55 protein-coding genes, 2 tRNA genes and 1 pseudogene (2 of these 58 only partly in view) are annotated in these 57208 nt (G+C 62.6%); 24 read left to right on the top strand and 34 right to left on the bottom strand.

Annotated elements, in window-relative coordinates; genetic code table 11:
* The 3 genes from V1283_RS06610 to V1283_RS06600 all read left to right on the top strand — a co-directional run.
* Positions 1-44, top strand: partial view of an amidase gene (locus V1283_RS06610; protein ID WP_334385630.1) — the end only. 1384 nt of this gene lie to the left of the window's left edge; 44 of the gene's 1428 nt are visible here — the last part of the coding sequence; its start codon lies beyond the left edge, outside the window; it ends in the stop codon at positions 42-44.
* 177 nt (positions 45-221) lie between these two features.
* Complete coding sequence (locus V1283_RS06605; protein WP_334385629.1) at positions 222-1112, top strand: crotonase/enoyl-CoA hydratase family protein; 891 nt, start codon at positions 222-224, stop codon at positions 1110-1112.
* Entirely contained in the window at positions 1109-1783 is a 675-nt protein-coding gene (locus tag V1283_RS06600; protein WP_334385628.1) for an esterase/lipase family protein, read from the top strand. The genes V1283_RS06605 and V1283_RS06600 overlap by 4 nt, the downstream gene beginning before the upstream one ends.
* 2 nt (positions 1784-1785) lie before the next feature.
* On the opposite strand, the gene V1283_RS06595 is transcribed toward V1283_RS06600, so the two are convergent.
* The 3 genes from V1283_RS06595 to V1283_RS06585 all read right to left on the bottom strand — a co-directional run bounded on the left by V1283_RS06595 (position 1786) and on the right by V1283_RS06585 (position 4218).
* On the bottom strand, positions 1786-2760 hold the full coding sequence (locus tag V1283_RS06595; protein WP_334385627.1) for an NADPH:quinone oxidoreductase family protein: 975 nt from the start codon (positions 2758-2760) through the stop codon (positions 1786-1788).
* Positions 2760-3380: a 2-hydroxychromene-2-carboxylate isomerase gene (locus tag V1283_RS06590; RefSeq protein ID WP_334385626.1), complete on the bottom strand. Its 621-nt coding sequence runs from the start codon at positions 3378-3380 to the stop codon at positions 2760-2762. The genes V1283_RS06595 and V1283_RS06590 overlap by 1 nt, the downstream gene beginning before the upstream one ends.
* A 136-nt stretch (positions 3381-3516) precedes the next feature.
* On the bottom strand, positions 3517-4218 hold the full coding sequence (locus tag V1283_RS06585; RefSeq protein ID WP_334385625.1) for a glutathione S-transferase N-terminal domain-containing protein: 702 nt from the start codon (positions 4216-4218) through the stop codon (positions 3517-3519).
* A gap of 117 nt (positions 4219-4335) precedes the next feature.
* On the opposite strand from V1283_RS06585, the gene V1283_RS06580 reads away from it, so the two are divergent.
* Complete coding sequence (locus tag V1283_RS06580; protein WP_334385624.1) at positions 4336-5358, top strand: methionine synthase; 1023 nt, start codon at positions 4336-4338, stop codon at positions 5356-5358.
* Positions 5359-5504: 146 nt separating this feature from the next.
* Here the strand turns inward: V1283_RS06580 and V1283_RS06575 are convergent, their stop codons facing one another.
* The 4 genes from V1283_RS06575 to V1283_RS06560 all read right to left on the bottom strand — a co-directional run bounded on the left by V1283_RS06575 (position 5505) and on the right by V1283_RS06560 (position 8323).
* A complete protein-coding gene (locus V1283_RS06575) occupies positions 5505-6119 on the bottom strand; it encodes a hypothetical protein (protein WP_334385623.1) in 615 nt (204 codons plus the stop codon).
* Positions 6120-6145: 26 nt separating this feature from the next.
* Positions 6146-6973 carry a class II aldolase/adducin family protein gene (locus tag V1283_RS06570; RefSeq protein ID WP_334385622.1) on the bottom strand — a complete coding sequence of 276 codons (828 nt, stop codon included), beginning with the start codon at positions 6971-6973 and terminating at the stop codon, positions 6146-6148.
* A 32-nt stretch (positions 6974-7005) separates the two neighbouring features.
* Positions 7006-7515, bottom strand: a complete 510-nt coding sequence (gpt, locus tag V1283_RS06565; RefSeq protein WP_334385621.1) for a xanthine phosphoribosyltransferase — start codon at positions 7513-7515, stop codon at positions 7006-7008.
* A 76-nt stretch (positions 7516-7591) separates the two neighbouring features.
* Positions 7592-8323, bottom strand: a complete 732-nt coding sequence (locus V1283_RS06560) for a competence/damage-inducible protein A (protein WP_334385620.1) — start codon at positions 8321-8323, stop codon at positions 7592-7594.
* A 220-nt stretch (positions 8324-8543) separates the two neighbouring features.
* Here V1283_RS06560 and V1283_RS06555 point away from each other — a divergent pair, with 220 nt between their 5' ends.
* The 5 genes from V1283_RS06555 to V1283_RS06535 all read left to right on the top strand — a co-directional run bounded on the left by V1283_RS06555 (position 8544) and on the right by V1283_RS06535 (position 12846).
* Positions 8544-9962, top strand: coding sequence for a circularly permuted type 2 ATP-grasp protein (locus tag V1283_RS06555; protein WP_334385619.1), 1419 nt, complete (start codon positions 8544-8546; stop codon positions 9960-9962).
* Between the two features lie 16 nt (positions 9963-9978).
* Entirely contained in the window at positions 9979-10923 is a 945-nt protein-coding gene (locus V1283_RS06550) for an alpha-E domain-containing protein (protein ID WP_334385618.1), read from the top strand.
* Positions 10924-11096: 173 nt separating this feature from the next.
* A complete protein-coding gene (locus tag V1283_RS06545) occupies positions 11097-11939 on the top strand; it encodes a transglutaminase family protein (protein ID WP_334385617.1) in 843 nt (280 codons plus the stop codon).
* Positions 11940-12205: 266 nt separating this feature from the next.
* A complete protein-coding gene (locus V1283_RS06540) occupies positions 12206-12670 on the top strand; it encodes a PepSY-associated TM helix domain-containing protein (protein WP_334385616.1) in 465 nt (154 codons plus the stop codon).
* Positions 12667-12846, top strand: a complete 180-nt coding sequence (locus V1283_RS06535) for a hypothetical protein (RefSeq protein ID WP_334385615.1) — start codon at positions 12667-12669, stop codon at positions 12844-12846. Before V1283_RS06540 ends, V1283_RS06535 begins: the two co-directional genes overlap by 4 nt.
* Here the strand turns inward: V1283_RS06535 and V1283_RS06530 are convergent, their stop codons facing one another.
* The gene (locus tag V1283_RS06530; RefSeq protein ID WP_334385614.1) at positions 12847-14460 is read right to left on the bottom strand and encodes an ABC transporter substrate-binding protein; all 1614 of its coding nucleotides are present in this window, start codon (positions 14458-14460) and stop codon (positions 12847-12849) included. It abuts the gene before it with no gap.
* 69 nt (positions 14461-14529) lie between these two features.
* Here V1283_RS06530 and V1283_RS06525 point away from each other — a divergent pair, with 69 nt between their 5' ends.
* From V1283_RS06525 to V1283_RS06500, 6 genes and pseudogenes are all read left to right on the top strand, one after another.
* Positions 14530-15342 (top strand): class I SAM-dependent methyltransferase, encoded by an 813-nt coding sequence (locus V1283_RS06525; RefSeq protein WP_334385613.1) that lies wholly within the window; start codon positions 14530-14532, stop codon positions 15340-15342.
* A 262-nt stretch (positions 15343-15604) separates the two neighbouring features.
* A complete protein-coding gene (locus V1283_RS06520) occupies positions 15605-16744 on the top strand; it encodes an acyl-CoA dehydrogenase family protein (protein ID WP_334385612.1) in 1140 nt (379 codons plus the stop codon).
* A 101-nt stretch (positions 16745-16845) separates the two neighbouring features.
* Positions 16846-17270, top strand: a pseudogene (locus V1283_RS06515) (carboxymuconolactone decarboxylase family protein).
* Positions 17271-17515: 245 nt separating this feature from the next.
* A complete protein-coding gene (locus tag V1283_RS06510) occupies positions 17516-18274 on the top strand; it encodes a proteasome-type protease (RefSeq protein WP_334385611.1) in 759 nt (252 codons plus the stop codon).
* Positions 18275-18287: 13 nt separating this feature from the next.
* The gene (locus V1283_RS06505; RefSeq protein ID WP_334385610.1) at positions 18288-19052 is read left to right on the top strand and encodes an SDR family oxidoreductase; all 765 of its coding nucleotides are present in this window, start codon (positions 18288-18290) and stop codon (positions 19050-19052) included.
* Between the two features lie 283 nt (positions 19053-19335).
* Positions 19336-19947: a hypothetical protein gene (locus V1283_RS06500; RefSeq protein ID WP_334385609.1), complete on the top strand. Its 612-nt coding sequence runs from the start codon at positions 19336-19338 to the stop codon at positions 19945-19947.
* 23 nt (positions 19948-19970) lie between these two features.
* Here the strand turns inward: V1283_RS06500 and V1283_RS06495 are convergent, their stop codons facing one another.
* A complete protein-coding gene (locus tag V1283_RS06495) occupies positions 19971-21194 on the bottom strand; it encodes an MFS transporter (RefSeq protein ID WP_334385608.1) in 1224 nt (407 codons plus the stop codon).
* Between the two features lie 111 nt (positions 21195-21305).
* Here V1283_RS06495 and V1283_RS06490 point away from each other — a divergent pair, with 111 nt between their 5' ends.
* Positions 21306-22556, top strand: a complete 1251-nt coding sequence (locus V1283_RS06490; protein ID WP_334385607.1) for a NupC/NupG family nucleoside CNT transporter — start codon at positions 21306-21308, stop codon at positions 22554-22556.
* 94 nt (positions 22557-22650) lie between these two features.
* On the opposite strand, the gene V1283_RS06485 is transcribed toward V1283_RS06490, so the two are convergent.
* Positions 22651-23190 (bottom strand): cupin domain-containing protein, encoded by a 540-nt coding sequence (locus V1283_RS06485; protein WP_334385606.1) that lies wholly within the window; start codon positions 23188-23190, stop codon positions 22651-22653.
* A 177-nt stretch (positions 23191-23367) separates the two neighbouring features.
* Positions 23368-23655, bottom strand: a complete 288-nt coding sequence (locus V1283_RS06480) for an usg protein (protein WP_212422107.1) — start codon at positions 23653-23655, stop codon at positions 23368-23370.
* A gap of 382 nt (positions 23656-24037) precedes the next feature.
* Here V1283_RS06480 and V1283_RS06475 point away from each other — a divergent pair, with 382 nt between their 5' ends.
* The 3 genes from V1283_RS06475 to V1283_RS06465 all read left to right on the top strand — a co-directional run bounded on the left by V1283_RS06475 (position 24038) and on the right by V1283_RS06465 (position 26986).
* Entirely contained in the window at positions 24038-24355 is a 318-nt protein-coding gene (locus V1283_RS06475) for a co-chaperone GroES (RefSeq protein WP_212422108.1), read from the top strand.
* 90 nt (positions 24356-24445) lie between these two features.
* Complete coding sequence (gene groL, locus V1283_RS06470; protein ID WP_334385605.1) at positions 24446-26089, top strand: chaperonin GroEL; 1644 nt, start codon at positions 24446-24448, stop codon at positions 26087-26089.
* A gap of 684 nt (positions 26090-26773) precedes the next feature.
* A complete protein-coding gene (locus V1283_RS06465; RefSeq protein WP_334385604.1) occupies positions 26774-26986 on the top strand; it encodes a hypothetical protein in 213 nt (70 codons plus the stop codon).
* A gap of 335 nt (positions 26987-27321) precedes the next feature.
* Here the strand turns inward: V1283_RS06465 and V1283_RS06460 are convergent, their stop codons facing one another.
* The 10 genes from V1283_RS06460 to V1283_RS06415 form a co-directional block, all read right to left on the bottom strand.
* Positions 27322-28101 (bottom strand): Crp/Fnr family transcriptional regulator, encoded by a 780-nt coding sequence (locus V1283_RS06460; protein ID WP_442895704.1) that lies wholly within the window; start codon positions 28099-28101, stop codon positions 27322-27324.
* Positions 28102-28602: 501 nt separating this feature from the next.
* Positions 28603-29154: a GNAT family N-acetyltransferase gene (locus V1283_RS06455; protein WP_334385602.1), complete on the bottom strand. Its 552-nt coding sequence runs from the start codon at positions 29152-29154 to the stop codon at positions 28603-28605.
* Between the two features lie 74 nt (positions 29155-29228).
* A complete protein-coding gene (locus V1283_RS06450; RefSeq protein WP_334385601.1) occupies positions 29229-30380 on the bottom strand; it encodes a slipin family protein in 1152 nt (383 codons plus the stop codon).
* Positions 30381-30716: 336 nt separating this feature from the next.
* Positions 30717-30784, bottom strand: a tRNA-Ser gene (locus V1283_RS06445).
* Positions 30785-30790: 6 nt separating this feature from the next.
* Positions 30791-30862: transfer RNA gene (locus V1283_RS06440), tRNA-OTHER, on the bottom strand.
* A gap of 222 nt (positions 30863-31084) precedes the next feature.
* The gene (gene lepB, locus V1283_RS06435; RefSeq protein WP_334385600.1) at positions 31085-31846 is read right to left on the bottom strand and encodes a signal peptidase I; all 762 of its coding nucleotides are present in this window, start codon (positions 31844-31846) and stop codon (positions 31085-31087) included.
* A 193-nt stretch (positions 31847-32039) separates the two neighbouring features.
* Complete coding sequence (locus V1283_RS06430) at positions 32040-33533, bottom strand: AMP nucleosidase (protein ID WP_334385599.1); 1494 nt, start codon at positions 33531-33533, stop codon at positions 32040-32042.
* 199 nt (positions 33534-33732) lie between these two features.
* Entirely contained in the window at positions 33733-34911 is a 1179-nt protein-coding gene (locus tag V1283_RS06425; protein ID WP_334385598.1) for a tlde1 domain-containing protein, read from the bottom strand.
* Between the two features lie 327 nt (positions 34912-35238).
* On the bottom strand, positions 35239-36579 hold the full coding sequence (locus V1283_RS06420; protein WP_334385597.1) for an RtcB family protein: 1341 nt from the start codon (positions 36577-36579) through the stop codon (positions 35239-35241).
* A 401-nt stretch (positions 36580-36980) separates the two neighbouring features.
* The gene (locus V1283_RS06415; RefSeq protein ID WP_334385596.1) at positions 36981-37676 is read right to left on the bottom strand and encodes a DUF899 family protein; all 696 of its coding nucleotides are present in this window, start codon (positions 37674-37676) and stop codon (positions 36981-36983) included.
* Between the two features lie 332 nt (positions 37677-38008).
* Here V1283_RS06415 and V1283_RS06410 point away from each other — a divergent pair, with 332 nt between their 5' ends.
* Both V1283_RS06410 and V1283_RS06405 read left to right on the top strand, forming a co-directional pair.
* Positions 38009-38530 carry a FecR domain-containing protein gene (locus tag V1283_RS06410; RefSeq protein WP_334385595.1) on the top strand — a complete coding sequence of 174 codons (522 nt, stop codon included), beginning with the start codon at positions 38009-38011 and terminating at the stop codon, positions 38528-38530.
* 11 nt (positions 38531-38541) lie between these two features.
* Entirely contained in the window at positions 38542-40437 is a 1896-nt protein-coding gene (locus V1283_RS06405) for a CHASE2 domain-containing protein (RefSeq protein ID WP_334385594.1), read from the top strand.
* Positions 40438-40450: 13 nt separating this feature from the next.
* Here the strand turns inward: V1283_RS06405 and V1283_RS06400 are convergent, their stop codons facing one another.
* The 3 genes from V1283_RS06400 to V1283_RS06390 form a co-directional block, all read right to left on the bottom strand.
* Complete coding sequence (locus V1283_RS06400) at positions 40451-41953, bottom strand: glycosyltransferase family 39 protein (protein WP_334385593.1); 1503 nt, start codon at positions 41951-41953, stop codon at positions 40451-40453.
* A gap of 194 nt (positions 41954-42147) precedes the next feature.
* Positions 42148-43278: a glycosyltransferase family 2 protein gene (locus V1283_RS06395; protein WP_334385592.1), complete on the bottom strand. Its 1131-nt coding sequence runs from the start codon at positions 43276-43278 to the stop codon at positions 42148-42150.
* Between the two features lie 325 nt (positions 43279-43603).
* Positions 43604-43804 (bottom strand): hypothetical protein, encoded by a 201-nt coding sequence (locus V1283_RS06390; protein ID WP_334385591.1) that lies wholly within the window; start codon positions 43802-43804, stop codon positions 43604-43606.
* Positions 43805-44019: 215 nt separating this feature from the next.
* On the opposite strand from V1283_RS06390, the gene V1283_RS06385 reads away from it, so the two are divergent.
* On the top strand, positions 44020-44697 hold the full coding sequence (locus V1283_RS06385) for a phasin family protein (protein ID WP_334385590.1): 678 nt from the start codon (positions 44020-44022) through the stop codon (positions 44695-44697).
* A gap of 85 nt (positions 44698-44782) precedes the next feature.
* Here the strand turns inward: V1283_RS06385 and V1283_RS06380 are convergent, their stop codons facing one another.
* The 8 genes from V1283_RS06380 to V1283_RS06345 form a co-directional block, all read right to left on the bottom strand.
* Positions 44783-44923, bottom strand: coding sequence for a hypothetical protein (locus tag V1283_RS06380; protein WP_334385588.1), 141 nt, complete (start codon positions 44921-44923; stop codon positions 44783-44785).
* A gap of 29 nt (positions 44924-44952) precedes the next feature.
* Positions 44953-46461, bottom strand: a complete 1509-nt coding sequence (locus V1283_RS06375) for a SulP family inorganic anion transporter (protein ID WP_334385587.1) — start codon at positions 46459-46461, stop codon at positions 44953-44955.
* Positions 46462-46514: 53 nt separating this feature from the next.
* Positions 46515-47393 carry a formylglycine-generating enzyme family protein gene (locus V1283_RS06370; RefSeq protein WP_334392970.1) on the bottom strand — a complete coding sequence of 293 codons (879 nt, stop codon included), beginning with the start codon at positions 47391-47393 and terminating at the stop codon, positions 46515-46517.
* A gap of 135 nt (positions 47394-47528) precedes the next feature.
* Positions 47529-48896 (bottom strand): arylsulfatase, encoded by a 1368-nt coding sequence (locus V1283_RS06365; protein WP_334385586.1) that lies wholly within the window; start codon positions 48894-48896, stop codon positions 47529-47531.
* A gap of 125 nt (positions 48897-49021) precedes the next feature.
* The gene (locus V1283_RS06360) at positions 49022-49894 is read right to left on the bottom strand and encodes an ABC transporter ATP-binding protein (RefSeq protein ID WP_334385585.1); all 873 of its coding nucleotides are present in this window, start codon (positions 49892-49894) and stop codon (positions 49022-49024) included.
* Positions 49891-50898 (bottom strand): ABC transporter permease, encoded by a 1008-nt coding sequence (locus tag V1283_RS06355; protein WP_334385584.1) that lies wholly within the window; start codon positions 50896-50898, stop codon positions 49891-49893. The genes V1283_RS06360 and V1283_RS06355 overlap by 4 nt, the downstream gene beginning before the upstream one ends.
* A gap of 17 nt (positions 50899-50915) precedes the next feature.
* Positions 50916-52352, bottom strand: a complete 1437-nt coding sequence (locus tag V1283_RS06350) for an ABC transporter substrate-binding protein (RefSeq protein WP_334385583.1) — start codon at positions 52350-52352, stop codon at positions 50916-50918.
* A gap of 530 nt (positions 52353-52882) precedes the next feature.
* Positions 52883-53605: a Crp/Fnr family transcriptional regulator gene (locus tag V1283_RS06345; RefSeq protein ID WP_334392969.1), complete on the bottom strand. Its 723-nt coding sequence runs from the start codon at positions 53603-53605 to the stop codon at positions 52883-52885.
* Between the two features lie 381 nt (positions 53606-53986).
* Here V1283_RS06345 and V1283_RS06340 point away from each other — a divergent pair, with 381 nt between their 5' ends.
* Positions 53987-54811 carry a DUF72 domain-containing protein gene (locus tag V1283_RS06340; protein WP_334385582.1) on the top strand — a complete coding sequence of 275 codons (825 nt, stop codon included), beginning with the start codon at positions 53987-53989 and terminating at the stop codon, positions 54809-54811.
* Between the two features lie 64 nt (positions 54812-54875).
* Here the strand turns inward: V1283_RS06340 and V1283_RS06335 are convergent, their stop codons facing one another.
* Positions 54876-55847, bottom strand: coding sequence for a Bug family tripartite tricarboxylate transporter substrate binding protein (locus tag V1283_RS06335; RefSeq protein ID WP_334385581.1), 972 nt, complete (start codon positions 55845-55847; stop codon positions 54876-54878).
* Positions 55848-55986: 139 nt separating this feature from the next.
* On the opposite strand from V1283_RS06335, the gene V1283_RS06330 reads away from it, so the two are divergent.
* On the top strand, positions 55987-56451 hold the full coding sequence (locus V1283_RS06330; protein WP_334385580.1) for a DUF488 domain-containing protein: 465 nt from the start codon (positions 55987-55989) through the stop codon (positions 56449-56451).
* A 100-nt stretch (positions 56452-56551) separates the two neighbouring features.
* Here the strand turns inward: V1283_RS06330 and V1283_RS06325 are convergent, their stop codons facing one another.
* Positions 56552-57208, bottom strand: the 3' portion of a protein-coding gene (locus V1283_RS06325; protein ID WP_334385579.1) for a PhzF family phenazine biosynthesis protein. Its footprint extends 258 nt past the window's final position; the window shows 657 of its 915 coding nt (coding positions 259-915); the start codon falls outside the window, past its right edge; it ends in the stop codon at positions 56552-56554.

Below are 57208 nucleotides of genomic sequence, written 5' to 3'. Positions count from 1 at the left end.
TGCGCGGCCCGCAGCGGCCGTGGCCCTCGCCGCCGAAGAAATAATTCAGACCCCGTCATGGCCGGGCTTGTCCCGGCCATCCACGCTCTTACTCTGCCGAACGAAAAGACCTGGATGCCCGGACATCTGGCGCGAAGACGCGCTTCGCGCTTTTGCCCGGGCACGACGACATTCTTGAGCTGGGCTAGACAAAAAACGAACAATCGAGAGGAAACAGTCCCATGGCGTATGAGGCGATCAAGTACGAGGTCGACGATCAGATTCTCACCATCACGCTGAACCGGCCCGACAAGCTCAACGCCTTCAACGGCACCATGCAGCAGGAACTGATCGACGCCTTCGACGCCGCCGACAAAGACGACAATGTCCGCGCCATCATCGTGACAGGCGCAGGCCGCGGCTTCTGCGCCGGCGCCGATCTCTCGTCCGGCGCCAACACGTTTGACCGCGACGCGCGGCGCGGGCCGGTGAAGCGGCTGGCCAGCGGCGCTGTCGACTACAGCGATCCCATGGTGCGCGACGGCGGCGGCCAGGTGACGCTACGCATCTTCAAATGCTTGAAGCCGGTGATCGCGGCGGTGAACGGCCCCGCCGTCGGCATCGGCGTCACCATGCAGCTCGCGATGGATATCCGCATCGCATCGGAAGCCGCACGCTTCGGCTTCGTGTTCTCCCAGCGCGGCATTGTGCCCGAGGCCGCCTCGAGCTGGTTTCTGCCGCGCATCGTCGGCATCTCGCAGGCGCTGGAGTGGTGTTATTCAGGCCGCGTCTTCCCGGCGCAGGAGGCGTTGGCCGGCCGCCTCGTCAGCAAGGTGGTGCCGCCGGACGATCTGCTGCCGACCGCGCGTGCGTTGGCAAAAGAATTTGCCGCCAAGACCGCGCCGGTATCGGTGGCGCTGATCCGGCAGATGATGTGGCGCATGATGGGCGCCGACGATCCGATGGAAGCTCACAAGGTCGACAGCCGCGGCATCTACGCCCGCGGGCGTTCGGAGGACGTGAAAGAAGGCGTGGTCTCGTTCCTGGAAAAGCGCCCGGCCGAATTCAAGAACAAGGTTTCCAGCGACATGCCCGACTATTTCCCATGGTGGCAAGAGCGCGAATATAAGTGAGCGAGCGGCCCGCCTCGACCGACGCGACGCAAGACGGTGTCGTCCTGCTCCATGGCATCAGCAGGACGGCGCGATCGTTTCGAAAGATGCAAGCGGCGCTGGAAGGCTGTGGCTTCGCCGCGCTCAACCTGGACTACGCGAGCCGCCGGAACGCGCTGGAAGCGCTGGCGGAGGACATCCATCCCGCTATCCAACGTTTTACGGAGGACGTCGACGGTTCCGTCCATTTCGTCTGCCATTCCATGGGCGGCTTGCTGGCCCGGGTCTACATTGCCAGACATCGGCCAAAACGCCTGGGCCGTGTCGTCATGCTCGGCACGCCGAACAGCGGCAGCGAGATCGCCGACCGCCTCAGGCATCTCAGGCCTTACCGCGCTTTTTTCGGACCGGCCGGACAGCAACTCGGCACGCAGCGAAATGAAGCGATCAAGGCACTGTTTCCACCGGTCAATTATCCCGTTGGCATCGTCGCCGGAAACCGGTCGATCTATCCGATCACATCGGCATTCCTGCCGAAGCCGCATGACGGACGGGTATCGGTGGCGAACACCAAACTCGACGGGATGGCGGACCATATCGTCATCCGCACCTCGCATCCCTGGCTGGTGCGGCATAGTGTTGCGATCGCGCAGACGATTGCGTTTTTGAAGGCTGGAAAGTTTGGATCATAGGGTTACCCCATCGTCAGCGCCACGCGCCCGATCGCCTTTCGATCGATGAGCAGCCTCATCGCCTTCGCGTAATCCTCAAGCGGCAGCCGATGCGAGATATTCGGACGCACCTTTCCGGCCTCCGCCCATTCCGCGAGCGCCTTGATCCTGACCTCGCCGAGCGCGGGATTTCTCCGCACCGCTTCGCCGGCTCGGACGCCGAGCACACTCGCGCCCTTGATCATCAGAAGATTGGTCTTTGCAAGCCCAATGCCGCCGGTGAAGCCGATGACCAGCAGCCTTGCGCCCCAGTTGATGCAGCGCATCGAGTTCTCGAATACTTCGCCGCCGACGGGGTCGAATACCACGTCAGCGCCCTGCCCGTCCGTGATGCGCTTGACGGCATCGCGGAACGGCTCGCGATCGTAGCGGATGAGATGATCGGCGCCCCTGGCTTTCGCAATCGCAAGCTTCTCGTCGCTGGAAGCTGTCGCAATCACCGTCGCGCCGAGCATCTTGCCGATTTCGACGGCGGCGAGCCCGACACCGCCGCCCGCGCCGTGCACCAGCAGCACCTCGCCCGGTTCGAGCCGGCCGCGATCGATCAGCGCGTGATAGGCGGTGCCGTGGCCGGCCAGGAACGTCGCGCCCTCGGCGTAGTCGAAATTCGACGGCAGTTTTACGAGTTGCGACGGCGTCGCGACGGCTTCATCGGAATAGGCGCCGTGCCGCATCTTGACGATCACGCGATCACCAACCGCGACGCCTTCGGCCGCGTTGACCTCGACGACATCGCCGGCGGCTTCCATACCCGGCGTGAACGGCAGCGGCGGCTTGAGCTGATACTCGCCCGCCGCCATCAGAACGTCGGGGAAGTTCAACCCGGCGGCGCGGATAGCGACACGCACCTGACCCGGCGCCAGCGGCATGGCGTCAAACGTTTCCAGGCGCAGGCTCTCCGGCGGCCCAAGCTCGCGGCAGACGACGGCCTTCGGCATCAGGCGGCCCGCGCTTTCAGGCGCTCCAGCGCCTCGCGGATCAGCAGCATTCGGTCGTTGCCGAAGTACATGTCAGTCTTGTCAACAAAGATCGTCGGCGAACCGAAACCGCCACGCGCCATCACCTCGTCCGTGTTGGCCTTGAGCTGGTCCTTGATCGACTGCTGGCCGATGCCCTCGAAGAATTTGACATGGTCGACGCCGGCCTTCTTGCAGACCTCCGTCAGCACCGAGTCCTGCGAAATGTCCTTGTCGCCGCCCCAATAGGTCTCGAACACCGCGGTGGCGAACGGCACCATGCGTTCGCCAGATTCCTGGCCCAGCCAGATGCAGCCGCGCATTGCTTTCACGCTGTTCACCGGAAACACCGTCGGCGGCATCTTGATGGCAAGCCCCGCAGAGCGCGCCCAGTCGGCGAGATCCTTCTTCATGTACCGCGCCTTCAACGGCACCGGCGTCTCGCGCTGCGCATAGACGCTGGGGTTCACGGTGTTGAAGATGCCGCCGACCAGGATCGGCCGCCAACTGATCTCGACGCCGAACTCTTTGGCGAGCGGCTGGATGTTGTGGAAGGCGAGATAGGTCCAGGGACTGGAGCAGTCGAAGAAGAATTCGATCATGGGCTTTCCTTTTGTTTGATTCTTGATTCTCCTCATCCTGCGGAGCGCGGAACGCGCGTCGCGAAGGATGTAGGCCCGTCCGTGGCCTCGTGGTTCGAGACGGCGCTTCGCGCCTCCTCACCATGAGGGTCTGCAATCACTTCCTCTCCGCCATCTCCTTCGCGCGTTGTCCAAACATATTCTTCCGCGCCTCCTCGTCGAACGGCTCCTTCACGAATTTTCCGATCGCGAGCCCGGCTTGCACCTGCGGCCGGGCGCGCACTTCCGCGTACCAGCGTTTGATGTTCGGATAATCGTCGAGGGTAAAGCCCTGCGCCTTGTGGGTCATGGTCCAGGGGAAGCAGGCGATATCGGCGATCGAGTAGTCGCCCGCGACATAGGCGCCGGTCTTGCCCAACTGCGTATCGAGCACGCGGTAGAGCCGCGCCGCCTCGTCGCGGTAGCGTTCGATCGCGTAAGGGATTTTTTCTGCCGCGTAGAGCGCGAAATGGCCGTGCTGGCCGAGCATGGGCCCGAGCCCACTCACCTGCCACATCAGCCATTCGATGACGTGGGAGCGCGCCCGCATCTCTTTCGGCAAAAAGCGCCCGGTCTTGTCGGCGAGGTAGATCAGGATCGCGCCGGTCTCGAACACCGGAAACGGCCCCTGCCCGTCGGCGGGTTCGTGGTCCACGATGGCCGGAATCCGGTTGTTCGGGCTGATCGCCAGAAATTCCGGCCTGAACTGCTCGCCGGCGCGGATGTTGACGGGGATGACCCGATAGGGAAGCCCGAGTTCCTCCAGCATGATCGAGATTTTCCAGCCATTGGGCGTCGGCGCATAGTGCAGGTCGATCATGGCTCCCCTAGCTGCCGATGCGGGAATATTCCCCGTGATGGCGACTTTTGTTGTTCTGTACCTCGATCTTAAGACATGGCAGACAGGCGCTCAATCAGAACCAATCGGGAGGCTCCCATGCTGTTTCCAACCACCATCGCAGGCTCTTTGCCGAAGCCGGAATGGCTGGCCGAGCCGAACACGCTGTGGGCGCCCTGGCGAGCAAAAGGCGACGAACTCGCCCGCGCCAAGCGGGACGCCACCATGCTGGCGGTGAAGCTGCAGGAGGATGCCGGCGTCGATATCGTCACGGAGGGCGAGCAGGCCCGCCAGCATTTCGTCCACGGCTTTCTGGAGAAGGTCGAGGGCATCGATTTCGCCCACAAGGTCGAGATGGGCATCAGGAAAGACCGCTACAAGGCGATGGTGCCGCAGGTGGTCGCGCCGCTGACGCTAAAGGGCCGCGTCCATGCCGATGAAGCCCGCGTCGCCCGCACCCACACTACCCACAAGCTGAAATTCACCCTGCCCGGCCCGATGACGATCGCCGACACGGTCGCTGACAAGTATTACGGCGACAAGGTCAAGATGGCGTTCGCCTTTGCCGAACTGCTCAACAACGAGGCCAAGGCGCTGCAGGCCGACGGTGTCGATGTGATCCAGTTCGACGAGCCCGCCTTCAACGTCTTCATGGACGAAGTCTCCGACTGGGGCATCAGGGCACTGGAGCGCGCCGCCGAAGGCCTGACCTGCACCACCGCCGTCCACATCTGCTATGGCTACGGCATCAAGGCCAATACCGACTGGAAGCAGACGCTGGGCAGCGAGTGGCGGCAGTACGAGGATATTTTCCCGGCGATCGAAAAAAGCCCGATCCAGCAGGTCGCGATCGAGTGCCGCAATTCGAAAGTGCCGCTCGACCTGCTGGCGCTGCTCCCCGGCAAGGTCGTCCAGGCCGGCGTGATCGACGTCGCCAGCGACACCGTCGAGACCGCGGAGGATGTCGTGAAGGTGATCGAGGCCGTTTCGAAATTCGTGCCGTTGAGCAACATCGTCGCGACGACGAATTGCGGCATGGCGCCGATGCGGCGGGACATCGCGGAGGCGAAGCTGGCGGCGCTGGGCGCGGGGGCGAAGCTGGCGAGGCAGCGGCTCGGGTGATGCTTCCATTCCCTCTCCCGCTTGCGGGGGAGGATTAGGGTGGGGGCTGCCTCCACGAGCGTTACTCGCGGAGAGAGCGCCCACTCCAGCTCTCCCCCGCAAGCGGAAGAGAGGGCAGACCGCGCAAGCGGTATCGCCTTCGCTAACTAACTCGCGCTCGGATGCAGCAGCGGCCGATATCCAGCACTGAGCGCGTGCAACGTTGACGGCGGCGTCAGCAGCATCGCGTTCTTGAGTGCGGCTTCCGCTTTCTGATAACCAGCCATCGACCAATGCAGCGCCCTGCCCTCCACGATCAGAAAACTCTCTTCGGCGTGCTGCACCATCGCGCCGTCGGGCAACTTTTGCACCGGCATCGGCAGCGGATGCAGCCGCTTCTTGCCGCGTTCCAGCCGCTCACCATGCAATACGGCGTCCATCTCGCGCGCCAGAATGCTTTTCACGCCATTGCCCTTCTCCCACGCCGCGCGAAACCGGTTGGCGTCATCACGGCGGCAGAAGAAACAGGGGCGATGGCCGGCGGCGAATGCGGTGGCTTCGTCGAGAAAGAACAGCTCGGTCCAGCTCCGCCCGCCCATCACCTTGCGCCGCCATCCCCTGAATTCGCAGACGCAGGTGATCCACGCAGGGCTCGACCAACGCTTTTTCAATAAGGTCTTGGTCGCGGGGTCATGGATGATGCCGCGGTTGCCGGTGAACAGGCCGCGATGCGCCGTGGCGATGATGTCGCCGGTAGGTGTGACGCGGTTTTGAAGGGGCATATCGACCTGAGCGAATTTGGGCGGAGCTACTTTGCAGGCGGCGTCGGGACGCGCATCTTCCACAGGTTCCAGATACGGTCGACGATCGCCAGATTCACCACATCGGCTTTGGCGCCTTCTCCCGGCGTCAGATAGCTCGGCTCGCCACCGAGTGCGATCGCCTGCGACTGCAGTTTTGCATTGACGTCGGTGTAGTAGGCGCGGAACACCGCCAGTTTTACCGACGGTCCGACCGCCACATCCCCATGGCCGCGCATCAAGACCACCGTTTTGTCGCCGAGCGTCAGCGCCAAATCCTTGCCGATCGCGGCGTTGCGGACCAGCATGTCGGTCTCGCCAAAGTCCTTTCGGATGTCCCATACCGGCGCGCCGGCCGCCAGGAACGCCGCGTTGTGGAATACCGCGCGCAACGGGACCTGGCTGATCGTGTACGGAATGACGCCGGGCGAATGGGTGTGGACAACAGACATGACGTCCGGCCGCGCCCGGTAGATTTCGCTGTGGATGAAGCGCTCCAGGAACAGCGTGCGCCCACGCGCATCCACGGCATTGCCGTCGAGGTCGAATTCCATGATGTCGTCGGCCGTGACAAGCGCGGGCGCAAGCGAGCGCGACATCAGGAAGCGATCGGGGTTGGCGGGATGGCGGGCGCTGACATGGCCGAAACCGTCGAGAACGCCGAAATCGGCGAGGACACGGCTGCCGGTCACGATGTCTTCGATCAAGGCCGCATCGGCGCCCGGAACCGAATTAACCGAGGTCTGGGCATGGACGACGGCCTGTCCGAACAGCGCCGCAAGCGCCATCACCAGAGCGAACCTTATCGGCCAAGTGGAAGCCTGCTGTCCGCTCACGGCCACCATCCCGTCTTGATCACACCCCGCCGTCACGGACGGATTGGCGGCTGGAACGACAGCGCGGTATCCCAGGGAAAATGAATCCAGGTGTCCTGCGACACTTCCGTAATAAACGTATCGACCAGCGGCTTGCCCTGCGGCTTGGCATAGACGGCGGCGAAATGCGCGTCCGGCATCATCGAACGCACCAGCCGCCCGGTCTTGCCGGTGTCGACGAGGTCGTCGACGATCAACAGCCCCTTGCCGGTGCCGCCGCCGAGTTCTGCTACCTCGGTCGAAACACCCTTGAGAACCTTCAGGTCGCCCTGCTTGGTATGGTCGTAGCTGGCAATGCAGACGGTATCGATGATGCGAATGCCGAGCTCGCGCGCCACGATGGCTGCCGGCACCAGCCCACCGCGGGTAATCGCGATGATGGCATGAAATGGACCGACCTCGTTGAGCCGCCAGGTCAGCGCCCGGCAATCCCGGTGAAACTGGTCCCAGGAGACCGGGAAGGCTTTCTCCGGCGGCGGAGTGGCTTTTTCGCGCGCAGTCACGAGCGCGCTCCGGAATAATCGGTCACTTTTGTTCTCCCGTTATTTGCGAACTTCGAAGGTCACCTGCGCTTCGTCGCTACCTCAGAATGCCCGCCAGCATCTCCTTCACCGCGGCCATCGCGGCGTTGAGCTTTTCCGGATCGCGCGAGCGGACCACCAGGTTGGTGTTCGGCTTCTTGTCCTCGTCCATGAACGGATAGCTGCCGATAATGGTGTCGGGGTGCGCATTGGCGATGTCCCGCAACGGCCCGCCGATGTCGCCTTCCCGGGCGTTGGCGCGAACCGAGTCCGACAGCATCCGCACGCCCGATTTCAGCTTGGGCGCGACGATGTCCATCATCGCCTGCATGATCGAGGGGATGCCGGCCATCACGATGACATTGCCGAGCTTGAAGCCGGGCGCCAGGATGGTCGCGCTCTGGATCAGTTCGGCGCCATCGGGCACGCGGGCCATCCGCAGCCGCGCCTCGTTCAGATCCTGCTCGCTCCAGCGCTCGCGAAACCGCGCCACCACCTCGGGGTGATGGTCGATCCCGACGCCGAACGCTTTCGCAACGCTGTCGGCGGTGATGTCATCATGGGTCGGCCCGATGCCGCCGGTCGTGAAGACGTAGTTGTAGCGATGTCGCAGTGCATCAAGGGCTGAGATGATGTCGGCCTCGTCGTCGGCGACGACGCGGACCTCCTTGAGGTCGATCCCGATATTGGTCAGGTATTCGGCGATGAAGCCGATGTTCTTGTCCTTGGTCCGGCCGGACAGGATCTCGTCGCCGATAACCAGAATACCCGCCGTGACGATCTCGCTCATGACTTCTCCCCACCTGTCCCCGTAACTTGCGCAAGCAACGCATTGAAGTCACGGGGGTTTGCTGCCGAAATAAGCACCCGGCAGCCTTTTTTTAGGGCAGCGCGGCGAGCTACCCATACCAAATGCCGCTGGCCAATGCATATCGCGCTGGCCCGGGCCTTGCTACCATCCCGTGAAGTCATGCACTGTGCCGCATGGCTTCGAGAAATAGTCAGGATTTATGGCAGTTGCCTTCGATGAAATGAACGGCCCCGGCGGCGAACTCCGCCCGGCCTATCGAGAGCTCTCCCGCTGGCTGAAGGAGACGCCTCCGGACGCCCTGGAATATCGCCGGCAGGAGGCGGAACTGCTGTTCCGCCGGATCGGCATCACCTTCGCCGTCTATGGCGACGCCGAAGCCCAGGAGCGGCTGATTCCCTTCGACGTGATCCCGCGGATCATGTCGGCCAAGGAATGGACGCTGCTGGAAAAGGGCCTGAAGCAGCGGGTCCGCGCGCTCAACATGTTCCTGCGCGACATCTATCACGCCCGCGACATCCTGCGCGCCAACATCATTCCCGACGACCTGATCTTCCAGAACCCGGTGTTCCGCCCCGAGATGAACGGCCAGAGCGTGCCGCACGATGTCTACGTGCACATCGCCGGGATCGATATCGTCCGGGTTGACGCCGACAATTTCATCGTGCTGGAGGACAATGCGCGGACGCCGTCGGGCGTCTCCTACATGCTGGAAAACCGCGAAATCATGATGCGGCTGTTTCCGGACCTGTTCGCGCGGCACCGCGTTGCACCGGTGGAACGATATCCCGACGTACTGCTGTCGGCGTTGCGTTCGGTGGCGCCGCTCTCAGCCTCGGCGGAGCCGACAGTCGCGCTGATGACGCCCGGCGTCTACAATTCGGCGTACTACGAACACTCGTTTTTAGCCGACAAGCTCGGCATCGAGCTGGTCGAGGGCCGCGACCTCATCGTCAAGAACGATGAAGTGTTCATGCGCACCACCGAAGGGCTGAAGCGTGTCGACGTGATCTACCGCCGGGTCGACGACGATTTCCTCGATCCCCTCACCTTCCGCCCGGATTCGGCGCTCGGCGTCCCCGGGCTGATGTCGGCCTATGCGGCGGGCAACGTCACGCTGGCGAACGCGGTCGGCACCGGGATTGCCGACGACAAGGCGATCTATTCCTACATGCCCGAGGTCGTGAAATTCTATCTCGGCGAAGAACCGATCTTGAAGAACGTGCCGACCTGGCGCTGCCGCGAGCCGAAGGACCTGGCCTACGTGCTCGACAATCTGGGCGAGCTGGTGGTGAAGGAAGTCCACGGCTCCGGCGGCTACGGCATGCTGATCGGCCCCGCCGCGACGAAAGCGACGATCGAGGCGTTCCGCGACAAGCTCAAGCGCGAACCGGAGGGCTTTATCGCCCAGCCGACGCTGGCGCTGTCAACTTGCCCGACCTGCACCGCATCCGGCCTCGCGCCGCGCCATGTCGACCTGCGGCCGTTCGTGCTGACCGGCAGCCAGCACGTCACCATCGTGCCGGGCGGGCTGACGCGGGTGGCGCTGAAGGAAGGCTCGCTGGTCGTCAATTCGAGCCAGGGCGGCGGTACCAAGGACACCTGGATACTGGACGAGTAGAGAGCGAAATTTTCGTATGCTGTCGCGCACCGCCGAAAACCTGTACTGGCTGGCCCGCTATGTCGAGCGTGCGGAATATATCGCGCGCACCATCGACGCGACCTTGCGCGTCACCGCGCTTCCCGCCGCCTATATCGGCAAGACCAATGAGTGGGAATCGGCGCTTCTGACCGCCGGCGTCAGCGCAAGTTTCTACGAGGCCTATCAGGAAGCCAACGAGCAGAATGTGGTCGAGTACCTGGCGTTCTCGCCGTCCAATCCCTCCTCGATCAAGAACTGCATCGAGGCGGCGCGGCTCAATTCGCGCTCGGTGCGAACAGCGCTGACATCGGAGATGTGGGACACCATCAATTCGGCCTGGATCGAGTTGCAGGAGATCTGGGGCAAGGGCACGTCGAGCCGCGAGGAACTGGCGCGGTTTCTGCGCTTCGTGCAGGAGACCTCGCTGCGGTTCGACGGCTCGGCCTACCGCACCATGCTGCGCAACGACGCCTACTGGTTCTCCCGGCTGGGGCTACATCTGGAGCGCGCCGACAACACCGCGCGCATTCTCGACGTGAAGTATCACGTGCTGCTGCCGGAGGAGGAACATGTCGGCGGCCCGCTGGACTACTATCAGTGGACCTCGATCCTGCGCTCGGTTTCGGCGCTGACCGCCTATCACTGGGTCTACCGCGAGACGTTGAAACCGTGGCTGATCGCGGACCTCCTGATCCTGAACGACACGTTGCCGCGGTCGCTCGCGAGCTGCTACAGCAACCTCGTGCGCAATCTCGACCAGATCGGCGTCGCCTATGGCCGCCAGGGCGCCTCCCAGCGCCACGCCCGCGGCGTCCGCAACCGGCTTGAACACAGCCATATGGACGATATCTTCCAGCATGGCGTCCATGAATTCATCCAGGAATTCATTTCGGATAACGCGCGGCTCGGTGAGATCATCACCAGGCAGTATTTGATTTAGAGACTTTTGGATGCGCCCACAAAACACCGTCATGGCCGGGCTTGTCTCGGCCATCCACGTCTTGCTATGCCCACTGAGTGAAGAAAGACGTGATGCCCGGGACATCTTGCGCAAAGACGCGCTTTGCGCTTTAGCCCGGGCATGACGATCACAACTTCAATCTTGGTTCCGCCATGCGCCTGCGAATTGCCCATTCCACCAACTATCGCTACGAGCCCCCGGCCTCGGGCGTGATCCAGATCCTGCGCATGACGCCAGGCAGCCATGACGGGCAATATGTCGCCGAATGGCAGATCGACGTCTCCACAGACTCCCGGCTCGACATGCATCAGGACGCATTCGGCAACGTCACGCATGTGCTGACACACGGCCCGATCGCCGACCTCACCATCCATGTCGAGGGCCTGATCGAGACCCACGATACCGGCGGCGTGCTGCGCGGCACCGACGAGCGGTTCCCGCCAAGCCTGTTCCTGCGCCAGACGGCGCTGACCGAAGTCAACCCGGCGATGGCGACATTTGTCCGCGAGATGCGCTCGGAATCCGACGGCGACGTGCTCGGCTTCCTGCACGCGCTGATGGTGCAGATCAACGAGCACATGACGTTCGACGAGGACCCCACCAATTCAGGGACATCAGCGGCGGAAGCTTTTGCGCTCAGGCGCGGCGTCTGCCAGGACTATGCGCATATCTTCATCGCCTGCGCCCGCTCCGGCGGCGTGCCGGCGCGCTTCGTCTCCGGGCACTTCCTGCGCTCCGACGGCACCACTCACCAGCAAGCCGGCCACGCCTGGGCGGAAGCCTACGTGCCTGACCTCGGCTGGGTCGGCTTCGACGCCGCCAACGGCATCTGCACTACCGATACCCACGCCCGTGTCGCCATCGGACTCGATTATCTCGGCGCGGCGCCGGTGCGCGGCACCCGCTATGGCGGCGGCGCGGAAACATTGACGGTGGCGGTCAAGGTCGAACAGGCCGGGCGCCCCGGCCAGTGGCAAAGCCAGTCGCAGTCGTAGCATTCATTCATAGGCCTATCCCCGTCATTGCCTGCGACAAACGCGAAGCGTTTGCGCAAGGGAGCGTCGCCACGAAGCAATCCATCTTCAGTCGCGCGGCGTCACGGATCGCTTCACTTCGCTCGCAATGACGGGATAGCCGCTGTTTCGCGCGAACGCGATTCGTCTCGCCCGCGATATTTTGCCGACCAGTCTCCCAACCAGACAGTTGAAGCGTACCTCGCGATACTCGCGATCGTAGCAATCCATGTGTTTGTTTAATCACAGTGCGCAGCATATTTGGCGCGACTTATAACAAGCGATCTTGTCACGTGTGTCGCGTGCGCGAACGGATTCAAAAGCGTTGTCGATCAGTTAACGACGACATTCGAAATCTTCTAAGAATTGTTCCAGCTTTCGAACTTCGAGAGACGCAACGCGCGCAACGTCCGGTTCAGGTGCGGCGCAACGCATCGGTTCACGCCCGCGATGCTCGATGCCGAAACCGGGCAGCTCGTCACCGCCCGCGGCCTGCCGTGGTATCTACGGCATTGCAGGTGTCGCGCCCGCTGCATTTCGGAGATTACGGCGGCCTGCCGCTGAAGATCATCTGGGCGCTGCTCGATCTCGCCGCCATCGTCGTGCTCGCGAGCGGCCTTTATCTCTGGCTCGGCAAGCGCAAATCTCCCCGCGTCGCTACGCACGCCGCGGAGCGGCCGGCTGTCGCCGCCGCATCCGGGGTCGGCTCGTGAACCGCCTGCGCCAGACCGCGGAAGACATCTTTCGCTGGCCGCTCTGGCTCGGGGTGCTCACCGTCGTTGGGCTGGCCTCGGCGCTGTTCGGAGACGATGGCTGGGACGCGCTGTCATGGGTGGCGCTGGCAATTCCGCTGGGCGTCCTCGGCTGGAAGACCAGCCGCGCCGCCTGATCACTTATCCAGCCATACGTCCTCGAACCTGAGATTATTGTACTGGCTGTTGTCGTGCGGCCGAAAATTCTTCACGTAAGGCTGCCAGCAATTGGCGGCCGATGAGTGCAGAATGATCGGCCGCGCGGCGTCCTCGACCAGCAGCTGCTCGACGTCCCAGACCATTTTCCTGCGCTTCTCCCTGTCGAGTTCGCTCGATTGCGCGGCCAGCAGCCTGTCGACGTCGGCGTTGCAATACTGCGTGTAGTTGCGCTCCGACTTGCAGGAATAGTTCTCGACGATGTTGCCGTCGGGATCGTCGACGCTGACGCCGGTCAAGTTCAACCCGATCGTGTAGTCCTTCTTTGCCAGCCGCGCGTACCAGCGCGGCGTGTCGAGTATGTCGAGCTCGCTCGTGATGTAGATCTTCTTGAGCTGATCGGTCAGGATCACGGCGGGATCGCGATAGGTCGGCAGGTTGCGGGTCTGGATCTTGATCTGCAGCGGTTTTGCGTCGCTGTAGCCGAGCTTCTGCATGATCGCCTGCGCCTCGGCGATGTTCTTTTCGGTATTCGGGCCGTAGCCGGTCAGCGATGACACCATTTCAGGCGGCATGCCCCACTCACCATCGGGTTTCGCCAGCATGGCCCCGCCCATCCGCGCCAACCCCTCCATCAGGATCGTGTTGAAGGGCTTGCGATCAAGCGCCAGCGACATGGCCTTTCGGATATCCGGATTGTCGAACGGCGGGTTGACGCGATTGACCATCAGATTGATCTGAACTCCCGTGGCCGTCATCTCGCAGATCGCGTTCGGCGCGCGTGCCTTGATGTCCTTCATCAAGGGAATGCTGACGTCGGAGGGAAAGGTGATGTCATAGTCGCCGGTGGCGAACGCCAGCATGCGCGTGGCGCGGCTGTCGATCATCCGGAACGTGATCTCGTCGAGATACGGACGATCCTTCTTCCAGTAATCGGGATTGCGCACCAGACGAACCGACTCGCCGCGCTTGAATTCGACGAATTTGAACGGCCCGGTGCCAACCGGCTTGGTGCGCATCACCTGTTGCGACACATGGCAGGGATAGACCGGGGAAAATGCGCTCGCCAGCAGCACCGGCAGGCTCGGCTGCGGCTCGCTCAGCTCGAACGTCGCCTCGTAATCGCCGTTGACGCTGACGTCCTGCAGCTTCGTGTACCAGACTTTTCGCGGATTGCGCTTGAAGTCCTGGGTCTCGGTCTTGCCGATCAGCATGCGCCAGGTGCACTGCACGTCCTTGGCCGTGAACGGCTGGCCGTCGTGCCATTTCACACCCTGCCGAAGCTTGAAGGTCAGCTTGGTGTTGGTGGAATCCCACGACCAGCTTTCGGCCAGATCGGGAATGACGGTATCGATGCTTTCGTGGACTTTTGCGGGATCGAACACCACGAGATTATTGAAAATCGCGGCAAATGGCGTCACCGAGGCGATCGTCGCTTCCTCGTGCAGCGAGGTCGAGGGCGGATTGTCGTTGTGATAGAGCCTGAGCGTGCCGCCTTTTTTCTGCGCTGCGGCGGGGCTTGCGGCAACCAGTGCGATGCAAAAGAGCATCATGAACGTGGCGTGTAACCTGCCCGGCAAATTGCTGGTGCGCATTCAGCCTCCCCTGTATTTTCTTTTTCTGTGGAACGGCGCGAGGCCGAACCGTAACGCAGGGGACAGGCCATGTCAGCAGGCGACAAGATTTTTGCGGGCTCGATTCCGGAAAACTATGACCGCTATATGGTCCCCCTGATCTTCGAGAGCTACGCCCGGGATATGGCGCAAAGGGCTGCCGCACTTTCGCCCAAAGCCGTGCTGGAAATGGCGGCGGGCAGCGGCGTTGTGACGCGTGCGCTGGCGCCGATGCTTTCACCCGATGCGCGCTATGTCGTGACCGACCTCAACCAGCCGATGCTCGATTATGCCGCCACGCGGCAAGAACAAGATGACCGCCTCACCTGGCGCCAGGCCGACGCGCAGGCGCTGCCATTCGAGGATGCCGCTTTCGATCTGGTTTGCTGCCAGTTCGGCGTGATGTTCTTTCCCGATCGGCCGTCCGCCTATCGCGAGGCCCGGCGCGTGCTCAAACCGGGAGGAACTTTCCTGTTCAACGCATGGGACCGCATCGAGGAAAACGTGTTCGCGGACGACGTGACGAACGCGCTTGCGGAATTCTTCCCGGACGATCCTCCGCGCTTCATGGCCCGCACACCGCATGGCTATCATGACACCGCGCTGATCCGCAGCGATCTGGCCAAGGCAGGGTTCTCGAACGTCACGATCGAAACCAAAGCAGAGGAGAGCCGCGCGCCCTCGCCCCATCAGGTGGCGGTCGCCTATTGCCAGGGCACACCGCTGCGCAACGAGATCGAGTCCCGGGGCGCCGACAAACTCGAGGCCGCCACCGAACACGCCGCCTCCGCCATCGCGCGCAAGCATGGCAGCGGCGAGGTTGCGGCCAAGATCCAGGCGCAGGTTATCATGGCGTGGACCTAGGACCTGCCGGCCGCACCGCCTCATGGAGGCAGGACGACTATTCGCACCCATGATGAAAGCGAGCCGGGTCCGTCACTTTGCCGTAATCACGACAACCTCGTTACAGCTGTAGTCAGGCATCAGGCTCGCTGAAACCGTCCCGTAGCGCGCCTTCTGCAACCTCCCTTGCGACGTTTTTTTCACGAGAGGTTCGAAACAGATGCGCCTTCAAAGCCCGCTTCGTCACCCCCGGTCCCTCACAGCGCGCACCACAAACGAGAATTTGCTTGCCGGCATCCGGGAACTGGCGTCAGAGATCACCGCACGTGCGGCCGAGATCGAAGCGGCACGCCGCATTCCGTCCGACCTGGTGGATCGGCTGAGATCGATCGGCATGTTTCGTCTTTTTGTGCCAAGGAGTCATGAGGGGCTGGAGCTGACTTTGCCAGAGGGGCTTGAGGTCATCACCGCTCTTGCCCGGCTAGACGGCTCGCTCGGCTGGACCTCGATGGTGGCGTGCGCTGGCAGTCTTTTCGCAACCTTGGCACGACGCGAAATCTACGATCGCATTTATCAGAATGGACCCGACGTGGCCGTCTGCGGATCTTCCCAGCCGACCGGAACGGCAGAGCCGACGGCCAACGGCTTTCGGGTCAACGGCCGATGGCCGTTCGCCAGCGGCTGCAAGCACGCCGATTGGATGGGCGCAGTCTGCAAGATCACCAAGGACGGCCAACCGGTCACCGGCCCGCACGGGAAGCCGATGATGCGTGGCTTTTTGATACCGGCGGACGACTGGGAAATCGAGGACACCTGGCATGCAGCCGGGCTGAAGGGAACCGGTAGCCACCACATTGCGCTGCGGGATGCATTCGTTCCGGAAGCCAACTTCTTCGATCTGGAGGATGGCGCGGCCTGTGTGCCGGGCCCGATGTATCAAGCATTCCGGCAACTTCTGCCGCTGTTCCATGGCGCGTTCTCGGTGGGCGCGGCCGTGGGCACCATCGATGAACTGGTCGCGCTCGCCAATACCGGAAGGCAACAGCTATACGCGGCCACGCCGATGCGGGAATCCGAGACGTTCCAGTTCGAACTCGGCCGGATTTCTGCCGGCGTCAGGGCGGCGCAGGCCTTTCACAAAGTGCAGGCCGCGAGTCATTGGGATCACGCACTGGCCGGAACGCTGCAGGACGAAGGCCTCCTCATTGACGGAACACAAGCCGCAGTCTGGATTGCAACCACCTGCGTTGGCGTAGCGGACGCGTGTTTTGCGCTTGGTGGAAGCAGCGCGCTCTACGAGACTTCTCCGCTGCAGCGGCGCTTGCGCGACCTTCACGTCGCGGCCCAGCACGCTATCGCGCAGCAAAGGCAGTACGCCAGTGTGGGCAAACTGGTCTTGCAACGTTCGGCTGACGAGGCCTAACGAAGCCGCCCGACGTCTGGAAGAACCACGCATATCGGAGCAACCCGGCACCATCCCGTGCTATGATAGCGGCGCATCGCAACAAATCCGCGAGACCGGCCATGGCGACCGTGAAGCTGCTTTCCGATGATGAACTCTCAAGCGAGGCGCGCGCCGTCTTCGACGACATTCGCAAGACGCGGCAGTCGGTTTCGTCAATAACTTCTGGCGCGCGCTGGCCCATGATCCCCGAACGCTTCGCCGGACCTGGGAGAGCATCAAGGAGGTGATGGCGCCGGGCGCGCTGGAACCCAAGGTCAAGGAAATGCTCTACGTCGCCGTTTCAGTTGCCCATGGCTGCAACTACTGCATTCATTCACACACCGCCGGCGCACGGGCCAAGGGCATGACCGAGGCGGAATATCGCGAGATGATCGCCATCGTCGGCATGGCTGCAGAGACCAACCGGCTCGTCACTGCACTTGGCGTACCGGTCGACGACGCATTTCTAGTGGATGCGCCGGCAGGACGAACACCGGAATCGTGACCATCCGGCCCCAATTGGACCGCGATGACGTCTTCCGGGAAGCAGGCGATCGCACCAAATGCCTCCGTCAAAACCGGTGCCGCAGCCGATACGCCAATCAAGTTCGGTGCTGGACCCCATCCGCCCGGGGCGAGCCCCTTTTTAACCAATGGGAGCATGACGCGCCACGGGGAATGGGGGTTGGATGACACCCTGAAATTGGCTACTAGTTGCCCGCCGGAATTAGGACGGTTCGGGGATCGGGAATGACCTATTGTTGCGGAATTCTGGTGCGGGACGGTCTCGTCATGATCGCGGATACCCGCACCAATGCCGGCCTCGACAACGTCTCGACCTTCCGCAAGCTGCATATTTTCTCCAAACCCGGCGAGCGCATCATGGCGATTGCCAGCGCCGGCAATCTGGCGATCAGCCAGTCCGTGCTGTCGACATTGACCGAGGGCATCGAAGACCCCACCACCGGCGAGGTCGAGACGCTGATGAACGCGCCGACCATGTTCCAGGCGGCGCAGCGCATCGGGCGGGCGATCCGCCTGGTCCACGCCACCGAAGGCCCGGCGCTGCGCTCCGAAGACGTCTCCTTCGACGTCTCTTTCCTGTTCGGCGGGCAGATCAAGGGCTCGCGCATGCGGCTGTTCATGGTCTACACCGCCGGCAATTTCATCGAATGCACCACCGATACGCCCTACTTGCAGATCGGCGAGCACAAATACGGCAAGCCGGTGCTCGACCGCGCGATGCATTACGATGTCGAACTGTATGAAGCGCTGAAGACCGGCCTGATCTCGATGGATTCGACCATGCGGTCCAACCTCGGCGTCGGCCTGCCGATCGACGTGCTGGTCGTGCGTGCGGATGCCTGCGAGGCCGACCTCAACCACCGCATCGAGGCGGGCGAGCCTTATTTCCACGACCTGCGCTCGCGCTGGTCGGCGGCCCTGCGCGCCGCGCACCAGAATATTCCAAGACCACCCTATAAATCCGAAACAGAAGCAAAAAACTGAAGGCGAGGAAACCATGGCCGACGCAACAAACAAGATCGCAATCGTCACCGGTGCCGGCACCGGCGTCGGGCGCGCCGCATCGCTGGCGCTGATGAATGCCGGCTTCACCGTGGTGCTTGCCGGACGCCGCATGGAGATGCTGGAAGAAACCAAGAAGCTCGGCGACAATGTCGGCAAGAGCCTGTGCGTGTCCGCCGACATGACCAACCCCGGCTCGATCGCCGCCCTGTTCGCCAAGGTGATGGACACCTATGGCCGGCTGGATGTTCTCTTCAACAATGCCGGCATGGGCGCGCCGCCGGTCAATTTCGAGGATCTCAGCGTCGAACAGTGGCAGGCGGTGGTGAACACCAACCTCACCGGCCCGTTTTTGTGCACCCAGCACGCCTTCCGCATCATGAAGGACCAGAACCCGCGCGGCGGCCGCATCATCAACAACGGCTCGATCTCGGCACACGCGCCACGGCCGTTCTCAGCCGCCTATACGTCAACCAAGCACGCGATCACCGGCCTGACCAAGGCCTCCAATCTCGACGGCCGCATGTACGACATCGCGGTCGGCCAGGTCGACATCGGCAACGCCGCGACCCCGATGACGGACCGCATGGTCGCCGGCCCCGGCGTGATGCAGCCCGACGGCACGATGAAGCACGAACCGCGCATGGACGCGAAAGCGGTTGGCGACGCGGTCGCCTACATGGCTGGACTACCGTTGGATGCCAACGTGCTGTTCATGACGGTGATGGCCAGCAAGATGCCGTTCGTCGGACGGGGTTGATCGACCGCTGTGCGTCGACAGGCTGACGCGCGAAGCAATCCTTCGCGTGTCATCTCTCGCCAAAACGAACAATTAAAAGTTGATTTATTGCGCCAAGCAGCCAAACTGGCTAAAATTGTAGCCCGGCCGTTCTTGTTGCGGCTCGAATTGATTTCCAAAAATGAACAACGAGAGCGATTTTAGAAGGATCAATCTAGATCTCGAGTACCCATATTATCGGGTCTACGATCCCCGTTCCTACTACAGAAATCGCAGGTATTTCAGATTTCTCGGGTGGACAGTGTTGGCCGTCCTCGTCGTGTTAGTGGCCGCCGCATTCTATTGGCAGGTGGCCAGCATTGGATTCCTTGTCGTTCCGATCTTAGGACTGTTGGGCTGGCGAGCGGTAAAGGCAGAGGACCGAGCGGCAGAGAGAGACGAACTATTCAAAAGGCATCATCTCGACAAACGCGCTGAACTTGTAGCGCAAGCCACTATCGAACAGGCACGCACCATGGCACGCCACGACCAACGGTTAGACAAAATTATAACAGGCGCGCAAGCGAAGGCCCTCGGTCAACAAATAATAAATCAAAACACCTATAACATTACAGCCTCTGGGCATGGCACAGTGACAACGAACGTTGTTAGTGGCGACTTTCTCAACCACTCAATCCAAGAACTGAAGAAAGACGACCCAAAACTAGAGGACGCCCTGGAAACGATTGCCGGTTACATCGAGAGCCACGGCACCGAAGCATCTAAGGCCATTTTCAACGACTTCAACAAAAACGTTAGCGAGAAAAGCAGTTCTGGAACATTGAGGGCGCTGTGGCGCGAGATAGTCGATCTCTTGCCTGACGCAATCAAAGTAACCGATGCTGCCGTAACGATCGGCAAGCATTTTGGGTTATAGCGCTCGTCGAAACTAGTTCGCCCCTACTCCAGCCGCTCCACCTTCCTTAGCGCCGGAAACAGCTTCATCCACAACAGCGCGATCGCGATGGTTCCGACGCCGCCGAGCACGGCGGCCGGCACCGTGCCGAACAACGCCGCGGTGACGCCGCTCTCGAACTGGCCGAGCTGGTTTGAGGCATTGATGAACAGGAAATTGACCGCGCCGACCCGGCCGCGCATTTCGTCGGGCGTCGAAAGCTGTACCAGCGAAAACCGTATCACGACGCTGATCGTGTCAGCGGCGCCGAGCAGCGCCAGCGCCAGCACCGACAGCCACATCCACTGCGAAAACGCGAACACCACCGTCGCCGCGCCAAAGACGATCACGGCCTGGAACATCCGCAACCCCACATGGCGATTGATGCTGTGGCGGGCCAGCACGATGGTCATCAGCAGCGAGCCGACCGCGGGCGCGGCGCGCAGGATGCCTAGGCCGAGCGGGCCGGTCTGCAGAATGTCGCGCGCATAGATCGGCAACAGCGCCGTGACGCCGCCGAGCAATACGGCGAAAAGATCGAGCGAGATGGTGCCGAGGATCGCCGGGTTGTTACGAATGAAGCGGACGCCGGCAAACACATCGTCTGCGGTCGCATCCGCTTTCGAAAGTTCCTGCCTCGTCGTGTGGATGAAGCCGGTCAGAACCGCGCCCGCCAGCCAGAACACGACGATGACGAAGTAAGGCAGGCTCGGCGCGAACACATAGGCCAGCCCGCCGAGCGCAGGTCCCGTGATGGTCGCGACCTGGGCTGCGCCGGAGGAGATCGCGGTCGCGCGTTGCACCGAGCTCTTTGGCGCGATCAGCGGCAGCAACGCGGCTGTGGCGGGGCTCTCGAAGGCGCCGGCGATGCCGATCACGAAGGTAGCGATGAATATCTGCGTCACAGTGAGCCAGCCGGCAAAGGTGCTGACGGCCAGAAACAGCGCGGTCGCAGCTTCCGCGATCTGGCAAAGCTGCACCACGCGTTTGCGCTCGAACCGGTCGGCGGCGTGACCAGCGACAAAAACCAGCAGCGCCGTGGGCAGGAATTGCACCAGCCCGACCATGCCGAGCTGGAAGGCGCTGCCGGTGATGTCGTAGATCTGCCACCCGATCGCCACCGCCGCGATCTGGCTGGCGAAGCGCGACAGGCTGCGCGACAACAAAAAGAACAGGAACGGCCCGTGCCTGAGCAGTTCGCGGGCGCCGACCGGCATCGTCGAGGACATGGGCAAGAGCGGTGGCCGAGCGGGATGCAGATGTCAACGGGCAGCCCCGCAACACGGCATTGCGCGCCTGCGCGGCGCTGGCATAATCGATGCCGGGGTTTTGGGGGATTCATGCTGCAACTGCAATCGGCGTTTGGCGTGCTGGCGTTGCTGGCGATCGCATGGGCGCTTGGCGAGAATCGCCGCGCGGTTTCGTTGCGGCAAATGGCGGTTGGGCTGGCCGTCACCGTCGTCACCGCGCTGGTGCTGCTCAAGCTGCCGCCGGTAGCAAGGGCGTTCGGCGCCATCAACGACGCCGTCAATACTATCGCGGCGGCGACACGCACCGGCACCTCCTTCGTGTTCGGCTATCTCGGCGGAGGCGCCCTGCCCTTCGACCTCAAGGCGCCGGGCGCGGATTTCATCCTGGCGTTTCAGGCGCTGCCGATCGTGCTGGTCATGAGCGTTCTGACGACGCTGCTGTTCTACTGGCGCATCCTGCCGCCCATCGTGCGCGGCATGGCGTGGCTATTGGAGCGCACGCTCGGCGTCGGCGGCGCGGTGGGACTTTCGACCGCGGCCAATATCTTTCTCGGCATGGTCGAGGCGCCGCTGTTCATCCGCCCCTATCTGGCGCAGCTCACGCGCAGCGAATTGTTCCTGGTCATGACCGGCGGCATGGCCGGCATCGCCGGCACCGTACTGGTGCTGTACGCCACCTTCCTCGCGCCGCTGATCCCGGACGCCGCGGCGCATTTCGTCATTGCATCCGTGCTGGGCGCGCCGGCGGCTATCCTGGTCAGCCTCATCATGGTGCCGGAGACTTCGGACAAGCGTACGGGCGGATCGTTGGAAGATCCCGACATGCACGCCTCCTCCACGATGGACGCCATCGCCAAGGGCACCACGGCGGGACTTGAACTGCTCCTGAACATCATAGCCATGCTGCTGGTGCTGGTGGCGCTGGTCTACCTCGCCAACGCCATTCTTGGGCTGTTGCCCGAGATCGGCGGCGCCAAAATTTCGCTGCAGCGCCTGCTCGGCTACCTGATGGCGCCGGTATGCTGGCTGATGGGCTTGCCCTGGCCGCAGGCAATCACGGCGGGCAGCCTGATGGGCACCAAGACCGTGCTCAACGAATTGATCGCCTATGTCGACCTGTCAAAGCTCGGCACCGATGCACTCGACCCGCGCTCACGGCTGATCATGCTCTATGCAATGTGCGGCTTTGCCAATTTTGCCAGCCTCGGCATCATGATCGGCGGCCTCGGGACGATGGCGCCCGAAAGGCGCGAGGAGATCAATGCGCTGGGGCTCAAATCGATCGTATCAGGCACGCTGACGACGTGCCTGATGGGCGCGGTCGTGGGGGTGTTGACGTGAACCCTCTCGTCGTTCCGGGGCGACGCAGAGCGTCGAACCCGGAACCCCGAGATTCCGGGTTCGATGCTTCGCATCGCCCCGGAATGACGGCATCTCAACTCGCCAATTCCACCGTCTTGAACTCCGCCGGCAAAATCACTTCCAGCAATTCGACGTCGTCGGAATAATCCATGATCAGGTGCTTGATGCGCGGCGGCTGGGTCCAGGCGCTGCCCTCTTTCATCAGCGTCTCACCCTGCCCTTCCATGTAGGTCTTCACCCAGCCCTTGAGCACGTAGACCATCTGGAATTCGACGTCATGGAAATGCAGCTTTGAGACTTCCGCCGGATTGCACGGCCCCTGGAGGCGGATCACATGCGCCTGCGCCAGGCCGTGGGTGGCGTCCGCAATGCCGAGGTCGCGGTATTTTGCGTAAGTGCGCAGGCCGTCGGCTTTAAAATCTTCCTCGCGGTGATGGCTGATGGCGATGCGCTGCTTCGGCCGCGCTTTCTTGACCGGTTTGGCTTTCGACACGCGTCCCTTGGATTTGAGGGCCTTGCGGGCGCGCGATTTGGCTGCCGTCTTGTGGCCCGACCATTTCTTCTTCACGGCGGGCTGCGCCGCGGGTCGTGATGTCGCCTTCTGCTTGGCCATGGTTGCCTCCCTTTTTTTGTTGATGCATTGGAGGCTAACACGAATTGCATTTTGTAGGGTGGGCAAAGCGAAGTGTGCCCACCGTCACGAGCGAGATCTATGTTTGGCATGGTGGGCACGCGGAGCCTGTCATCGAGCGCGCATTCGCGCGACCCGGTGGCTTTGCCCACCCTCAACTCAATGCAGCCTGAACACGCCGTCGACCGCGCGCAGTTCGGCCGGCTTGATCAGCCTGGAATGCGCGACCGTTACGGAATAAAGCGGGCCATCGAGCTTTTCCTGCCAGAAGGCGAGGAAATCCTTCAGCGCCGGAAATTTCGGAAACAGATCGTAATTCTGCCAGACATAGGTCTGCAGCAATGAGGGATGATCGGGCATCCGATACAGGATTTGCGCCGTCGTCAGCCCGTAACCCAGCACCTGCTTCCGGAAATCGTCGGAAGCAACTCCAACCCGCGACACCATGCCAAACCTCCATTGCTGGAAGCGCATTTCACGTGGTGGCCACACACCGAGCCACCCCGGCGGAGATGCGCTCACATGAGAGAAATGTGACGCACGAGACCAGCCCATCACAAGCCTAAATGTTTAATGAATTGTTGAAAATTCACGCGTTAGCAGCAGCTTACCGCACGTGCTAATACGGGGTCCGGACACTCCGCCCGCCGGATTAATCATGATTAACGAAATTGGCAGGCGTCACATTTGAGTGCCAATTTTTCTGCTAGAAGCCCTTGTCCCCCGAAGAATACTGGCCTAAATCAGCCGCAGCCGAGCTGGCACTCGCCTGCCCGGACTGCCAAAATTCCAGAATCTGACAACATCTTCAGAAACTTAGGAGGACTGCATGAAATTCCGTCCGCTTCACGACCGCGTCGTGGTCAAGCGCATCGACGCCGAAGAGAAGACTGCTGGCGGCATCATCATTCCGGATAGTGCCAAGGAAAAGCCCTCACAGGGCGAAATCACCGCCGTCGGCCCGGGTGGCCGCGACGAAGCCGGCAAGCTGATCCCGATCGACCTCAAGGTCGGCGACCGCGTCCTGTTCGGCAAGTGGTCGGGCACCGAGGTCAAGATCGACGGTGAGGATCTCCTGATCATGAAGGAGAGCGACATCATGGGCGTGCTCGACGTCCCCGCCGGCACCAAGAAGAAGGCTGCCTAAGCACTTCGCCTGCAACGCTCACCCTGAGGAGCGCCGCAAGGCGCCTCCCCGACAGGGTGAGAGACAAGCATCAACTCAGGGAAACCAAATATGTCAGCTAAAGAAGTAAAATTCGGCGTCGATGCCCGCGACCGCATGCTGCGCGGCGTGGACATTCTCGCCAACGCCGTCAAGGTGACGCTCGGCCCCAAGGGCCGCAACGTCGTACTCGACAAGTCGTTCGGCGCTCCCCGCATCACCAAGGACGGCGTCACCGTCGCCAAGGAGATCGAGCTCGACGACAAGTTCGAGAACATGGGCGCGCAGATGGTGCGCGAAGTCGCCTCCAAGTCGGCAGACGCTGCCGGCGACGGCACCACCACCGCGACCGTTCTGGCGGCTGCGATCGTCCGTGAAGGCGCCAAGTCGGTTGCCGCCGGCATGAACCCGATGGACCTGAAGCGCGGTATCGACCTGGCGGTGGAAGCCGTGGTCGCCGACCTCGTCAAGAACTCCAAGAAGGTCACCTCGAACGAGGAAATCGCCCAGGTCGGCACCATCTCCGCCAACGGCGACGCCGAAATCGGCAAGTTCCTCGCCGACGCCATGAAGAAGGTCGGCAACGAGGGCGTCATCACGGTTGAAGAAGCCAAGTCGCTCGAGACCGAACTCGACGTCGTCGAAGGCATGCAGTTCGACCGCGGCTACATCTCGCCCTACTTCGTCACCAACGCCGACAAGATGCGCGTTGAGATGGACGACGCCTACATCCTGATCAACGAGAAGAAGCTCTCCTCGCTGAACGAGCTGCTGCCGCTGCTTGAAGCCGTGGTGCAGACCGGCAAGCCGCTGGTCATCGTCGCGGAAGACGTCGAAGGCGAAGCTCTCGCCACCCTCGTCGTCAACCGTCTGCGTGGCGGCCTCAAGGTTGCTGCCGTCAAGGCTCCGGGCTTCGGCGATCGCCGTAAGGCCATGCTGCAGGACATCGCGGTTCTGACCGGTGGTCAGGCGATCTCGGAAGATCTCGGCATCAAGCTCGAGAACGTCACCCTGCAGATGCTCGGCCGCGCCAAGAAGGTGATGATCGACAAGGAAAACACCACCATCGTCAACGGCGCCGGCAAGAAGGCCGACATCGAGGCGCGCGTCCAGCAGATCAAGGCGCAGATCGAGGAAACCACCTCGGACTACGACCGTGAGAAGCTGCAGGAGCGTCTGGCCAAGCTCGCGGGCGGCGTAGCCGTGATCCGCGTCGGCGGCGCGACCGAAGTCGAGGTGAAGGAGCGCAAGGATCGCGTGGATGACGCAATGCATGCGACCCGTGCGGCGGTTGAAGAAGGCATCGTGCCGGGCGGCGGCGTCGCCCTGCTCCGCGCCTCCGAGCAGCTCAAGCGCATCAAGACCCAGAACGACGACCAGAAGACCGGCGTCGAGATCGTCCGCAAGGCGCTTTCCTGGCCGGCTCGCCAGATCGCGATCAACGCAGGCGAGGACGGTTCGGTCATCGTCGGCAAGATCCTCGAGAAGGAGCAGTACGCTTACGGCTTCGACTCGCAGACCGGCGAATACGGCAACCTGGTCTCCAAGGGCATCATCGATCCGACCAAGGTGGTTCGTGCGGCGATTCAGAACGCGGCTTCGGTTGCGGCTCTCCTGATCACCACCGAAGCGATGATCGCCGAACTGCCGAAGAAGGGTGGCGCAGCCGGCGGCGGCATGCCTCCGGGCGGCGGCATGGGCGGCATGGACTTCTGATCCATTCGCTCAGGCGATATCCAAGAAATGCAAAACCCCGGCAGCGATGCCGGGGTTTTTGTTTGAGCAGACGACGCGGACGGCCGCCACTGCGCAGTAACCGCCGACGCAAAGTTGCAACGTCACGCTGAAGAAAAGACGCCACGCTCGTTGGGATATCCTTGTTATGCACATGGTTTTATAAATATACGATGGTGTGTGTTGACAATTTCAAAAAAAATTTGCGCGAGAGTCGCAAACCGAACCGACAACCCGACTTTTCGTGGCGCAAAGTAACGTCGGGGCTAGATCAAGGCTCACCCAAAATCCGATCGAACGCGGAGCGCGAGCTCTCGTGACGCCGGTTGGCGTCGCGGGGAATGCTTTCGGCTGAGCAGGACAATCGTGCCGTGAGTGAATGCGAAGTGAAAGTCACGCTGAACGCGACGGAAACAGGCGAGCCGATCAGGAAACATTTCACCAAGGTTCTTCACCGAGCGGGCTGAGAAGCCGCGCTCAACGTCAAAGGTTCGTTTGAGGAGGGATCCGGCCGGTAGGAATAAGCCCCGTGACGAGCAAGAGCCCCACTGCCCGATGCTCGATCAGACCAGGTGCGCGATGCCCCCCAGTAACCCGCACCGACAAGAGGCGCGCTCCAACCGGCCGGTACTTTACTGCGTAAAAAGTGATTTCCAGGAGGGCGTTATGGGTATGGTCATGGTCAAGTGTCCGCAAACCGGACACGCAATTCCCACCGGCATCGAGACTGATCGTGAGAGCTTCAGGCGCAGCGTGGTGTTTTTCTCGCGCACCCGTTGCCCGATTTGCCGCGCCGATCACGCCTGGTTCGCGCCGGAAGCCTGGGTCGACGAGCCGCGCATCCGGGTCCGGCGCCGCGGCGCGGACACCCTGGCGTAAGCGTCGGCGTTGATCAGGCTGTCATCGCGATTGGGGGACACCATGGCGCGAATACAAATATCGACTGAAACGTCGACCTGGCTGCTACAGGCCAGGGACTTTCTCAACGAAGCACGACGGCTGAAGCCGGGTCCTGAGCGCAATGATCTGCGCCAGACGGCGAAGGTGTTGCGCGAGATTGCGAGGCTCGAAGCGGCATCCGGGTCAACACTCGGCCGGGATTGGCGGCAGGGAACCGGATCGGGTCGAGAATCCACTGTTTGATAGGCTTTCCGCCTATGCCGCGGCAGGTCGCGATGCGGAAGGTCGAGCAATTGCTGCGGCGGCAAACGCGCTCAGACGGCACCGCCCGATTTGACTCCTGGAATGCGCCGGTCTTCGGACAGAGCCGCCGCGCGAGGCCGGCCCAAATTCGTCGCGAACATCTCCTCGACTTCGAGGTGCATGACGTTGTGGCATTCGCACGCTGCCGCCGCGAGCCGCGCCGGGTCGATCTCGATCAGCCCTCGTCGATCTGACCTGATTGCGCCACTCATGCGCAGATTGCGCATCAGCAGCGTCACGGTCGTACGTCGTACACCGAGTATTTGCGAGAGTGCCTGCTGGGTGATCGGGAGCACATCATGGTCGACGCGGTCGCGAAGCTGCAGCAACCAGCGCGCCATCCGCGCCTCGACCGGGTGAAGCGCGTTGCAGGCCGAACCGAGCTGCAGCTGCTTAAGCATCGCCCTGACATGAATCTGGACCGCGTGCCGTATCGCCGGGCTCCGGTTGAAAGCGGTGTGAAATCGCGATGCGGGTACCCGTGCGGCGGTGCCGGCCGCACGAACGACCGCGGTATTGTCTGCAGACGACGGCCCGAGCACCGAAAGAATACCTACCGCCCCTTCGCGCCCGACCGCGGCGATGGCAACTGTATGCCCGTCCGCCATGTCGATCATCAGCGAGATGGCGCCGCTATAAGGGAAGAACACGTATTCGATCGCGTCGCCCGTCCGCGAAATGGCCACGTCCTGATCGAGCGCGATCACCTCGAGCTCTGGCTTCAGCAGATCGAAATCCGATGCCGGCAATGCTGCAAGAAGGCGATTACCTATTGCCGCAGGAGGCGTCACTGCACGGAACCCGCGGTGAAGCGTCCGCGACCATCGCCATGTGGAGTGTCCCGGAACTGCGGCCTGAACATGAGTTTAAATCTGCTTTCTCTACCTACATTCACTCAAAACGCTCACTCTAACAATGAGCGCCAAAGGCGCGGGCGCAATGCAGACTGCTCGCTCCTCTTAAGGAGTTAGATGCAAATGAGTCTCCGGACGCAACCCAAAAATGCGCATGGGTAACACCGTAAGCTTACGGGAACGCGCGGGTTCCAATTCCGGCGCACGGCAAGGCAAATGGCTGAAACGGCGGCCTTTGCGCTTCAATGAGCGGCAACCACGACGAGCGCCGCGTCGAGCGTGCGGCACCGGCATTGTAATGCAGCCACTAGTGTCACGCTGTTGCACCACCATGCCGATCCGCCCGTGACGAATGGCACGCCGTGCGCCGTTGCCACCGGCATCGATGGACATGCCAACGCCATACGACGGAAGGCGGCAAGCAAGGATGCTCGCTCCTCACTCCACCCGTGCGCGACCGCCCTGCCGATACCGGTCCTTCGTGATCTCGAAGATGAAATACGGCCTGTCGCCGGACAACGCCCGGGTGAACAGTCCCTCGCGCTTGATGCCGCCGATCTTGGTCATCGCGCCCTGCGAGCGCCAGTTCTGATCGCCGACCCAGAAGATCACGGTATCGACGAAGGTGAACGCGTGGTCGAGCATCAAGCGCTTGACCTCGCGATTGGCACGGCCGCCCCAGTGGCTGCGCGACAGAAAGGTCCAGCCGATCTCGATCTCGCTCAATTCGGGCTCGTAGCCGTAATAGCGGCTTGAGCCGATGATGCGCCCGCTCGCCCGGTCGACGAACGCAAAGCCCATTTTTGAATCCACCGCGCCATCAAAGAATTTCCGAAACCCAGCCTCGGTGTAGCGATCCGGCACCGGATGCACTTTCCAGATCTCCGGATCGGAGCCGGCCGCAAACATGTCGGTCCAGTCGTCCATGGAAATGGGCCTGACTGATATGCTGGGGCCGACAAGCGTCGGCTGAAAATCGGGCTGTGACATGGATGAGAATGTAGCGTTGCGCCGTGAAGTCTGAAAACAAAAAATGAAGGGCCGCCCGTGGGCGACCCTTCCCGTCATGCATTCTCCGCGGGCTTCAGGCGGACCAGCTTGGTGAGCAGCGCGTCAAGGCCCTGCCCGTCACCCGCATGAAGGTCGATGCGACCGACCTTCTCCACCAGCCGCTCCAGCGACTCCAGCTCCTTGAGCCGCAGCAGCAGAGGGTTCTCCTCCATCAGCCTGGCGGTGTTCAGGAGCGACCGCGTCGCCGCGGTCTCTTCCTGCCGGCGGATCAGGTTCGCCTTCGCGACCCGCTCCGCCTCCACCACCTTGTTGACGAGCTCGCGGATCTCGCCGGGCAGGATCACGTCCTTCACGCCGAGTTCGGAGACCTCGACACCGCTATCGGCGATGCGCTCACGTACGTAATCGCGCAGCTCCGCATCCAGCGTTGCCTTCGCCGAGAGCACCTCGTCGAGCGTACGGCCGGCAACCGCCTCACGGATAGCGAACTGCACCAACCGGTACAGCCACGCATCCACGTCAGGCACGGCCGCGACCACGCGCTCGGGGTCGACGATCCGCCGGAATGCCGTCAGGGTCACACGCAGCGCGATGCGATCCCTGGTCAGCATTTCCTGCGCGGTGATCTCGACCGCCTGGGGACGCAGATCGAGGCGCTTGACCTCGATCTTGCGGCCGGCGATCCAGAAGGCGTGCCGTCCGGGCGCGAGCCGCTCCACCAGCCGGCCCTCGACATAGAGCAGACCGGCTTCGTGGTTCTCGACCACCGCTTCCGTTACGATGGTGGGACGGTTGCGCTCGATCATCGCCAGGTGGCGTGCGGTCACGCGGGGATCGTCCGCCACCTCGATGCGCTCGACATCGAGGGACGTTACGACCTTCCAGTAGACGCGCGCCTGCCAGGGCGTCATCAGGTGCACGGGACGGCCATCGAGGCTGACGATGGCGATCTCGTTCGCCTTCGTCTCCACCGCCTCGAACAGCTCCGCAGCCAGATCGGGCCGCGCGGCCTTCAGCACGGCGTAACGCTCCGCGGGGAATTCAGCGCGAACGATGTTGAAGATCTCCGCCGTCAACTGACCCCGCAGATCGAACAGCCGGTGACGACCGGGTTCGAGCACGCGCTCGAGCTTGCCGTTGCGCGTCAGCAAAGCGCGCTCGCCATCCTTCACCGTCAGCGTCTTCATCAGCAAATGCCAGGTCATGGCACGCCTCCATGGTTTGCCCTCCGGCCCTCTCGGGGTCGGAAAGCGGGTTTCGTTTTGCAAAGGACGTGGGGACGCGGACGACGCTTCCTGAAAGCTCGGCGGGCCGGGTTTGAGCCTGCGCAGATATCGGGCGCATGCGCGCGATCACTCGACTTGCGTCGAGCGGTCGAACGTTGCCACCCGGCATCAACGCAAGCGGAATCCACCGCGGCGCAAGGCGGGTCTCACAGTGTCTAGGTTCGGACGGAAAGCCTTTCGGCAATACGGCCGGACTGCGATGGAAGCGCGCGTCCGGTCCCCTTCAATGGGAATCAGCTTTTTAGGCTGAACCGGAGCGTTTGAACGGGATTCGAACCCGCGTCACGATGATTAGTAGTCATCTGCTCTACCACTGAGCTATCCTTCGTTGGTGCCATAGACCGGAATCGAACCGGCGACCTTCGGGTCACCCCGACGCTCTACCGCTGAGCTACTATCGCGTCTTCACCTGGCGGAACACGAAACCGCAAGACCGGCCCGCGCCAGTCGGGATCACAACGAGCCCGAACACATGGCCAAAGCGAAGGAGCGGGTCAATAAACGAAACATCTTTCAGTTGCAAGAGCGGTTTTCAAAATTCCGCACGCCTTGTGACTTCTCCGTCACAGCCGATCAGCCGGTGCCCGCAGCGACACTGAGTTGCCGCTGCACGAAGATCCCGCTCAATGCACGAGCATGCCTATCCGTTCGGATCGCAGGATCGACGGCTCTCCGCCGGCACGGGGCGCACGGGAGAAATAGATGAGGCCGGCACGGCCGACGATATTTTCCATCGGTATATAACCGACCGCCGAAAGCACCCGGCTGTCGGTGGAATTGTCGCGGTTATCGCCCAGCACGAAGACGTGGCCACTCGGGACCTTGTAGACATTCGTGTTGTCGTAGAAGCCGTTGTCGACGCAATCGAGCGTCTCATAGCTCACGCCATTTATCAGCGTCTCGCGCCAGCGTTTGGTCGGATTGCTATCACCCATCCCGCACGGCTCGTCACCGGCGAAATCAGACAACCTTCGCCGTTTAACCGGCACGCCGTTGATGAAGAGCAGCCCTTGCTGCATTTGAATAGCATCACCGGGTAATCCCACGACGCGCTTGATGTAATCGACCGAGTCGTTTTTCGGCATCCGGAATACAACGACGTCGCCGCGCTCCGGCACCGAGCCGAAGATGCGCCCTGAAAACAGACGTGGTGAAAACGGCATCGAATAGCGGCTGTAGCCGTAGGCATACTTCGAGACGAAAAGACTGTCGCCTTCCAGCAAGGTCGGCATCATCGAACGGGCCGGAATATAGAACGGATGGAACAGGAACATCCGGAAGAGGATCGGCGAGAATATCGGGATCGTCAACATCACGGCCACAACAATAAGAGCTATCTTGCCCCATCGCGGCGGGGATCGGCCCGCGTCCTGAACCAATGTCATGATTACCCAGCCCTGATCGCTTGCGACCAAGATAACCGAGATGACATCAAGTGCAATCCAAAATTGTATCCGAACCGCCGTCCTCGGTACGCGTTCGTGGCCCGGATGAGCGGAGCGACATCGGGGACCACTCCAACACCCCCGGATATCGCTTCGCCCATCCGGGCGACAAGCCTCGCTTGAACGTCATCGCCTACTGAAATGCGACTTCGGCAAAACTTCTGAGCTTACGCGAATGCAGGCGCTCCGACTCCTGGTGCTTGAGCCGTTCGAGCGCCTTCAGGCCGATCTCGAGATGTTGACCGACGCGTCGCCGGTAGAATTCGCTGGCCATGCCGGCGAGCTTGATTTCGCCGTGCAGCGGCTTGTCGGAGACGCACAGCAAAGTGCCGTAGGGAACGCGGAAGCGATAGCCGTTGGCGGCTATCGCCGCGGACTCCATGTCGAGCGCGACAGCGCGGGATTGCGACAGCCGTCGAATGACCGATCGCCCACTGATTTCCCAATTGCGATTATCGACGCTGGCCACCGTTCCGGTGCGCATCACCCGTTTGAGCTCAAAGCCGGTCAGCCCGGTAACCTCGCCGACCGCCTCCTCGAGCGCGACCTGCATCTCGGCAAGCGCCGGGATCGGGACCCAGAGCGGCAGCTCATGGTCGAGCACGTGGTCCTCGCGGACGTAACCATGCGCGAGCACGTAGTCGCCGAGCCGCTGCGTATTCCTGAGGCCCGCGCAATGCCCCACCATCAGCCAGGCGTGCGGCCGCAGCACCGCGACGTGGTCGGTGACGTTCCGCGCATTGGACGGACCGATGCCGATGTTGATCAGGGTAATGCCGCCATAGCCGGGCTCGACGAGATGAAAGGCAGGCATCTGTGGCGCGCGCTCAGGCGTAATCCCGGTCGTTCCACCGCCAAGCCGCGCATTGCGCGTGATCGTATTCCCGGGCGCAACGAAGGCATCGGGGCCTGTCGCACCCGATGCGAGGCGCTGCTGGCACAGTTGCACGAAAGCATCGACATAGAGCTGGTAGTTCGTGAAGATCACGAAATTCTGGAAATGCTCGGGATCGGTGCCGGTGTAGTGATAGAGCCGGCGCAGCGAGTAATCGACCCGCGCCGCACGGAACAGCGACAGGGGTTCGGGTGCTCCCGGGGGCAGCTCGAATGTGCCGTCGGCGATCGCATCGTCCATGGCGGCGAGATCGGGCGTATCGAACACGTCGCGCAGCGTTCGCGTAAAGGCCGAACTGTCGGCAATCGTCAGCGCCGCCTCGATGTTGATGTCCCGCCGATAGGCGAAATGAATCGGAATGGGTTCGTTCGACTCGCCGATTTCAACCGGTACGCCGTGATTGTTGACCAACAGCTCGATTTGCTCGGTGAGATAGGTGCGGAAAATATCCGGGCGCGTCACGCTGGTCTCATGCACGCCCGGCCCGGCGACAAAGCCGTAAGCGAGACGCGAATCGAGCCGCGCATGGGTCGCGGTCGTCATCCGCACGAACGGATAGCAGGCTCGCACGCGCGTCGTGAACGCCCCGCCATTGACATAGGCTTCAAAGCGATCCCGAAGGAACCGGGTGTTGCGCTCGTAGATCTCTTCGAGACGGGCAACGGCCGCACCGGCATCGACGAATGCTTCGGTCGCGAAGGGCGGTGGAGTTTCGACGATTGCGGAACACATGTCGCTTCGCGCCAGATTGGTTGTCGAGCGGAGACTCACTCTGAAATATAACCACAGGGGCCGCAATCCCGTCCACGACTCGATTCGGTGATTATGTGTCCAGCGTTCGCAGGAACGATCTATTTTGCCGGGCGCCTGGATTTGCGCCATGACGGGTTTGCGCCATCAGGCGGCGCACGAGAGCAGCGATGCAGTCCCGCTACTGGACCTTCGCCAGCACCGCGAGGCGGCGGATGCCCTTGTTCTTGTAGGCATCGAGGAACGCGTAGTAGTCCTTGAAGGAGACGCAGCCGTTGGACTGGCCGCTGGGCCCGAGCATGTAGGTGTGCGCGAGCAACCCGTCGCGGCCGTAGATTTTTTCCTCGCCGCCGATCGGGGTCAGCCGCAGCGCCGGCACGCCGTGAAACAGCGTCTCGCGCGGCTTCAGTTCGTAGACGTGCGGCGGCGTCACACCCTGCATCCGCACATGCGAGGATTTGGGATCGTCCATCCTCGAGCCGAGCCCCGAATGCGCCTCCAGCCTGGTGCCGTCGGGCAAATAAACCATCTGGGCGGAAATGTCATAGACCGCGGTCTGGCGGTCATAGGGCGGCGCGCCGCCCATCATCGGGTTCTGGCTTCGCGTATCGATGATGCTGCCGGTGACGCTGGCGTCGGCCGACGCGAAGGCGAGCAGCGAGTTCTGCGAGGACTGCTTGCCCCACAATTTTTCGACCATGGTCTGCTTGTCGCTGGAAGCAATCGACATCACGGCGGCCTTGGCGCGCTGCGCCATGTCGCGCATGGTAGAGCCGGACGCCGGCGCGGTCTTGGCGTCCGCAGTTTTGGCTTCCGTAAGCTTGGCTTCGGCCTCCTTCGGCGCCGTTGCCAACGCGAGCCGGGTGGCCGGCGCAGAAACTTTCGGCTTCGCCGCTTCGGCAGGCTTCGACGCCTGCACGGCCTTCGGCGCTTCGGCCGGCGGCGAAGCTTCCGCCAGTTTGGTCGGTTCGACGGGCCTGGCTTCGATCGATCTGGACGGCTCGCCTTGCGGCGCCGCCGCGGCGAACCGTTCGCTGAACATCAGCGAACTCGCGACGTTCTCGGGCGCGGGGATCACCAGGGATTGTTGCGGCAGCGATGCGAAGATTTCGTTGAAAGCCGGCGGCACCGGACGGGCAGCGACCACGGTCGGGTTCTTGACGGCGGGCGCCTCGAAGGCGGCGCTGTTCACGGATGGATAGACGCTGGCGCCTAACACGTTGGTGTAAACGGTCCAGGCGCAGCCCAGCACGAGGCCCGTGACCGCGACACCGCCGACGAAATATTGGGGAATGCCCCTACGGGAAGGTTTCCTGCGGTTGTGCACCGCAGGGCCGAACGCACGCATACGCTTACTCATTTACACAACGCCCAGAACAACAATTCCACCAACTCCCCCGGTTTGATGCCGCGTCCGGATAGGTCCCCGACAGCATCTCGCAGAGGCACAGAGCGTCATTAAGGCGGCTTTTAGTTAAATCCGACTTAAACTCGGGCGGATGTAAGGCATGGAACAAGAGTATGGAACTATTGAGGAAATTGCTTTCGTATTGATGCCGCGGGTTCCACCAAAATCGGTGACATCCGGTATGTCTGCCCACCGGATGTCCCATATCGGGCCAAGTTGCGGCATTGGCGCGTTTTCCAGCGAAACATGCCCCCGGACCTGATCCGAGGGTCGATCCCGCTAGTCCTTGAACGGGTCGAACTCGTTCTCGCCGGCCATGGCGACTGCGAACGGGCGCAGCGTGTGCTGCACCTTGATCGAGCGGGCGTGCTCGGCCAGCACCTCCGGCAGCCTGCGATAGGCCATCGGACTTTCATCGAGGTCGGCGCCTACCAGCGTCACGCCACGCGATTGCAGCCAGGCGTCCATCTCGGCCCGCGTGAACCGCCGCTTGGCCTCCTTGCGGCCGAACAAGCGGCCTGCGCCGTGCACCGTCGAGTAGAGCGAAGCCTTCGCCTCCTCGCTGTCGACGCCCTCGACGATCACAGCGTCGTCGCCCATCGATCCGCCGATGAAGCCACGCTGACCGGGAAATGCCGGCGTTGCGCCCTTGCGCACCACCCACAAATCCTTGCCGCCATGGTTCTCCCGCCACGCGTAATTGTGGTGATTGTGAACCATGTCGGTGACCTCGCCGCCGATGATCCTGCGCACGCGCTCGATCACCCATTCGCGGCCAGCATAGGAGTAGCGCCCGGCGAGTTGCATCGCCGCGATGTAGCGCCGTCCGATCTCGCTGTCCTCGTCGATGACGGCGGGCGGCACGTTCATGCCGTCCTTGCCGCCCGCGGCCTTGAGGTAGCGGGTCGCACTGGTGTGGCCGAGGCCGCGGCTGCCGAAGTGCACACCGATCCAGACAAAGCCCTCCTCGTCGCGCAACAGGTCGACATAGTGGTTGCCCGAGCCGACGGTGCCGAGCTGCGAGACCGCCTTCTGCCGGTAAGCGCCCATGTCGGACTCGCGCCACGCATCGCCGTCGTCGAACAGGTCATGCTCGACCCGCTCGTCGTTGGTGCGTCCGACGCCGAACGAAATCACGTTGTGCACGTCCTTGATGATCGTGCCGACGTTGCTTTCGATCTGGCTGAACGGCGTGTCGAGGCGCACGGCCATGTTGCCGCAGCCGATGTCGAAGCCGACACCGGAGATGCTGATCTGCTTCTCATAGGCGATCACGCCGCCGACCGGCTGCGCATAGCCGAGATGACCGTCGGCGCAGATCACGCCGGCGACGGCGTTGCCGACCGACATGCAATTGCGCATCTGCGCGATCGTGGCGTCATCATGGTTGCCAAAGACCTTGAGCGGGCTGTTCTGGTACTGCGCGGCCTGGGGCTTGAGCGCGATATCGGCGGCAACAGCCTCCGCGTCCCGCGCAAGCTTTTCCTTGCGCGCGGCATCGCGAAACAGGCACCACGTCGGCATCGGCCGCTGGCCGGGCCGATCGATCTTCGCATAGGGGTCAAGCCCGGCTTCAACGGCCAAAGCCCTGGCCCGCTCCTGGTAGGGATCGGATCGCATCTGATCCTCCTTCACTGCAATATACATCGTTCCGAAGGCCCTTCGGGACTTCGGTCAAATCCCATGTCAGTCGCGACACGGGCCGGTTCGGTTTGCAGGCAGGGAGTTGGGGGTGCATTTAGCCGCGTGCGGATCATTTCTCTCTGCCTGGACGGCAGAGGGATGACCCGCTGCCGCTACGCTGCTAGTTCGCTTGGCGAAATCGGTGCTCTCGTCGAATGCACGCCAACAGCACACGCCAAAGCGCGACCACGCCGGACAACCGGCTGGCCTGCATAACGTGAAGCATTGGTGTCCATACGAAGCATCGTCTTTCCCGGAGATCGGCGAGAAGCGCGCGATCACATACAGCAATTCCAGGATTTGTAAATAGCGCCCACAACGTTCGCGGGTTGCAGACGCTAATAACTCAAGCGCGGATACCAATCCTTGCCGCGCCCTTCGGGCGTCGTGTCGAGGACGGTCCACAGCGGATCCATATCCGGTGCGCCGCGCGGGTCCTGTCCGGGATCGGCGGTCGATGGTCCCATTTCGCCGGACCAGAAATGGCGGATGCTGCCGTCGCGGCGCGTGAACACGTTGTAGCCGGGCGCATCCGCATCCGCGGCGCTGACATAGTCGCGCGTGTAGTCGCCCGATGCGTCCGAGTAGATCCGGTGCCGCGTCCAGCCGCGCGCCCTCTTCGCCGCGATCAGCCGCGCGATCGGCGAGCGCGCCACGAACACGAACGCGATGCGCTGTTCGACATCGGGCAGCTTCGCTTCCCAGGTGCTCATGAACGATGTGCACATCGGGCACGGCTGCTCGCGCTGCGGTCCAAACATGTAGCTGTAGATCACAAGCGTCTGTTTGATGCCGAACAGGTCCGGCAACGTCGCCTTGCCGCCCTCGCCTTCGAATTCGTAATTCTTCGTCACCGCGCCGCCCGGCGGCAGCGTGCGGCGCAATTCGGCGACCCGCTCGATGTGACGGCGCAGCTCGATCTCTTCAGTCAGCAATTGCTCGCGGGCGCGGCGATACTCGGCGTTCTCGTTGGGAAAGCGCACGCCGTTGCCACGTGCGAGTTCAGCGGCGGGTTTCAGGGAGGAACCGGACATGACAAAACCTCGATCTTGGTTGACCAGTTACAAGACGTTTCGAGCCCCTGCGGTCCGACAGGTCAGCAGAAAAGTGACCCCGAAACCCGTCGTTTGAGGGCTCGCGCATAAAAGTTGCATACCGGCATTGCATCCGCGTGGGTCCGTGCCGCAAATCAGCCATTTCCGGCACGTTCTTCGATTGAATCGCGCGATTGGCGTTATCGCCGAACCTTACGAGCCGTCAGCAGACACATTATGTACGCGCCTAATTCGCTTTGCATACGGGGGCACCATCGTGATACGGTACCGTATCAATCCAATTTCTCCCATACCCGGAAGGGGAAGCTGCCATGACAATGCTGGCACGCGCCGGATGGATCGCTTTTTCAAGCCTGCTGCTGCTCACCGGTGATGCGGTAGCCCAGCCGGCCAAATTCGGTTGCAATGCACAACAGGCAGCCCAGGGAACACAAACGCTCCATTGCCCGACCGCGATCACAATCGTGGCCGAAAGCGGCGCGACGTTCGAGCTCAGGGATCGCAACCGCGATGGCCATGTCGATTCCGTCGAACTCAGCAACAAGGCCCTGTTGCTCGAAGTGCCGAAGAAGCCGGGTCGCACCCGGTTCGACGTGGTAACGCCGCAGGCGATTGCGGCGGTGCGCGGCACCAAATGGGCGGTGGACGCCGAAGGTGCAAAGACATCGGTGTTCGTCGTCAACGGCCGCGTCAGCGTGGCGCGCCCCGCCGGCCGCGGCAGCGTCGTGCTCGGCGCCGGTGACGGCGTCGATGTCGAGCCATCGGGCGACCTGATCGTCAAGCGCTGGCCGCCTGCGCGCGTTGCGGCCCTGATGGCAAGATTGGGACAATAGAAGACACGCAAATGAACCGTCGACGTCTTCATATTCTGGTTGCGTTGCTCTGCACGGGATTGTGGGCAGGCGCGATATGGCTCGGCCATACCAGCGGCCATTTGCGGTTTCTCGACCGGCTCGAGTCGGCATTGACTGACGTGCGAACGTTGGCGCGCGGCGTTAAGGCGCCGCCGGACCTCGTCACGATCGTTGCGATCGACGACACCATCGTCAAACTCGGCGGCACCTATCCGCTGCCGCGCGCCGAAATAGCCAGGATCGTCGAGGCGATCGCGCGGCTGGAGCCGAAGGTGATCGCGATCGATCTTCTCCTGGTCGACAAGGGACCCGCCGATGGCGATGCGGCGCTCGCAAAAGCGCTCGCGGCGAGTCCGACCGTGCTTGCGGCGGCGGCGGTATTTTCGAACACCGTTCAGCCTTCCGCCGAAGACGACGGACCGCTGGCCCGCCTGCCGAAGGCCGACCGCTTCCTGCTGCCGCTCCCGGCATTTGCGGACCGCGCCGAAGTCGGCATCGCCAATGTGGCGACGGGCCAGACCGGCACGCCGCTGTCGGTCCCAATGCTGTTCCGGACACGCGACAAGATCGAATTGTCGTTTCCGCTTCGTGTCGCATCTGTCGCCATCGGAAAGCCGCTGACGATCGAACCCGACCGCCTCAAGTTCGGCGACCGGCCGATCGCGACCGCTTCCGATTACGCGCTGCCGATTTCCTATTACGGCCCGCGCCACACCATTCGCACCGTCAGCGCCGCAAATCTGGTCGACGGCCAGATCGACAAGGAAGCCATTCGGGGCCGAATCGTCGTCCTCGGCGCGACCGCAACCGGCGCCGGCGACTTCTTCCCGACGCCGTTCGACTCACTGATGCCGGGGGTGGAAATCATTTCCACCGCGATCACGCATCTGGTGGCGGGGGACAGCATGGTGCGCGACCGGCCGGTTCGCATCGTCGAGGCCGGCACGACGATCCTGCTTCCGATGCTGCTGGTCGGTTTGCTGGCGTGGCGGCGAAACGCGATCGGTCTGCCGACGGTCACCGCCTTGATGCTGGCATCGGCAGCCGCAAATGCGATCGCCTTCGCGCACGGCATATGGCTCGACGCCGCGACGACGATCCTGGCGGCTACGCCGCCGGTCATCCTGTTCGGTACGCTGCAATTGTGGTCGGGCCGGCGCAGCGCGCAGCATCTCGCCGTCCAGAACAGGCTGCTCGAACAGTTCCAGACGCCCGGCCTGCAGCAATGGCTGATGCGCGATCCCGACTTCCTGCTGGCGCCGGTCAGGCAGAATGCCGCCGTCGTATTCGTCGATCTCTCCGGATTTACCTCGCTCAGCGAAACGCTCGATCCGGATGCCACGCGGGGGCTATTGAAGGAGTTTCACGCCCTGGTCGACAAGGAAGTGACGCGGTGCGGCGGCATGATCACGAGCTTCCTCGGTGACGGCGCCATGATCCTGTTCGGCCTGCCCGAGGCATCGCCGGACGACGCCACGCGCGCGGCACAATGTTCGATCGCGCTCTGCGTCAAGACCGAACGCTGGATCGAAGCCCTGCCGTCGGAAATGGCGGCGCGCATTGGCTTCAAGATCGGCGCGCATTTCGGGCCGATCGTCGCCTCCCGGCTCGGCGGCCGCAACCATCAGCACATCACCGCGACCGGCGACACCGTGAACGTGGCCAGCCGCCTGATGGAAGTGGCAGCCCACCACGATGTTCGATTGGCGCTGAGCGATACGTTGCGCATCGCAGCCGAACGCACCGGCGCCCGGCTGAAGACCGGAAGCCTCGCCGGCCCCGTCGAGTCACAGATTCGCGGCAGATCAGGCTCGCTCACGGTCTGGCTGTGGCGGAGCGAACGGCCCACGATGGATCAACGGGCGCATCCCGACGCTGCGGAGTGACCGGCCGCGCGCCCTACTGCAATTCCGGCGGCGGCGTGCGGTCCAGCACCTCGCCCTTCGGCCCTTCGAGCAGATCGAGCGCATAGGTCTCGATTACCAGCGGGCCGCGCTTGCGCTGGACCTCCCCGACCCGTTCGATACGGTCAAACCTGTCCTTCAGATGAGGTGCATCGCCGAGCCAGGCCTCAAACACATACAACGATTTGCCGGCGAGCTGTGCCGCATCAGGTTCGGGCATGTTGATCCAACGGATGCGCTGGCCGTGCTGCGCGACACAGGTGCCCTTCGGCAGATAGAAGGCGAGCCAGGCGGTGGTGCCGTAATCCCCCGCGAGCACGCATGTCGCGCCAACGCGCGCCCTCGCCGCCTCAATCCCATCGGCCGTTTCGCGCCAGCCGATGCCGATGCTGCGCACGGTGGCATCGCGGCGATAACCCGAAAGCACGCCGGTGTCGGCCTGCACGACCAGCAGTACGAACATCAGGACACCGCCCGGCGCCGCCCAGCGCCGGCAGAAATCGGCCAGCCGCTGCCGGCGCGGCTCCCATTCGACCAGATGCGCGGCGACGGCGGCGGCGATCACAAACGCTGGGTAGACCGGCGCAAACCAGTTGGCCTCGACGCGGGCATGCAGCGAATGCCAGACGAAATAGACAACAATGACCCAGAACATCGTATTGACGAGCGCGCGTGCCGGCAGCGTGCCGGCGCGTCGGCGGAACAGCGCGTAAAGCCCCATCGCACCGAGCATCCACACCAGCGGCGTCGCGAACGCGATCTGCGTCGGGATCAGTTCGGCGATGAAGACCGGGCGGAAATCCTCGATCCGCGCCCGCCCCATCTGCTTGATGAAGGACACCCAGTGGTGGTCGGCGTTCCAGAGAATGACCGGCGCAAACACAACCAGCGCGACCAGTCCGCCAAGATAAGGCCAGGGCAAGATCAGCCAGTGCCGCAGCTTGGGAACGGCGACCAGCCAGATCAGGATCGCCGGTCCGAAGAACAGCGCGGTGTATTTCGACAGCAGCGCGCAACCGGCGGCGGCGCCGACCGCCAGCCACCACACGCCGCGGCCGGTCTGCAGCACCTTGGCGAGCGCAAACAGCAGCAGGCTGGAAGCCACCAGGAGCGGCGCGTCCGGCGTGACGATCATGGTGCCGACCGCGGCCATCAGCGTGATGTTCAGAAGGATCGCCGACGAGGCGGCCACGCGCCGGCTGCCGAACAGGATAGCGGCGGCCTGATAGATCGCCCAGCTCATCGGCAGCGCCAGCAGGATCGAAACCAGCCTTACGCCAAATTCAGTATCGCCCGCGATCAGCGTGCCGAGCCGGATCACCACGGCGACCATCGGCGGATGATCGTAATAGCCGCCGGCGAGATGGTTCGACCACATCCAGTAATAGGCTTCGTCGAAGGTGATCGGCGTGAACGCCGCGGCTACCAGACGCAAGCCAACCAGAGCAAGGATCGCCAGACCCGTATTGAGGGCAACCCGCGCCTCGTTCGGCTTCATTTTGGAGCCCGCCCGCCACTCGTCATCCCCGCGAAAGCGGGGATCCAGTACGCCGGGAAACCTGCGATCAACTCGATAGGCCGCGGCGTACTGGGTCGCCCGGTCAAGCCGGGCGATGACAGCGGAGTATGAGCCGCGCGCGTCATCCCATCACTCTTCACGCGAACCGGCTATCCACTTCGAATCGCTATCCGTCATCGCTTGCGCCAGACGAACAGTCCGGACATCGCGTAGTTCCAGACCACGCCCATCAGCGCGCCGGCAAGCCCCGCGAGCCACCAGATCGGTTCCTGGTCGAAGACCGCGAACGCGACGCCGACATTGGCGAGCAGTCCGACGCCGCAGACGAGATAGAACAGCAACAGGCCCCGCAGGATGGCAAATCCCTTCAGCCGCTGGTCGCGGTAGGTAAGGAAATTGTTCAGAATGAAATTGCTGGTCATCGCGATCAGCGCGCCGGCCGCCTGCGCCTCCGCAAACGGTTCCTGGAAGATTTCGTGCGCGATGAACAGCGCCGCGAGATGCACGACAAGGCCGGTGCCCCCGACCATCGCGAACAGCAGGAAACGCAGCGACACCACGTCGTGCGTCAGCTTCGCCAGCACCAGGCCGAGGAAATCCAGCGCCACCATGGAATCGAGTTTGCTCTCGCCGTGCTGGCGCGAACCGAACGTGAAGGGAATTTCGATGGTGCGCAGCTTGCCCTGCGCGGTCGCAATGACGTCGAGCAGGATTTTGAAGCCCTGGGTCGAGAGCTGCGGTGCCAGTTGCTCGAAGCGATCGCGGCGAATCATGAAGAAGCCGCTCATGGGATCGGCAACCTCGACCTTCAGGGCGCGCCTGGCGACCTCGGTTGCCAGCTGGCTGGCCCCGGCCCGCTGCTTGTTGAAACTGTCGGCGCTGCCGCCCTCGATATAACGGCTGCCGATCACGAGTTCCGCCTCGCCGCTCCGCAGCAGCGCGACCATCTTCGGCAGTTGCGTCTCGTCGTGCTGCAGATCGGCGTCGATGACAGCCGCATAGAGGCTGTTCGAGGCCAAAATACCCTCGATGCATGCACCCGAAAGGCCGCGCCGCCCGATCCGGCGGATGCAGCGGACACGGGAATCCTTCCGCGCCAGCCCCCGCACCACTTCCCAGGTCCCGTCAGGGGAATTGTCATCGACAAAAACCACTTCCCAGGAAATGCCGGTCAGCGTGGCCTCGAGCCGCCGGTACAGCACGGTGACGTTGTCGCGCTCGTTGAAGGTCGGCACAACGACCGAAAGCTCAGGCAAACCGGCCTGCGACAGGGTTTCGGGGCTCGGTTTGATGGCGTCATTCATGAGCGCCAGCGTATATCCGCAGCCGGCTGACATGCCAAGGCGAGCTTCAGGAACGAGGTGACTGGACGGTGAAAACGGGGGACGAAATCCACCCGGCGTATGCCCCGGCGTGAGCGAATCAGTGGCCGCCGCCGGATCGGGTGCAGGGCCGGCTTCGCGCGAAAATGCCCTGAAAATGCCAACGACCACGAACAGAGGGCGCGCGTACATCCGGCGCAGCCAAACTATTCATGGTCGTCCCAGCGCCGGAGCTTTGAAGCGTCAACGTCGCCGTTGTGCCTAAAATAGGAACGCCCGGGGCCTTCCGCAAGGGGCGATCCCGTGCCTAATTCGGAACCTCGCGAATCACCGGCCCGCGCGGGGCTGGCGCCGCCGGAACCTGCTGAAGCGCCGGCGCAGGTTGCTGGAGGCTCGCCGGCCTGGCGGGCTTTCCGAACTGGCCGATCGGTCCGTAGGCGATTGCAACCACCATCACGATCGACGCGATGATGGCTCCCAAAAGACCGGCAACTGACTGCGAATTCATACTCGACTACCCCCTAGCCTGACCGGGGAACTGATATCACGGAAAAAGCGCGCGGAGGAATAGTCCCGGCGTCAGGCACCGACAAAACCGGACGCTGACACGACCTTCAAAATCTCACCACGCGAGCGCCGCGCAACGGACAAGCAAGAACCGCGATTCCATCGTAAACAAGGCAGAGTCTCGACCTTTGGGTTGACAGGGAATAGGGGAAAAAAATGTCGACGACAGATGATACCAAACCGGCCGGGAAATCCGGACGGCGCAAGGGCAAGGGCGAGCAGCGTAAAAAAGCTGTTTCCCAAAAGGCAGTTTCTCAAAAGGCGGTTGCCCAAGAGAGTTTGCCGGAGAGCCCGGCGCCGGCTCAACTGCAGAGTCCGGATCAGGAACTGCAGCAGCCGCAGCCCGACCACGTGGAGAGCCCGAAGGTCGATCAGCAGCCCGCCGTCGAGGAGCCTGTCGTTGCCGTCGTCGCGTCGCCCGAGCCGCAGCCGGCCGCGCCCTTGCCTTCCGAGCCCCCTCCCGCCGAACCCGTCTCGGCTGCGCCGTCGCCTGCCGAGCCCGTCTCAACCGAGCCTCCGTCAACCGAGCCTGTGTCAGCCGCGCCGTCACCAGCCGAGCCTGCGCCGGTGAGCCTGCAGACCATCGCGAATGCCTATCGCGACTACACAAGGAAATCGATCGAGGAGTTCGGATCGTTTGTCGAGCAGCTCAGCGGCGTTCGCTCGCTCGACAAGGCGATGACGGTTCAGAGCGAATTCGTGAAGCGGGCCTATGAAACTTCGGTCGCGGAGTCGCAGAAGATATGCGAACTCCACAACCGCCTTGCCAAGCAAACCCTCGACCCGTTCAAGGGACTGACGGGCAAGGCGCCCACGACGCACGGCAAGCCTTGAGATTCATGCGAGACCGGTTTGACGCAAGTTGATGGAATCGAGAGGCTCCGGTTTTCCGGAGCCTTTTTTGTCGGCGGAATTACGCCTATGAGCCGGCACCCTGCCCCTGACTTCGTTTCGACGCCGGTCCGGCCCCGCGCATGTAGTGCCGTTCTGGCCGGTAGCGGCCGGCCCAGACCCGCATGATCCTGCCGGTGAAGGTCGATATCCAATGAAAGATGGCCATCGATCGGTCCTTTCGTCTTTCCGAACAATTCACGCGCCGAGCTGGCCGGTCAGCCGCTCATGAAACGAGCTGCTGCGCTGGTCGAGCCCGGTGAAGGTGACGGTGGCGCCGTGGTCGCGGTACTTCGTCTCGATCGAGTCCAGCGCCGCGACGCTCGATGCATCCCAGATCTGGGAATGGGTGAGGTCGATCAGAACACGCTTGGGATCGTCGCCGTAGGAGAAGCGCTCGACGAGATCGTTGCTTGAACCGAAGAACAGCGGCCCGTGGACGCTGTAGCGGACCGATTGGCCGTCCTGGCTCACGGTGCGCTCGGTGCGAATGACATGCGCGACCCGCCGCGCGAACAGGATCATCGCCAGCACCACGCCGACGGCGATACCGATCGCGAGATTGCCGGTAACGACCGTTACCGCAACGGTCGTCACCATGACCAGCGTTTCCGGGATCGGCATCCGCTTGAACGTCGTCAGCCTGACGCTGTGCCAATCGATCGTCTTGAGTGCCGCGATCATCATGACGGCGGCCAGCGCCACCATCGGTATCTGCGCCATCAGGTCGCTGAGTGCGGTCACCAGCACCAGCAGCACGATCGCGGCCACTGCCGTCGAAATGCGGGTGCGGCCCTGCCCGATCTTCACGTTGACGACGGTTTGCGCAATCATCGCGCAGCCGCCGATGCCGCCGTAGAATCCGGCGGCGATGTTGGCGATGCCGAGCGCCCAGGATTCCTTTCCCTTGTGCGACCGCGTGTCGGTCAGATCGTCGACCAGCTTGGCCGTCAGCAGCGTCTCGAGCAGGCCGACAAAGGCGACGCTGATGGCGGTCGGCCAGATGATGCGCAGCGTGTTGAGATCAAGCGGAACGGCAAAAGCAGAGATGCCTGGCAGCCCCGGCGCCATCGTGCCCTCGCCGCCGACATTGGGAACCGTGAGATGCCCCAAGATCACGATCGAGGTCACCACGATGATGGCGACCAGCGGCGCCGGCACGGCGGTCGTAATCCGCGGCATGACGAGGACGACCGCGATCGTCAATGCGAACAGCGGATAGACCGGCCACGGAACGTTGAAAATGTGAGGCACCTGCGCGGCGAAGATCAGGATTCCGAGCGCGTTGACGAATCCAATCATCACCGAGCGCGGGATGAAGCGCGTCAGCCGCGCCAGTCCGGCAAGGCCGAACCCGATCTGGATGATACCGGCGAAAATGATCGTCGGCAGAATGTAACCGACCCCATGCGCCTTCACCATCGGCCCGATTACCAGCGCGATCGAACCGGCCGCTGCGGTGACCATGGCGGGCCTGCCGCCGAGAACGGACATCACGAGACAGAGCACAATCGAGGATACCAGCGCCACCTTGGGATCGACGCCGGATACGAACGAGAATGAAATGACCTCGGGGATCAGCGCCAGCGCCGTGATGATTCCGGCCAGCGATTCCCGAATGAAGAGGTTCGGCGCGCGAAGCACCGCAAGGGGCGACGGCGAGTCTTCGAATTCTGATTGTGCGACGGCGGGGCTGGACGTTTGCATGGGATAAATCCGGAAGATGTTGACTGCTCTTTCGCGTCGGCGGCTGGCTCTCGTCAGTTGCCCGGCGGTTTGCGCACGACACAGCGGAAGCCGATGTGACAGGTGGAGGAATCGACCGTTTCGCCCTGACGGGCCGACGGCCGATACCGAAGACAGTAGTTGGGCGCGCAGAGATGCGAGCCGCCCTTCACGACGCGGCGCGTCGATCGGTCATCGCCCGCATTCGGATGGCAGCAGGATTGCGGCGGCTGAACAGGCGCCGCGTCATAAGGGCTCGACGTCCATTCCCAGACATTGCCGACCATGTCGAACAGGCCATAGCCATTGGCTGGAAAGGCGTCGACCGGCGAGGTGCCCTCGTATCCATCCTCGTTGAGATTTTCGTGCGGGAACTGGCCCTGCCAGGTGTTGGCCAGAAACCGTCCCTCGGGATTGGCGGCATCGCCCCACGAATAGGCCTTGCCTTCGAGACCGCCGCGAGCGGCAAACTCCCACTCCGCTTCGGTCGGCAACTCCTTGCCGCACCAGGCCGCATAGGCGAGCGCGTCCTCATAGGCGACGTGTACGACGGGATGATCGTCGCGGCCGACGATCGAGCCGTCAGGCCCTTCCGGATGCCGCCAGTCCGCGCCGGGACGGTATTCCCACCAGGCGAGGTTGTTGCGCAGGCTGACCGGGCGGTCCGGTTTGACGAACACCAGCGAACCCGGCACCAGCAGCGCGGGATCGGCATCGGGATACATCGCCGGGTTCGGCGGACGTTCGGAATAGGTGATGTATCCGGTCGCATCGACGAACTTCCGGAATTCGCCGTTGCTGACGGGGTAGATGTCCATCCAGAAGCCCTCGACGAAGGCCGGACGGACCGGGCGCTCTTCCCGATAGAAACTGTTGGAGCCCATCAGGAAGGCACCGCCCGGAATCCAGTTCATGGATTCAAGCTCGACCGCGCCAGGCGCATTGCCTGCCGCGGCCTTGCCGGAGAGAGCGCAGCAGCCCTCTCCCCGGCGATTGCCGGCTGCACCATGCGCGATCGTTTCCGCTCTCGTCGGTGCGGTCATCGCTGCTTATGCCTTTGCGTGCTGCTTGGGTACGAAGTCGAGCGGCGCGCCGGGTGGAATCAGTTCCTCCTTCTTGGCGCTCTCCTCGAAATCCCTGATGATGCGTTGCGCGTGCTGCATCACCCACCAGCGGACATAGCGCTGGTTGACGGCTTCACGCTCCTTCGGATCTTCCTGCAGATGCGTGATGCGGGCAAAGCCGAGCGGCAGTTCCGGATCGTGGAAATGCTGCTGCCGCTTGAAGTTGATCTTGAAGTCCTTCCACTTCACGGCGTGCAGCTCGTCCTTGAGCCAGACGATACAGGACTCGCGGTTCGAGGTCGGCTGCTTGCCGAGGAAGAACGGGCTCTGGTCTACGCCATCGATCAGCCGGTCGGCGGGCGCCTTGCAGCCGGTCATCGACAGCAGCGTGGTGAACATGTCGGTGACATGAACCATCTCGTTGCTTTCGACGCCTGCCGGAATCCGGTTCGGCCAGCGGATCAACAGTGGGGTACGGATGCCGCCCTCCGCCGAGCTGAAGTAGGAACCGTCGAAGAAGCCGCCGGTGCCACGGCCGGCGAGATGATCCTCGGCGCCGTTGTCGCCGCACATCACGACGATGGTGTTGTCGGCAACGCCGAGTTCATCCAGCTTGTCGAGCAGCACGCCGAAATCGTGATCCAGCATCAAGAGGCAGTCGCCCCAATCGCCGTTGGTGCTCTTGCCGACGAATTCGTCGCGCGGGCTCATCGGGAAGTGCATCAGCGAGTGGTTGAAGTAGCAATAGAACGGCTTGTCCGCCTTGACGGACCTTTCCATGAACTTGAGCGCGCGCTTCTGGTACTCGAGGTCGCAGGTCTTCTTGGTCTCCATGGTGAGCTGCTCGTCCTTGAGCGGCCATGCACCCTTGCCCTTGACGCCCTCATGCATGTGCGAGAAGCCGTCGCGCTCCGCCACGTAGTGCGGGTCGGTCAGCCACATGCATTCGTCGTAGGTGCGCAAGGGGCCATACCATTCGTCAAAACCGTGATCGGTCGGGAAGCGACCGTCCTCGGCACCGATGTGCCACTTGCCGTAGATCGAGGTGGCATAACCGGCTTCCGACAGGATCGAGCCGATGGTGCGCTCCCACTTGACGATGCCGCCGCCATTGCCGCCAAGCGCGATGGTGTGGTTGCCCGAGCGGATCGGGAAGCGGCCGGTCATCAGCGCCGAGCGGGTCGGCGTGCACTGCGGCTCGACGACATAGTGCGTCAGCTTGACGCCTTGCTTGGCGAAATTGTCCATGCGCTTGGTATCGGCGCCGCGCAGAATGCCGCCGCCGTAACAGCCGAGTTCGCCCATGCCGAGATTGTCGACGTGGAAAAATAGTATGTTTGGTTTGTTTGCCATTGAATTCTCCGATCTGTGACGCAGGCGCAGGTCGTCGTTGACGCGCGCGTTTCCGTGCGTCTCTCCTTGGTTGATGTCGTTGATTGATGTTTCGCGCCTGTTCGGCCGCGACGTTCAAAATACTGTTAGAAGATTTCGCCTACTCCTTTCGGTCCCACTTTCATTCCAAAGCCTGAAAGGCCTCGATCCCTGATTTCCGGCGCCATTGCCGCGAGCGACTCTTCCCGGATCAGGCCCTTGAGCTCCTGCACCAGGTTCATGAATTCCGGCGTGTCGGTCATCTCGGCCCGGCGCGGACGCGGCAGCGGCACCTTGATTTCCGCCTTGATGCGACCCGGCCGCGCCGTCATGACGTAGATGCGGTCGGAGAGGAAAATCGATTCCTCGATATCGTGGGTGATGAACAGCACCGAGATCTTGAACTGCTGCCAGATGTTGGTCAGGATTTCCTGCATCACGACGCGCGTTTGCGTGTCGAGCGCGCCGAACGGCTCATCCATCAGCAGGACCTGCGGACTGGTCGCCAGCGCGCGGACGATGCCGATGCGCTGCTTCATGCCGCCGGAGAGCTGGTCCGGATAATGGTTCTCGAACGACAGCAGCCCGGCGAGATCGAGCAGCGCCCGCGCCGTGGTGTTGCGCTTGCTTTGCTCGACGCCGGCCATCTTCAGGCCGAACTCCACGTTCTTGCGAACCGACAGCCACGGAAACAGCGAGTATTGCTGGAACACGACGCCGCGGTCCGAGCCGGGTTTTGTAATTGCCTTGCCGTCGAGCTTCGCCTCGCCGCTTGTCGGCTTGACGAAACCCGCCACGATGCTGAGTAACGTCGACTTGCCACAGCCCGACGGCCCGATCAGCGAGACGAATTCGCCCGGCTGCACGTTGAGCGACACGCTCTCGACCGCGACGACCTTGTTGTCGTTGGCGCCGAACGTGACACCCATGTCGCGAACGTCGATGAAGCCCTTCTGGGTTTCAGCCATTGTCATCGTCATCGCTTGCCTCCCGGTGCGAATGCCAGCCACGGCATCAGGAGGCTGCCAACCACCCGGATGATGCCGCTGCAGGCCAATCCAAGGAAACCGATCGTGATCATGCCGAGCACGATCGCGGGATAGTCCACCAGCGAGTAGGCTTCCCAGGTGAAGTAGCCGACGCCGAACTGACCGGAGATCATCTCGGCGGCGATCAGCGATACCCACGCCACGCCCATGCCGACGGCCAGGCCGGTGAAGATGTGCGGCAGCGAGCCCGGCAGGATCACGTTCAGGAGCAGCCGAAACTCGCTTGCGCCCAGGCAGCGCGCCGCCCGTACCAGCACGCCATCGAGCGAATGCACGCCGTGGATGGTGTTGAGCAGGATCGGGAAGAACGCGCCGATGAAGGTGATGAAGACGATGCTGGCCTCATTGTTCGGCCACAGCATGATCGACATCGGCACCCAGGCGATCGCCGGGATCGGGCGCAGGATTTCGACGACGGGCATGAACAGATCGCGGACGCGTTGATATTTTCCGATCGCGAGCCCCAGCGGCACGCCGATCGCCATAGCGATGAAGAAGCCGAGCAGGATGCGCCGGACGCTAATGGCGATGTTGATGAGGTACTTGTTGGACAGCCCGACCTGCGTGAGCTGCTGGTACACTTCGTAGGGCGTCGGAACGTTCTTGAAGCGAATGTAGAACTCGAGCCGGTACTTGGTTCCGACATACCAGAACAGGAACAGCGCTCCGATCGAGATGCAGGCAAGTGCGGCGGTGATGATGCGTTCACGGGTGATCTTGGCGAGCAGGCTCCGCAACACCTCGGTTAGCGAAACCGTCGGGGCGACTTCCGGATCCGGCACCGGCAATTCCGAAGTGGCAATCGGCGCACCAGCGCTGGCCGCTGTCTCCGCAGCAGAAACTTCCACTGCGGCAGGCATCACGACTGCCACCGCCGGCTCAGGATCGGAATGCTTTTCGACCATCGGGAGCGCTACGATCTTCGCACTTGCCATGCTGCCCATCAGTCCACCTATTGTCCGACATTGATCGCGTTGAGCACTTCGGCGTAGATCGCCAGCTTGCCGCCGTTCTTGGCTGCATATGCTTCCGCGTCCTTCTTGAGCAGGAACGGCACCACGTCCGGCTTCTTCGGATCGTTGCCGCCGACCGAATAGAATGCGGCGTCCGCGAACACCTTGATTCCGAGCTGGTGATCGACCAGGTAGACCGCATTGAACTTCTTGCCTTCGGCGCCGTATTTCTTCACGCCCAGCAGCGTGCAGACCGGCGAACTGAACGGCACGATGTCGCCGCCCTGGATCCAGATCTCGCCGGTCTTCTTGGGATCATTGACCGGCGCGTTGCAGATCGGATCGGTGCCCGTCACGTTGTAGGTGTCGAACGAGGCAAGCTGCTTGTCGTAATCGAGCCCCTGCTCCTTGAAGGCCTGCCGGACATACTTGTCGTTGACCCAGGCACCGATGTTGAGCTCCTTGATCATGTTCAACTTCTGCAGGATGGCGTAGTTGTTTCCGACCGACTCGACCCACTGCGGCTTGATGGTCGCATCGAGCGTGTGAACTCCACCGGGGCCGAGGAAGATGTAGATCACTTCCTTGTTGATCTTGGTCCACTCCTCGATCTTCTCGGCGGCGAGCTTGGGGTTCTTACGCATCCAGTCGTTGGCCTCCATCAACGCATTGATGTAGGCCACCACGATCTCCGGATACTTCTCGCCGAAATCCCTGCGCACGACGACGCCATGGAACGTCGGGGTCTTGGTCTCGGCACCGTCATAGATCTTGCGGGCGAACCCCTTGAACGGCAGCAATTCTGCGAACGGTACGAAATCGCCATGCGCGTCGATGCGTTTTTCCTGCAGATTGGTGCTGCCAACTTCCGGCGACTGCGATACCAGATTCCAGAAATCCGGCGGCAGTCCCTTCTTCTGCAGCGACGTCAGCATCATGCCGTGAGCGGCGGAGCCGAACGGCACCGACACGTTCTTGCCCTTGAGGTCGGCGAGTTCGTAGAACGGCGAGTCCTTGTGGACGACGATGCCGTTGCCGCCGCCGACCGCGTTGTAGGCGATGATGGCGACGAGCTGGGTTTCGTTCTTGGTGGCCTGCCCCGTAGCGCCGTTCACCATCAGCGGATAGTCGCCCATCATGCCGATTTGGATGTTGTTGGCCATCATGCCGTTGGTGATCGGCGGGCCCGACGTCGCGTTCTGCCAGCTCAGCTTGTATTGAATGTCCTTGTACTTGCCGGTCTTCGGCAAGTGTTTCTCCAGCAGGCCAAGCTCCTTCAGAACGACACCGCCGGTCACCGTATTGGTGGTGGTGTTCTGCGTTCCGATGCCGATCTCGAGGGTTTCCGCGCTAGCGGTTGCCGACGCCAACCCCACGGTTGCTGCGACGAGCAAGGGAAGGAAGCCAGAGAGTTTGGACGCAGGGCCGGCGGTCATTAGACAAATCCTCTTCGAACTGAACTGTGCTGGATTTTGTGCAATGCCCACGCGAAGCGCCCCGGCCACGGAGGAGTGGCTGGGTGCTCGACGGTGAGCAGGCTGACTGGCTTGACGGGGTTGATGGTGCAAGCGATATGCCACGGGCCCCGTGCTGACGACCTGCAGCGGGTTCGGTTCGCGGCGGCCCGGATCGCGAACGGCGTGGATAAAGAAGGAAGTTGACGTCATTTGCCGTGAACTCGCTTGCTTCGATCGCGGACGCTGAAACGTCCGGTAAGCGAACTCTGAACGGCGGCCTTTGAATCCGAAACGACGAACGCCTCGAAGCAGCAACGTATTGCGAAGAAATATCCGGATGCTCAATTAGTGGACAGAAGAGTCGTCCTTCTTGGCTAGCAGATGGGCGCGGTGGCTAGAAATTAGCCACGCCGCTCGGCGCGGGGGCCTCCCCGGAGGGTGCGGAATCGCCTGATAGCGGGAGTTGTTAGCGGCGGCTTGAAGCGGATTTGCGGCCTTTCCGCCAGCCGTCAAACCTCGTCCGAGGCGGCGGTCTTGGCGAGCTTGCCGTCGCGAATTTCGCTCAGCATGTCGGCGTTCTTGATGACGAGGTTGGAGCCATGCGCGGCGAGGATGCCAAGCTCGGTGAACCGCTTGAGGCTGATGGTGACGGACTGGCGCGTCACACCCGTCATATGCGCAAGGTCGGCGTGGGTGAATGACGCAGCGATCAACACCCCATCGCGCTCTTCCACGCCGTAAAGATTCATCAGATGCAGCAGCAGTTGCGCCAGCCGTTCAGTCGGCGAGCGGGTGCCGAGCATCTGGGCCAGCGCGGAATAGCATTGGCCCTTGAAGGAGAGGCCCTCGATGATTCCGATGGCGAGCGCCGGAATCGTCATCACCATCCGCCGCAAAACATCGCCCGGCAAATGCAGCACCGTGCTGTTGACGGCGGCAACCCCCGACCAGATGTGCAGACCCTGCTTGAAGACTTCCGGGCCGCCGACGAAATTGCCAGAGTGCCAGTAGGCCAGCGTGATCTCGCGGCCCGAGGGCGCGGTATAGAACACCTTGATGCGCCCGCTCTCGATCAGGAAGATGCCGTCTTGCGGACTGCCCTGACTGAAGAGTTGCGCGCCGCGATAGAGCACCCGGCGCTTTCCGGAGCCCAGCACGTGCGCGATTTCAGTTTCCGTCAGTCCGCTGAACAAATACGGCGGCCCGTTGCGCTGCGTTCCGCCATCGGTCATCAGCAGCGCGCCGAACTGCGCAGGCGCGCCGGTCTTGCCCGGAGCCTGCGCCGGTTGCGGTGGATGATGCTTGCCGACCATGGATCCGTTCGAAGCCAAACCTAAATCCTAACCTGCGTCGATACAGATGGAGAGCATCAGGCCCGGCTGCCAGATCCCCAGCCGGCAGCGGCCTGCGATGCCGCAAGCATTGCAATTGGCGCGCCAAGTGCCATGTTCATTGTCCGTCGAAGGAACTTCCGTGTCCATATCTCGGGCTGTTGCACTTCGCCACTATCTGCGTTTCCATAAATTCATCGCGTGCTGCGACAAACTGGCCAATCAGGGCCTATTTGGTTAATATCAACCAGGCCTCCTCCCTGCTTCCAAACGAGTCCTCCCGTGAGCAAGCCTTCGAAATCGACCGCGAAAAACAGCGGTAACATCTATATCGGCATCGGCGGCTGGACCTTCGAGCCGTGGCGCGGCGTGTTTTATCCCGAAAAGCTCGCGCAGGCGAAAGAGCTGTCCTACGCCGCCTCGAAACTGACCTCGATCGAGATCAACGGCACCTATTACGGCTCGCAGAAGCCGGAGAGTTTTCGCAAATGGGCACGCGAGGTGCCCGACGGGTTCGTGTTCTCGTTGAAGGGACCGCGCTTCGCTACCAACCGTCGTGTGCTGGCGGAAGCCGGCGATTCCGTAAAACGATTCTACGATTCCGGCGTGGCAGAACTCGGCGACCGACTTGGTCCGGTGCTCTGGCAGTTCGCGCCGACCAAAAAATTCGACGAGGCCGATTTCGGCAAGTTTCTCGAGTTGTTGCCGCGCAAACTCGAAGGGCGCGCGCTACGGCACGTGGTCGAGGTGCGGCATGACAGTTTCCGCGTGCCTGACTTCATCGCATTGCTGCGCAAGTTCGAGATACCCGTCGTGTTCGCCGAGCACGGCAAATATCCGGCGATCGCCGACGTAGTCGGTGATTTTGTCTATGCGCGGCTGCAGAAGGGCAATGACGAGTTGAAGACCTGCTATCCGCCGAAGCAGCTCGACGCCTGGGCCAAGCGCTTTCAGGCCTGGGCCGATGGCGGCGAGCCCGACGATCTGCCGCGTGTCGACAAGGCCACGCCCGCGAAGGCGCCGCGCGACGTGTTCGCTTACGTCATCCACGAGGGCAAGGTGCGCGCACCGGCCGGCGCGATGGAATTGATCGAGCGTGTGAAGTAGCCATAGCGTTTTCGAGCGAAGTGGGAACCGGTTCGCGTAAAGAAAACGCGTCAAACAAGAGTCTTCAGTCCAGCTTGATGCCGGCCTCGCGGATCAGTTTGGTCCAGCTCTCGTATTCAGAGGCGACGAAGGCGTCGAGCTTGTCGTCCGGCAGATCCCACACCTCCCCGCCGCTCTTCTCAAAACGCTCCTTCAGTTCGGGCAGCGAGGCGCGGATATCGCGGCGCAGTCTTGCGATGACGTCCGGCGGGGTTTTTGCAAGCGCGAATATTCCGAGCCAGGAATCGACATCGAGGCCGGATACACCGGCTTCCGACATTGTCGGGACGTCGGGCGCCAGCGCGCTGCGTTTCGACGACAGCACCGCAATGCCCCTCGCCTGTCCGGACTGCACGTAAGGCAGGCCCGCGGCGATCGAATCGAAAAACAGGTCGATGCGGCCGGCGAGCAGATCGGTGAAGGCCGGCGGCGATCCCTTGTAGGGTATCTCCTGAAATTTTACGCCGGCCGCCTTCATGAAGGCAGCGGCCACCAGATGCTGGCCGGTGCCGACGCCGGCGGTCGCGACCGAAATCGAGCCCGGGTTGGCCTTGGCGGCGGCGACAATGTCCGCAAGCCCGCCATGCGGCAGATCCTTGCGGCCGACCATCACGTAACCGAACTTGTAGATCAGCGCGACCGGCACGAAATCCTTGCGCGGATCGTAGCCGAGCTTCGAATACAGCGCCGAATTGAACGCCATGTTGGAGAGCCCGCCGACCACCAGCGTGTAGCCATCCGGCTCGCTCTGGCTTGCCGCCTGCGTACCGACCACGGTGCCGGCGCCCGGCTTGTTCTCGACGACGAAGCCCTGCCCCATCCGCTTCGACAGCGCATCTGCAAGCTGCCGCCCGACCAGATCGTAACTACCGCCGGGCCCGATCGGGACGATGATTTTCACCGGACGGTCGGGATAGCCGGCCTGTGCGTGCGCCGCCGCGACGCCCAGCACGAGGAATGCGACCATCCATGTCAGCGAGCGACAAATTCGGTTCATCGTGTTCCCCCGGAACGAACGGCCATCATCTGGCTCTTTCCGCAACTATGGGACACCCCGCCCCCGACGGCAACGCGGATGTGGCAATCCGTCGACCATTACCGTAGCCTTGCGCCAGCGACATAATGTCTGGATCGATATGGCACGCAGGGCAAAGCGCCTCTTCACCATCGGTTATGAGCAGACGCCGCCGAAGGCGGTGCTCGACGAATTGGAAGCGGCCGGCGTCAAGCTGCTCGTGGACGTGCGCGCGGTGGCGTCGTCGCGGCGGCCGGGGTTCTCCAAGAATCAGCTCGCAGCCGGCCTCGACGAACGCGGTATTTCCTATCTGCACCTCAAGGGCCTCGGAACGCCAAAGAGCGGTCGCGAGGCGGCGCGCAGCGGCAAGTTCAGTCTGCTGCACAAGATCTATTCGGCGCATCTGAAGACGGCGCAGGCCAAGGAGCAGCTCGACGAGCTGTCGGCGCTGGTGAACAAGTCCGGTCCGGTGTGCATTCTCTGTTATGAGCGCGACCACACCCATTGCCACCGGCAATGGATCGCGGAGCTCATCGAAGAGCGCGACGGCGTGAAGGTGGAGAATCTGGTCGCGCCGCAGGTGTAGAGCCGTAGCCCGGATGGAGCGCAGCGCAATCCGGGAACGGTACCGCAGGCGGATCGAGCTGCCCCGGATTACGCTGCGCTCCATCCGGGCTACGAATCGACTACCCCTTCCCATCAAGCCGGAACGTTCCCTCCATGATCTGCACGCAACTGCCGCCGACATGGATCGAAGCGACCGCGCCATTCTGCTTGCGAACGCGCGTCAGCAAGAGGCTCGGCCGGCCCATGTCGACGCCCTGCCCGATCTTCAATCTCAGTTCGCCGTCCTTGATGTCGTCGAGATCGGCCAGCAGCGCCGCGCAGGCCGCCGTCGCGCTTCCGGTCGCAGGATCTTCGGACAGTCCGCTGGCGCCGGGATGGAACATCCGCGCCTGCAGCTCGCACGGCCTTTCGCTTGCCGGCACATCGCGCGTGTAGAAGTAGACGGCGTCGCTGCCGTCGCACGGGAAGGTTTTTGCGAACGCCGCGGCATCCGGCCTGGCCCGCCGCAGCGCCTCGCGGGAGGCGACCTCGACGGCCAGAAACGACAGCCCGACCGAGATGATCTGTGGCGGATGCCGATCGGTCTTGACGTCGCCAGCCGACAGCGAGAGGCAGGCCGCCGCCTGTTCGACATCGAGATGCGACATCCGCTTCAGCGGCTGCGGTGCGGTGAATTCGGTGCTGACCACCCTGCCCTGCTCGGTCACGATCTCGACCGGCACGAGGCCTGCTCCCTCCTCGAACAGCAGCCGCGCCGGCGGCTTCGCCGCCAGCGT

The organism is Bradyrhizobium sp. AZCC 2262 (assembly GCF_036924535.1).
Taxonomy (GTDB): Bacteria; Pseudomonadota; Alphaproteobacteria; order Rhizobiales; family Xanthobacteraceae; genus Bradyrhizobium.
Note: the sequence above shows the minus strand (reverse complement) of the source record. Positions and strands in the feature narration are given on the sequence as shown.

Coding starts and splice junctions, on each gene's coding strand:
- V1283_RS06605 (WP_334385629.1), top strand. CDS start 222: ATGGCGTATGAGGCGATCAAGTACGAGGTCGACGATCAGATTCTCACC.
- V1283_RS06595 (WP_334385627.1), bottom strand. CDS start 2,760: ATGCCGAAGGCCGTCGTCTGCCGCGAGCTTGGGCCGCCGGAGAGCCTG.
- V1283_RS06590 (WP_334385626.1), bottom strand. CDS start 3,380: ATGATCGAATTCTTCTTCGACTGCTCCAGTCCCTGGACCTATCTCGCC.
- V1283_RS06585 (WP_334385625.1), bottom strand. CDS start 4,218: ATGATCGACCTGCACTATGCGCCGACGCCCAATGGCTGGAAAATCTCG.
- V1283_RS06580 (WP_334385624.1), top strand. CDS start 4,336: ATGCTGTTTCCAACCACCATCGCAGGCTCTTTGCCGAAGCCGGAATGG.
- V1283_RS06575 (WP_334385623.1), bottom strand. CDS start 6,119: ATGCCCCTTCAAAACCGCGTCACACCTACCGGCGACATCATCGCCACG.
- V1283_RS06560 (WP_334385620.1), bottom strand. CDS start 8,323: ATGAGCGAGATCGTCACGGCGGGTATTCTGGTTATCGGCGACGAGATC.
- V1283_RS06555 (WP_334385619.1), top strand. CDS start 8,544: ATGGCAGTTGCCTTCGATGAAATGAACGGCCCCGGCGGCGAACTCCGC.
- V1283_RS06550 (WP_334385618.1), top strand. CDS start 9,979: ATGCTGTCGCGCACCGCCGAAAACCTGTACTGGCTGGCCCGCTATGTC.
- V1283_RS06545 (WP_334385617.1), top strand. CDS start 11,097: ATGCGCCTGCGAATTGCCCATTCCACCAACTATCGCTACGAGCCCCCG.
- V1283_RS06530 (WP_334385614.1), bottom strand. CDS start 14,460: ATGCGCACCAGCAATTTGCCGGGCAGGTTACACGCCACGTTCATGATG.
- V1283_RS06525 (WP_334385613.1), top strand. CDS start 14,530: ATGTCAGCAGGCGACAAGATTTTTGCGGGCTCGATTCCGGAAAACTAT.
- V1283_RS06510 (WP_334385611.1), top strand. CDS start 17,516: ATGACCTATTGTTGCGGAATTCTGGTGCGGGACGGTCTCGTCATGATC.
- V1283_RS06505 (WP_334385610.1), top strand. CDS start 18,288: ATGGCCGACGCAACAAACAAGATCGCAATCGTCACCGGTGCCGGCACC.
- V1283_RS06495 (WP_334385608.1), bottom strand. CDS start 21,194: ATGTCCTCGACGATGCCGGTCGGCGCCCGCGAACTGCTCAGGCACGGG.
- V1283_RS06490 (WP_334385607.1), top strand. CDS start 21,306: ATGCTGCAACTGCAATCGGCGTTTGGCGTGCTGGCGTTGCTGGCGATC.
- V1283_RS06485 (WP_334385606.1), bottom strand. CDS start 23,190: ATGGCCAAGCAGAAGGCGACATCACGACCCGCGGCGCAGCCCGCCGTG.
- V1283_RS06480 (WP_212422107.1), bottom strand. CDS start 23,655: ATGGTGTCGCGGGTTGGAGTTGCTTCCGACGATTTCCGGAAGCAGGTG.
- V1283_RS06475 (WP_212422108.1), top strand. CDS start 24,038: ATGAAATTCCGTCCGCTTCACGACCGCGTCGTGGTCAAGCGCATCGAC.
- groL (WP_334385605.1), top strand. CDS start 24,446: ATGTCAGCTAAAGAAGTAAAATTCGGCGTCGATGCCCGCGACCGCATG.
- V1283_RS06465 (WP_334385604.1), top strand. CDS start 26,774: ATGGGTATGGTCATGGTCAAGTGTCCGCAAACCGGACACGCAATTCCC.
- V1283_RS06455 (WP_334385602.1), bottom strand. CDS start 29,154: ATGTCACAGCCCGATTTTCAGCCGACGCTTGTCGGCCCCAGCATATCA.
- V1283_RS06450 (WP_334385601.1), bottom strand. CDS start 30,380: ATGACCTGGCATTTGCTGATGAAGACGCTGACGGTGAAGGATGGCGAG.
- lepB (WP_334385600.1), bottom strand. CDS start 31,846: ATGACATTGGTTCAGGACGCGGGCCGATCCCCGCCGCGATGGGGCAAG.
- V1283_RS06430 (WP_334385599.1), bottom strand. CDS start 33,533: ATGTGTTCCGCAATCGTCGAAACTCCACCGCCCTTCGCGACCGAAGCA.
- V1283_RS06425 (WP_334385598.1), bottom strand. CDS start 34,911: ATGAGTAAGCGTATGCGTGCGTTCGGCCCTGCGGTGCACAACCGCAGG.
- V1283_RS06420 (WP_334385597.1), bottom strand. CDS start 36,579: ATGCGATCCGATCCCTACCAGGAGCGGGCCAGGGCTTTGGCCGTTGAA.
- V1283_RS06415 (WP_334385596.1), bottom strand. CDS start 37,676: ATGTCCGGTTCCTCCCTGAAACCCGCCGCTGAACTCGCACGTGGCAAC.
- V1283_RS06410 (WP_334385595.1), top strand. CDS start 38,009: ATGACAATGCTGGCACGCGCCGGATGGATCGCTTTTTCAAGCCTGCTG.
- V1283_RS06405 (WP_334385594.1), top strand. CDS start 38,542: ATGAACCGTCGACGTCTTCATATTCTGGTTGCGTTGCTCTGCACGGGA.
- V1283_RS06400 (WP_334385593.1), bottom strand. CDS start 41,953: ATGAAGCCGAACGAGGCGCGGGTTGCCCTCAATACGGGTCTGGCGATC.
- V1283_RS06395 (WP_334385592.1), bottom strand. CDS start 43,278: ATGAATGACGCCATCAAACCGAGCCCCGAAACCCTGTCGCAGGCCGGT.
- V1283_RS06390 (WP_334385591.1), bottom strand. CDS start 43,804: ATGAATTCGCAGTCAGTTGCCGGTCTTTTGGGAGCCATCATCGCGTCG.
- V1283_RS06385 (WP_334385590.1), top strand. CDS start 44,020: ATGTCGACGACAGATGATACCAAACCGGCCGGGAAATCCGGACGGCGC.
- V1283_RS06380 (WP_334385588.1), bottom strand. CDS start 44,923: ATGGCCATCTTTCATTGGATATCGACCTTCACCGGCAGGATCATGCGG.
- V1283_RS06375 (WP_334385587.1), bottom strand. CDS start 46,461: ATGCAAACGTCCAGCCCCGCCGTCGCACAATCAGAATTCGAAGACTCG.
- V1283_RS06370 (WP_334392970.1), bottom strand. CDS start 47,393: ATGAACTGGATTCCGGGCGGTGCCTTCCTGATGGGCTCCAACAGTTTC.
- V1283_RS06365 (WP_334385586.1), bottom strand. CDS start 48,896: ATGGCAAACAAACCAAACATACTATTTTTCCACGTCGACAATCTCGGC.
- V1283_RS06360 (WP_334385585.1), bottom strand. CDS start 49,894: ATGACGATGACAATGGCTGAAACCCAGAAGGGCTTCATCGACGTTCGC.
- V1283_RS06355 (WP_334385584.1), bottom strand. CDS start 50,898: ATGGCAAGTGCGAAGATCGTAGCGCTCCCGATGGTCGAAAAGCATTCC.
- V1283_RS06350 (WP_334385583.1), bottom strand. CDS start 52,352: ATGACCGCCGGCCCTGCGTCCAAACTCTCTGGCTTCCTTCCCTTGCTC.
- V1283_RS06345 (WP_334392969.1), bottom strand. CDS start 53,605: ATGACCGATGGCGGAACGCAGCGCAACGGGCCGCCGTATTTGTTCAGC.
- V1283_RS06335 (WP_334385581.1), bottom strand. CDS start 55,847: ATGAACCGAATTTGTCGCTCGCTGACATGGATGGTCGCATTCCTCGTG.
- V1283_RS06330 (WP_334385580.1), top strand. CDS start 55,987: ATGGCACGCAGGGCAAAGCGCCTCTTCACCATCGGTTATGAGCAGACG.